At 50.1% G+C, this 57,671-nt stretch carries 47 protein-coding genes, 3 pseudogenes and 1 riboswitch (1 of these 51 only partly in view); of the genes and pseudogenes, 25 read left to right on the top strand and 25 right to left on the bottom strand.

All coding sequences use genetic code 11. The annotated features are described in order from the left end of the window. Positions 1 to 194 precede the first annotated feature (194 nt). From ACZ444_RS03385 to ACZ444_RS03360, 6 genes are all read left to right on the top strand, one after another. Positions 195 to 1,085 (top strand): decaprenyl-phosphate phosphoribosyltransferase, encoded by an 891-nt coding sequence (locus ACZ444_RS03385; protein ID WP_382358233.1) that lies wholly within the window; start codon positions 195 to 197, stop codon positions 1,083 to 1,085. 19 nt (positions 1,086 to 1,104) lie between these two features. Then, complete coding sequence (locus ACZ444_RS03380) at positions 1,105 to 2,490, top strand: FAD-binding protein (protein ID WP_382358218.1); 1,386 nt, start codon at positions 1,105 to 1,107, stop codon at positions 2,488 to 2,490. Continuing rightward, positions 2,490 to 3,245, top strand: a complete 756-nt coding sequence (locus ACZ444_RS03375; RefSeq protein ID WP_464433575.1) for an SDR family oxidoreductase — start codon at positions 2,490 to 2,492, stop codon at positions 3,243 to 3,245. The genes ACZ444_RS03380 and ACZ444_RS03375 overlap by 1 nt, the downstream gene beginning before the upstream one ends. Then, positions 3,245 to 4,192: a lysylphosphatidylglycerol synthase transmembrane domain-containing protein gene (locus tag ACZ444_RS03370; protein ID WP_382358220.1), complete on the top strand. Its 948-nt coding sequence runs from the start codon at positions 3,245 to 3,247 to the stop codon at positions 4,190 to 4,192. Before ACZ444_RS03375 ends, ACZ444_RS03370 begins: the two co-directional genes overlap by 1 nt. An 89-nt stretch (positions 4,193 to 4,281) precedes the next feature. Next, on the top strand, positions 4,282 to 4,794 hold the full coding sequence (locus tag ACZ444_RS03365; RefSeq protein WP_382358221.1) for a divergent PAP2 family protein: 513 nt from the start codon (positions 4,282 to 4,284) through the stop codon (positions 4,792 to 4,794). Next, a complete protein-coding gene (locus ACZ444_RS03360; RefSeq protein ID WP_382358222.1) occupies positions 4,794 to 6,278 on the top strand; it encodes a hypothetical protein in 1,485 nt (494 codons plus the stop codon). The genes ACZ444_RS03365 and ACZ444_RS03360 overlap by 1 nt, the downstream gene beginning before the upstream one ends. Before the next feature lie 185 nt (positions 6,279 to 6,463). Here the strand turns inward: ACZ444_RS03360 and ACZ444_RS03355 are convergent, their stop codons facing one another. From ACZ444_RS03355 to ACZ444_RS03330, 6 genes are all read right to left on the bottom strand, one after another. Continuing rightward, positions 6,464 to 7,135, bottom strand: a complete 672-nt coding sequence (locus tag ACZ444_RS03355) for a sugar transferase (RefSeq protein ID WP_382358223.1) — start codon at positions 7,133 to 7,135, stop codon at positions 6,464 to 6,466. After that, positions 7,065 to 8,078 carry a hypothetical protein gene (locus ACZ444_RS03350; RefSeq protein WP_382358225.1) on the bottom strand — a complete coding sequence of 338 codons (1,014 nt, stop codon included), beginning with the start codon at positions 8,076 to 8,078 and terminating at the stop codon, positions 7,065 to 7,067. The genes ACZ444_RS03355 and ACZ444_RS03350 overlap by 71 nt, the downstream gene beginning before the upstream one ends. Before the next feature lie 366 nt (positions 8,079 to 8,444). Next, complete coding sequence (locus ACZ444_RS03345) at positions 8,445 to 9,539, bottom strand: glycosyltransferase (protein WP_382358226.1); 1,095 nt, start codon at positions 9,537 to 9,539, stop codon at positions 8,445 to 8,447. Between the two features lie 299 nt (positions 9,540 to 9,838). Continuing rightward, a complete protein-coding gene (locus ACZ444_RS03340) occupies positions 9,839 to 9,961 on the bottom strand; it encodes a hypothetical protein (protein ID WP_464433574.1) in 123 nt (40 codons plus the stop codon). A gap of 47 nt (positions 9,962 to 10,008) precedes the next feature. After that, on the bottom strand, positions 10,009 to 10,215 hold the full coding sequence (locus ACZ444_RS03335) for a hypothetical protein (protein ID WP_464433573.1): 207 nt from the start codon (positions 10,213 to 10,215) through the stop codon (positions 10,009 to 10,011). 156 nt (positions 10,216 to 10,371) lie between these two features. Beyond that, positions 10,372 to 11,679 carry a DUF2254 domain-containing protein gene (locus tag ACZ444_RS03330; RefSeq protein ID WP_382358228.1) on the bottom strand — a complete coding sequence of 436 codons (1,308 nt, stop codon included), beginning with the start codon at positions 11,677 to 11,679 and terminating at the stop codon, positions 10,372 to 10,374. An 88-nt stretch (positions 11,680 to 11,767) separates the two neighbouring features. Here ACZ444_RS03330 and ACZ444_RS03325 point away from each other — a divergent pair, with 88 nt between their 5' ends. From ACZ444_RS03325 to ACZ444_RS03285, 9 genes and pseudogenes are all read left to right on the top strand, one after another. Then, positions 11,768 to 12,517, top strand: coding sequence for a leucine-rich repeat domain-containing protein (locus ACZ444_RS03325; protein ID WP_382358229.1), 750 nt, complete (start codon positions 11,768 to 11,770; stop codon positions 12,515 to 12,517). Between the two features lie 379 nt (positions 12,518 to 12,896). Further along, positions 12,897 to 13,661: an SDR family oxidoreductase gene (locus tag ACZ444_RS03320; protein WP_382358230.1), complete on the top strand. Its 765-nt coding sequence runs from the start codon at positions 12,897 to 12,899 to the stop codon at positions 13,659 to 13,661. A gap of 23 nt (positions 13,662 to 13,684) precedes the next feature. Further along, positions 13,685 to 14,134, top strand: a complete 450-nt coding sequence (locus tag ACZ444_RS03315; RefSeq protein ID WP_382358231.1) for a MaoC family dehydratase N-terminal domain-containing protein — start codon at positions 13,685 to 13,687, stop codon at positions 14,132 to 14,134. Further along, positions 14,131 to 14,532 (top strand): MaoC/PaaZ C-terminal domain-containing protein, encoded by a 402-nt coding sequence (locus ACZ444_RS03310; protein ID WP_382358232.1) that lies wholly within the window; start codon positions 14,131 to 14,133, stop codon positions 14,530 to 14,532. The genes ACZ444_RS03315 and ACZ444_RS03310 overlap by 4 nt, the downstream gene beginning before the upstream one ends. A 254-nt stretch (positions 14,533 to 14,786) precedes the next feature. Continuing rightward, positions 14,787 to 15,134, top strand: a pseudogene (locus ACZ444_RS03305) (acyl-CoA dehydrogenase family protein); the annotation flags it as partial. Between the two features lie 129 nt (positions 15,135 to 15,263). Then, positions 15,264 to 16,619 carry an IS1182 family transposase gene (locus tag ACZ444_RS03300; RefSeq protein ID WP_464433229.1) on the top strand — a complete coding sequence of 452 codons (1,356 nt, stop codon included), beginning with the start codon at positions 15,264 to 15,266 and terminating at the stop codon, positions 16,617 to 16,619. 78 nt (positions 16,620 to 16,697) lie between these two features. Then, positions 16,698 to 17,519 (top strand): annotated as a pseudogene (locus tag ACZ444_RS03295) (acyl-CoA dehydrogenase family protein); the annotation flags it as partial. A 103-nt stretch (positions 17,520 to 17,622) separates the two neighbouring features. After that, the gene (locus ACZ444_RS03290) at positions 17,623 to 19,167 is read left to right on the top strand and encodes a class I adenylate-forming enzyme family protein (protein ID WP_382358740.1); all 1,545 of its coding nucleotides are present in this window, start codon (positions 17,623 to 17,625) and stop codon (positions 19,165 to 19,167) included. A 114-nt stretch (positions 19,168 to 19,281) separates the two neighbouring features. After that, on the top strand, positions 19,282 to 20,235 hold the full coding sequence (locus tag ACZ444_RS03285) for an MBL fold metallo-hydrolase (protein WP_382358741.1): 954 nt from the start codon (positions 19,282 to 19,284) through the stop codon (positions 20,233 to 20,235). A gap of 411 nt (positions 20,236 to 20,646) precedes the next feature. Here ACZ444_RS03285 and murJ read toward each other — a convergent pair whose 3' ends face one another. Beyond that, the gene (gene murJ / locus ACZ444_RS03280) at positions 20,647 to 22,110 is read right to left on the bottom strand and encodes a murein biosynthesis integral membrane protein MurJ (RefSeq protein WP_382358742.1); all 1,464 of its coding nucleotides are present in this window, start codon (positions 22,108 to 22,110) and stop codon (positions 20,647 to 20,649) included. Continuing rightward, positions 22,111 to 23,286, bottom strand: a complete 1,176-nt coding sequence (locus ACZ444_RS03275) for a polysaccharide pyruvyl transferase family protein (RefSeq protein ID WP_382358743.1) — start codon at positions 23,284 to 23,286, stop codon at positions 22,111 to 22,113. Between the two features lie 89 nt (positions 23,287 to 23,375). On the opposite strand from ACZ444_RS03275, the gene ACZ444_RS03270 reads away from it, so the two are divergent. The 5 genes from ACZ444_RS03270 to ACZ444_RS03250 all read left to right on the top strand — a co-directional run bounded on the left by ACZ444_RS03270 (position 23,376) and on the right by ACZ444_RS03250 (position 28,701). After that, positions 23,376 to 23,663 (top strand): hypothetical protein, encoded by a 288-nt coding sequence (locus tag ACZ444_RS03270; protein ID WP_382358744.1) that lies wholly within the window; start codon positions 23,376 to 23,378, stop codon positions 23,661 to 23,663. A gap of 235 nt (positions 23,664 to 23,898) precedes the next feature. After that, complete coding sequence (secA2, locus tag ACZ444_RS03265) at positions 23,899 to 26,283, top strand: accessory Sec system translocase SecA2 (protein ID WP_382358745.1); 2,385 nt, start codon at positions 23,899 to 23,901, stop codon at positions 26,281 to 26,283. Further along, complete coding sequence (locus ACZ444_RS03260; protein WP_382358795.1) at positions 26,283 to 27,182, top strand: accessory Sec system S-layer assembly protein; 900 nt, start codon at positions 26,283 to 26,285, stop codon at positions 27,180 to 27,182. Before secA2 ends, ACZ444_RS03260 begins: the two co-directional genes overlap by 1 nt. A gap of 183 nt (positions 27,183 to 27,365) precedes the next feature. After that, the gene (locus tag ACZ444_RS03255; protein ID WP_382358746.1) at positions 27,366 to 28,364 is read left to right on the top strand and encodes an SEC-C metal-binding domain-containing protein; all 999 of its coding nucleotides are present in this window, start codon (positions 27,366 to 27,368) and stop codon (positions 28,362 to 28,364) included. Between the two features lie 58 nt (positions 28,365 to 28,422). Then, a complete protein-coding gene (locus tag ACZ444_RS03250; protein ID WP_464433572.1) occupies positions 28,423 to 28,701 on the top strand; it encodes a hypothetical protein in 279 nt (92 codons plus the stop codon). A 144-nt stretch (positions 28,702 to 28,845) separates the two neighbouring features. On the opposite strand, the gene ACZ444_RS03245 is transcribed toward ACZ444_RS03250, so the two are convergent. Beyond that, positions 28,846 to 29,808, bottom strand: coding sequence for an NERD domain-containing protein (locus tag ACZ444_RS03245; protein WP_382358748.1), 963 nt, complete (start codon positions 29,806 to 29,808; stop codon positions 28,846 to 28,848). A gap of 149 nt (positions 29,809 to 29,957) precedes the next feature. Between ACZ444_RS03245 and ACZ444_RS03240 the strand changes: the two genes are divergently transcribed. Then, positions 29,958 to 30,371, top strand: a complete 414-nt coding sequence (locus tag ACZ444_RS03240) for a hypothetical protein (protein WP_382358749.1) — start codon at positions 29,958 to 29,960, stop codon at positions 30,369 to 30,371. Here the strand turns inward: ACZ444_RS03240 and ACZ444_RS03235 are convergent. The 3 genes from ACZ444_RS03235 to ACZ444_RS03225 all read right to left on the bottom strand — a co-directional run bounded on the left by ACZ444_RS03235 (position 30,332) and on the right by ACZ444_RS03225 (position 36,647). Beyond that, positions 30,332 to 32,983 (bottom strand): CDP-glycerol glycerophosphotransferase family protein, encoded by a 2,652-nt coding sequence (locus ACZ444_RS03235; RefSeq protein ID WP_382358750.1) that lies wholly within the window; start codon positions 32,981 to 32,983, stop codon positions 30,332 to 30,334. The two genes, ACZ444_RS03240 and ACZ444_RS03235, sit on opposite strands and share 40 nt — an antisense overlap. Positions 32,984 to 33,185: 202 nt before the next feature. Beyond that, complete coding sequence (gene tagH, locus ACZ444_RS03230; protein WP_464433571.1) at positions 33,186 to 34,460, bottom strand: teichoic acids export ABC transporter ATP-binding subunit TagH; 1,275 nt, start codon at positions 34,458 to 34,460, stop codon at positions 33,186 to 33,188. Positions 34,461 to 34,538: 78 nt separating this feature from the next. Next, positions 34,539 to 36,647, bottom strand: coding sequence for a CDP-glycerol glycerophosphotransferase family protein (locus ACZ444_RS03225; RefSeq protein WP_382358752.1), 2,109 nt, complete (start codon positions 36,645 to 36,647; stop codon positions 34,539 to 34,541). 138 nt (positions 36,648 to 36,785) lie between these two features. Between ACZ444_RS03225 and ACZ444_RS03220 the strand changes: the two genes are divergently transcribed. Together ACZ444_RS03220 and ACZ444_RS03215 are read left to right on the top strand one after the other, a co-directional pair. Continuing rightward, on the top strand, positions 36,786 to 38,348 hold the full coding sequence (locus tag ACZ444_RS03220) for a glycosyltransferase (RefSeq protein WP_382358753.1): 1,563 nt from the start codon (positions 36,786 to 36,788) through the stop codon (positions 38,346 to 38,348). Between the two features lie 79 nt (positions 38,349 to 38,427). After that, complete coding sequence (locus tag ACZ444_RS03215) at positions 38,428 to 40,845, top strand: CDP-glycerol glycerophosphotransferase family protein (RefSeq protein WP_382358754.1); 2,418 nt, start codon at positions 38,428 to 38,430, stop codon at positions 40,843 to 40,845. A 110-nt stretch (positions 40,846 to 40,955) separates the two neighbouring features. Here the strand turns inward: ACZ444_RS03215 and ACZ444_RS03210 are convergent, their stop codons facing one another. From ACZ444_RS03210 to ACZ444_RS03175, 8 genes are all read right to left on the bottom strand, one after another. Next, positions 40,956 to 41,864, bottom strand: a complete 909-nt coding sequence (locus ACZ444_RS03210; RefSeq protein ID WP_382358755.1) for a glycosyltransferase family 2 protein — start codon at positions 41,862 to 41,864, stop codon at positions 40,956 to 40,958. A gap of 115 nt (positions 41,865 to 41,979) precedes the next feature. Further along, the gene (locus ACZ444_RS03205; RefSeq protein WP_382358756.1) at positions 41,980 to 43,809 is read right to left on the bottom strand and encodes a polysaccharide biosynthesis protein; all 1,830 of its coding nucleotides are present in this window, start codon (positions 43,807 to 43,809) and stop codon (positions 41,980 to 41,982) included. A 323-nt stretch (positions 43,810 to 44,132) separates the two neighbouring features. Then, positions 44,133 to 44,261, bottom strand: a complete 129-nt coding sequence (locus ACZ444_RS03200; RefSeq protein WP_382358757.1) for a hypothetical protein — start codon at positions 44,259 to 44,261, stop codon at positions 44,133 to 44,135. Positions 44,262 to 44,366: 105 nt separating this feature from the next. Then, on the bottom strand, positions 44,367 to 45,077 hold the full coding sequence (locus ACZ444_RS03195; protein WP_464433570.1) for an ABC transporter ATP-binding protein: 711 nt from the start codon (positions 45,075 to 45,077) through the stop codon (positions 44,367 to 44,369). Continuing rightward, the gene (locus ACZ444_RS03190) at positions 44,974 to 45,948 is read right to left on the bottom strand and encodes an oligopeptide/dipeptide ABC transporter ATP-binding protein (RefSeq protein ID WP_382358759.1); all 975 of its coding nucleotides are present in this window, start codon (positions 45,946 to 45,948) and stop codon (positions 44,974 to 44,976) included. Before ACZ444_RS03190 ends, ACZ444_RS03195 begins: the two co-directional genes overlap by 104 nt. Before the next feature lie 14 nt (positions 45,949 to 45,962). After that, positions 45,963 to 46,826, bottom strand: coding sequence for an ABC transporter permease (locus ACZ444_RS03185; protein ID WP_382358760.1), 864 nt, complete (start codon positions 46,824 to 46,826; stop codon positions 45,963 to 45,965). Further along, on the bottom strand, positions 46,823 to 47,836 hold the full coding sequence (locus ACZ444_RS03180) for an ABC transporter permease (RefSeq protein ID WP_382358761.1): 1,014 nt from the start codon (positions 47,834 to 47,836) through the stop codon (positions 46,823 to 46,825). Before ACZ444_RS03180 ends, ACZ444_RS03185 begins: the two co-directional genes overlap by 4 nt. Next, positions 47,820 to 49,442, bottom strand: a complete 1,623-nt coding sequence (locus ACZ444_RS03175) for an ABC transporter substrate-binding protein (protein ID WP_464433569.1) — start codon at positions 49,440 to 49,442, stop codon at positions 47,820 to 47,822. The genes ACZ444_RS03180 and ACZ444_RS03175 overlap by 17 nt, the downstream gene beginning before the upstream one ends. A gap of 188 nt (positions 49,443 to 49,630) precedes the next feature. On the opposite strand from ACZ444_RS03175, the gene ACZ444_RS03170 reads away from it, so the two are divergent. Beyond that, a complete protein-coding gene (locus ACZ444_RS03170) occupies positions 49,631 to 51,259 on the top strand; it encodes an AMP-binding protein (protein ID WP_382358763.1) in 1,629 nt (542 codons plus the stop codon). A 67-nt stretch (positions 51,260 to 51,326) separates the two neighbouring features. Here the strand turns inward: ACZ444_RS03170 and ACZ444_RS03165 are convergent, their stop codons facing one another. Further along, positions 51,327 to 52,124, bottom strand: a complete 798-nt coding sequence (locus tag ACZ444_RS03165; protein WP_382358764.1) for a YhfC family intramembrane metalloprotease — start codon at positions 52,122 to 52,124, stop codon at positions 51,327 to 51,329. Positions 52,125 to 52,294: 170 nt separating this feature from the next. Next, a riboswitch (purine riboswitch) is annotated at positions 52,295 to 52,396 on the top strand. Positions 52,397 to 52,557: 161 nt separating this feature from the next. Between ACZ444_RS03165 and ade the strand changes: the two genes are divergently transcribed. Next, positions 52,558 to 54,291 (top strand): adenine deaminase, encoded by a 1,734-nt coding sequence (ade, locus tag ACZ444_RS03160; RefSeq protein WP_382358765.1) that lies wholly within the window; start codon positions 52,558 to 52,560, stop codon positions 54,289 to 54,291. Positions 54,292 to 54,528: 237 nt separating this feature from the next. Here the strand turns inward: ade and hisC are convergent, their stop codons facing one another. The 4 genes and pseudogenes from hisC to hisA all read right to left on the bottom strand — a co-directional run. Next, positions 54,529 to 55,584 carry a histidinol-phosphate transaminase gene (gene hisC, locus ACZ444_RS03155; protein WP_382358766.1) on the bottom strand — a complete coding sequence of 352 codons (1,056 nt, stop codon included), beginning with the start codon at positions 55,582 to 55,584 and terminating at the stop codon, positions 54,529 to 54,531. Beyond that, entirely contained in the window at positions 55,577 to 56,212 is a 636-nt protein-coding gene (gene hisIE, locus ACZ444_RS03150; RefSeq protein ID WP_382358796.1) for a bifunctional phosphoribosyl-AMP cyclohydrolase/phosphoribosyl-ATP diphosphatase HisIE, read from the bottom strand. Before hisIE ends, hisC begins: the two co-directional genes overlap by 8 nt. Positions 56,213 to 56,293: 81 nt before the next feature. After that, positions 56,294 to 56,962: pseudogene (gene hisF / locus ACZ444_RS03145) on the bottom strand (imidazole glycerol phosphate synthase subunit HisF); the annotation flags it as partial. Between the two features lie 2 nt (positions 56,963 to 56,964). Next, positions 56,965 to 57,671, bottom strand: partial view of a 1-(5-phosphoribosyl)-5-[(5-phosphoribosylamino)methylideneamino]imidazole-4-carboxamide isomerase gene (gene hisA / locus ACZ444_RS03140; RefSeq protein ID WP_382358767.1) — the 3' portion only. 4 nt of this gene lie beyond the right edge of the window; the window shows 707 of its 711 coding nt (coding positions 5–711); its start codon lies off the right edge, out of view — the gene reads right to left on this strand; it ends in the stop codon at positions 56,965 to 56,967.

Below are 57,671 nucleotides of genomic sequence, written 5' to 3'. Positions count from 1 at the left end.
CAATCCTGTTCAAGCCCACTTGTCAGTATATGCCCCAAGTCGCAGTCTATGATGCGATTTTAATTGAGATCCCTGACTGATTTCTGACATCGGGCGAGTGGCAGTGGTCGATTGGTGCGCGGCTGTGTTATAATCAGAGCGGACAGTGCGAGGCGTCTCCGGCCGGATTTGGCTGAAGGCTTCCGCTGGAGACTATTCGAATCGGAGCGATCAGCATGAACCGAATTCCTACATTATTATGGCGCGAATTGCGACCGAAGCAATGGACGAAGAATCTTTTAGTTTTCGCCGCATTATTATTCTCGTTTCCGCTGTCAGATGGACAGCCTGTGTGGCTGGCCGTTTTTGGCTTTCTGGCTTTCAGCTTGACGGCGAGCAGCATTTACATACTGAATGATTTCCAGGACCGGGAAGCTGACCAGCATCATCCGGACAAGCAATATCGTCCGATCGCCTCCGGGGCTCTTCCGCCGGGTCTCGCGCTCGCAGCCGGTGCTGGTCTGCTGCTCTTGTCGCTGGCTGCAGCTGTCTGGCTGCGCCCGCTGTTCGCGCTGATCCTTTTAATCTATTTTCTCATTAATGTGTGGTACAGTTTTTATCTGAAGCATGTGGTGATTATCGATATGTTCGTCATCGCGTCCGGCTTCGTGCTGCGGGCGATTGGCGGGGCGGTCATTATCGGGGTGCCCTTCACGCCGTGGTTCCTGCTGTGTGCGATGCTTCTGTCGCTGTTTTTGGCGATTGGCAAGCGGCGGCATGAGTTAGTGCTCGCGCGTACCACGAGCGGTGAGTATCGCAGGGTGCTTGATGATTATTCGCTGCCGTTCCTCGATCAGCTGACGAGTATTGTGACCTCGGCGACGATTGTCTCCTATGCGGTGTTCAGCTTCACGGCAGCGGCGACGGTCCATTTAATGTGGACGATTCCGTTTGTGATTTACGGTATGTTCCGCTACCTTTACCTCGTGCAGGTGAAACAGCAAGGCGGGGCGCCAGAACGGGTGCTGCTGGAAGACAGGCACATTCTGATCACCGTCGTGCTGTATGTGCTGAGTGTTGTGTGTATTTTAACGCTTGTTGATTAACAGTTAGGAAGTGAGTAACGTGGCAAAACCAACGAAACGCGAAATGTCAGGGTGGGGTCACTACCCGCGCTTGACCGGCTTCGTGCATCAGCCGGAGACCATCGGTGAGATGCAGCGTATTCTGCGAGAAGCTGGCGGCGAGCCGCAGATTGCCTATGGTCTGGGCCGCAGCTACGGCGATGCGGCACTGAATGAGGATGCCGGCATGATCCGGACTGATCAGCTGACGCACCTGCTGGCGTTCGATGAGGCGACCGGCATGCTGACGTGTGAAGCAGGTGTTACGCTTTCCGATATCATGGATGTCTTTCTGCCGCGCGGCTATTTTCCGGCGGTCACTCCGGGGACAGCGTATGTCACCGTCGGCGGCGCTATCGCTAATGATGTGCACGGCAAGAATCATCACCGCGACGGCAGTTTTGCCGAATGTGTCGAAAGTTTTGACCTGCTGCTGGCAAGCGGTGACATCATTACGTGCAGCCGGGAGCAGAATCCTGAGGCTTTTTGGGCAACGATTGGCGGGATTGGCCTGACCGGGCTGATTGTCCGGGCGACGCTGAAGCTGATGCCTGTGGAAAGTTCAGGGATTCGCGTCACCTATGAGAAGGCGGCTAATCTGGGTGAAGCGCTCGATAAGTTCGCCGCCCAGGATCAGGATTATCGATATTCGGTTGCCTGGATTGACTGCTTGAGTGAGGGTGATTCCCTCGGCCGCTCGGTGCTGATGCGCGGTGAGCATGCTGCGGCGGATGAGTGGCAGCCGGCGAACAAGAGCCCGCTCGCGATGCCGGACAAGCCGTCCCTGAAAATGCCGGTCTATGCGCCGGGGTTTGTCCTTAACCGCTGGAGCATCAAAGCTTTTAACAATCTGTATTACCGCTCGTATAAAAATGAGACGAAGCTGGTTGATCTGGCGTCGTTCTTCCATCCGCTCGATGCCATTCAGGACTGGAATAAATTTTACGGGAAAAATGGCTTCGTGCAGTATCAGGCCGTGTTTCCGAAGAATCATGATCCAGAGGAAGGTGTGCGCCGTGTGCTGGAAAAACTGAGCCATGACAAGCGGGCATCGTTCCTGGCCGTGCTGAAAAGCTCTGGTCCGGCAAGTGGCGGGCTGCTGTCGTTTCCGGTGGAAGGCTATACGCTGGCGCTGGACTTGCCGATAAAGGATAACAGCCTTTTCCCCTTTTTACGCGAGCTGGATGCGATTGTGCTCGCACATGGCGGGCGTGTCTACCTAGCGAAGGATGCCGTGCTGGATGCTGATACGTTCCGGGCGATGTATCCCAGCTGGCAGCGTTTTATGGATGTGAAGCGGCAGCTCGATCCCGAGGGGTTGTTTTCCTCGTCGATGGCACGGCGGATCGCTCTGGATGATCATTATGATACAGCGAGGTGGTTATGATGCGCGTATTGATACTCGGCGCCAGCTCCACGATTGCACAGGCAACCGCAAAACGGCTGGCCGCCCGGAAAATCGATTTAGTTTTAGCAGGCCGGCGGACCGAGCAGCTGGAAACGATGAAACAGGACCTGGAAATCCGCTATCAGGCAGCTGTGTCGGTTAAGTATTTTGACGCGCTGGACTTTGACCGGCATGAAGCCTTTTTCAATGAAGCGGTCAAGGAAAGCGGCGGCCTGAGCGCTGTGCTGCTGATGTATGGCGCGATGGGCGACCAGCAGGAGGCGGAACATTCCTTCGCGGTCGCACGTCAGATGATTGATGTGAACTATACATCGGCGGTGTCGCTGTTAAATATCGCGGCGAATTATTTTGAAGGTCAGCAGAAGCGGCGGAAGCGCGGCGGCTTTATCGGGGCGGTGTCCTCGGTGGCTGGTGACCGCGGCCGCAAGAGCAATTATATCTATGGCTCGACGAAAGCTGGCCTAAGTGCTTATATGCAAGGCCTGCGCAACCGGCTGCACAAGTCCGGCGTGCAGGTGCTGACGATCAAACCGGGCACCGTGGATACGAAGATGATCGAGCAAACGGCTGATGACTCGCCGCTGATTGCCAGTGCGGATAAGGTAGCGCGTGATATTGACCGGGCACTCGGGAAGCGGGGCCGGAATGTCGTGTATACGCCGTGGTTCTGGCTCGTGATCATGCTCGTGGTGAAGCTGCTGCCGGAGTCGCTGTTTAAACGGACGGATCTGTAATGAAACGAACAGGCTATGGCCGCCTGTTTCCCAAGGTCATAACCGGCGTGATGCTCGGCGTGATTGTCGTTGCTGTGCTGCTGTTGTTCGGGGATCTGCAGCGGGTCGGTGATGTGCTCGTGACGATGCCCTGGCAGATGCTGGGGCTCGCGTTTTTACTGACGCTTGCGAGTTATGGCCTGCGTTTGTGGAAATGGCAGGCATTTTCCCGCTGGGCGTCTTTTCCGGTGAGCCGGCGTGATAACACGGCGATTTTTTTCATCGGGCTGATGATGTCGATCACCCCGGGGAAAGCCGGTGAGCTGATTAAGTCGTATTTGCTGAAGCAGCGTGCGGGCGTCGCGTACACGGCATCGGCGCCGGTGGTGATTTACGACCGGCTGAGTGATCTGCTGGCGATGCTGCTGCTGATTGGCAGCGGCCTGTTGATTTATCCGATCGGAGCGCCGCTCATCCTGCTGGTTGCAGTGGCGATTGTGGCGTTCTTTCTCCTGCTCGGGCGCCGGCAGCTGACGGGATGGCTGATACAGCTGGTCACCAGGCCGCGGCGTTTACGGCGGTTCCGCCTGGGGCTGCACCGATTTTACCGGCAGATGCGCTTCTTCATGCAGTTTCGCCTGCTGAGCTTTTCGTTTCTGTTGAGCGCTGCTGCCTGGCTGCTGGAATGCGTCAGTCTGTATGTCGTGATTCAGGCGGTCGGGGTGGATATCTCCCTCGCCGCCAGCATTCTGATTTTCAGTCTCGGGACACTTGCCGGCGCGCTATCGATGATTCCCGGCGGTCTCGGTGTCGCGGAAGGCAGCATTGCCGGCCTGCTCGTCTATTTCGGCGCGGGCGGCAGCATGGCGGTGACGATTTCGCTGGTCATCCGGTTTGTCACGCTCTGGTTCGGGGTGATTCTTGGGGTGCTGGTGTTTCTGCTGACGCGGCGACGGTTTTCTGGCTGAGTGTGAATGGTGGCTTCACAAAAATCGAGCAATTGAAATAGCCGGTTCTGACCGGCATCCTCATGAAGATGTTTTAAGGAGTGGTTCGCGTGCCCTACTTTCTCGCCCCCCTCATCGGCTGGCTGGCGGCCGGCTGTTTGAAATTCGCATTGAACGTCATAACATATGGCCGGGAAGCCGTTAAACATGGCGGCAATGGCGGCTTTCCCAGCACGCATACGGCGACGGTCTCCTCGGTCGCCTTTTTGATCGGATTCGGAGAAGGATGGCTGTCACCGGCATTCGGTGCGGCGATTGGTCTGCTGATGATCGTGATGATCGACGCCACGGGGCTGCGCGTCGAGGTCGGCAAGCAAGCGGCAGCTATTAACCGGCTGAATGGTGTGCAGGCTGGTGAACGCGGCGGCCATGACGCGAGCTTTGACCAGCCGTTGCAGGAGTGCAGTGGTCGCGTTGAGGGGAACAGCCAGCGCGAAATCGCTGAACAGCCGCTGCGTGAGCGCTCCGGCCACACGCGTGCTGAACTTGCCGGCGGCCTGGCTGTCGGACTGGCAGTCAGTGCGGTGCTGTACGGTCTATTTTCCTGGTGGGGGTGGTCCTGATGAAGCCGAAGAAGCGTTTGTTAGCCGCTGATGGGCTCTGGCTGTGGCTGTTTTTCCTCGTGTACAGTGCGGCCCTGCTTGTGCGCGCGGCGCTTGATCCGGACGGTTTTTTGAGCTCGGATTCGGCGCATTATCTGCAGCTGGCGCAATCCATTTTAAACGGTGACGGGCTGTCGACAGCGAATTATGTTGACGGCATGAGCACCTATTTCGCCACCTGGCCGGTCGGTTATCCGGTGCTGATTGCGCTGACAGCGTTTATCAGCGGGCTGGGTGTGTTCTGGGCGGCGAAAGTCGTCAATATCATCTGTCTCGGCCTGTGTTTTCTGCTGCTGCAGCGGCTGTTTCGCGGGCGGTCCGCCGTTTTGGCGCTCGTGTTCAGCATCAGCACAATAAGCAGTCTGTTTGTCCGGACATGGTCGGAGGTGCCGTTTCTGTTCGGGCTCTTGTGGCTCGTATTCGGGCTCACGCGTTTTATCCAGACGGAAAAGCGCGGCTACATCGCGCATTTATTTTTCGCGTCTTTATGGTTATTTTTTATGCGTTATATCGGCCTGATCGGCGCCGGCATCGTCGGACTTGTCGGATTTTATTATTTGGTCCGGCGGCGGTGGAAGCCGATGCTGTTATGCTGGGTGAGCGGCAGCGCGGTGCTGGCAATCGGCGGCTTCTATTTGCTCGTGAACTGGGCTAAGACAGGCTTGTTTACGGGCATGGAGCGAATCCCCCGGCGCGATACGGCGGCGGAATTTGTTACGATGCTGCGCGACGGCGTTTTATCAGAGCTGGATTTGTTTTCTGTGGAAATGAACGGGAGCCTGCTGGCGAGCGTCGTGCTGGTGGTGCTCGCTCTAGTGCTGTTTGTCCGGCCGCGCTACATCCTGAGACTGTTCCGGCTGCCCCGGGAGCAATGGCTTGTGCCGGGCTTATGCCTGTTCGTTGGCGCTGTTTATTTCACCGGAATTGTCGCCATGCGCTGGTCGGCATTTTTTGATCCGTTTAATTTCCGGCTGCTGGGACCGGCCACATTTATGCTGGCGCTTGCCCTCGTCAGCTGGATAGCTGGCGTGGATAAGCGGGCGTGGCCGTCATGGCGGCGGGCGCTCACACTCGTCTTTGGTGTCGTATTTCTCGTGACGGTCGCTTATCCGGTGTATTCGGCGGCCGAGTCCGATGAGGCGACGTACCGTGAAACAGCGGCATCGGTGAGTGAGACCTACCAGGCGATTCCTGAGGGCAGCATCATCGCGTTTGAAAACATTCACGCGCGGTATCTGCGCCCAGATATTCAATTTATCAAGGTGCACTTCCGGCCGTATTTTGCGGAGCCGGAATCGCTCACAGAATTCCGTGAGCGGGTGACGCCAAATGACGCGGCGGGCGTCTATTTCCAGCATGAGTCGCTTCAAGGCTACGATTATGATGCGAGTTTTGAGATCATGATGCAAGATAATGATAAGACGTTTATTCCGATGCGGCAGTAAGGGACTGGATGTCTCTGCTGCCGTTTTTTTGGTTGGGTGTGCGGGGTGCGCGGGTGTGATGGCGGCGTCGTGGCGGTGGTTGCGGCGGATTCAGCGGCTTCGGCAGCTTCGGCGTGGATTGGGCTCTGTTCCGTCAGTTTTAGGTTTCGGATATAAAAAAACCACTGCTTTTCGGAAGCAATGGACTAGACAGCGTCACCGGCGCGGAAGACGCTGCTGATCGTTTTCAAGATGATTTTTAAGTCGAGTCTCAGACTGAAGCGTTCGACGTAATCGAGGTCGTGGCGGATCTTTTCCCCGTGATTCAGGCTGCGGCCGTTCACCTGTGCCAAGCCGGAGATGCCCGGTTTAACGGCGAGGCGCTTGCGCTGATTGGCATTATAGCAGCGGGTGATCTCGATAATTTCCGGGCGGGGGCCGATCAGGCTCATGTCCCCTTTCAAGACATTCAGAAACTGCGGCAGTTCGTCCAGGCTGTATTTGCGAATGAAGCGGCCGGTTTTCGTGATGTTCGGGTTATCCAGTGCGGATGACTTGAACACAAAATCGTCCGGGACGCCATTTTTCCACGTATAAGGATTGGCGGCTGCGGCAGATGGGGCACTCGGCTTGTTTGTCATCGAACGGAATTTATAAATGTGAAAGACCGTATCCCCCCGGCCGCTCCGCTTTTGCCTGAACATGACTGGGCGGCCGTCCTCAAGCATGATGCAGGCGGCAACCGCGAGCAGGACGGGCGAGAGCACCAGCAGGCAGATGAGGCTGACCGCGATATCGATCAGCCGTTTACAGGCTAACTGAAAAGGCGTCCCGGATCGTCCGGATTGCTTCCTCATCGGCTGCTGTGAGGTGCTCATGCCGCTTCACGCCTCCCTTACCGTCAGCGATGCCGACAATCTGGCCGGGGCGCGTAATACTGTCGACGATCACCGACCCTGCTTCGCCGATGAAACCGCCGGCAACAAGCGTTATCCCCGAAATTTCTGTTTTGCCGAAGACATCGCGGAAAAATTCGGTTATGTAGTTGTCCGCGGCCATAAGCTGATACGGCAGGCCGAGGCGCACATCGAGCCTGGTGACGGTCAGACCCCGGGCGGTGAGCTGTTGAATCAGCTGACCGCTGAAATTATTGATGCCGCCGTCAACGAGAAATGTCTCCGGCCCGATATAAGGCAGGAGCCGCGCTTCCTCCTGAAACTGGCCAATAATAAAGGCGATCACCGCCGCAGCCGGCTGCCCGTCATCCGGCAGTTCGCTAAACGAGCGGACCGGTGCCGAATAAGCCGGCACAAACGTATTCAGGCCGTCGATCACGTTCTGTTCTTTTGTCCGGGACCGGCCGAGCATATAAACACGGGCCTGCCGCTCGCTCAGTCTCAGTGTGATTTTACTGGCGAGATTGCCTGTCCCAATAATCACGATGCGTCTGTTCTCGACATCATCGCCGAATTGCTGGCGGATGAGCATATCACACGCCTCGACGGCCATATCGTTGGGCTTGAGCGCCTCAAGCCTTGAATGCTGCAGCATTTGTTTGGCCGTCTGGAAGAGGCTGATTTCTTTTTTCTGCTCGATATCGACATAAATGGTATCGACCTGGCCGTCAAAGACATCGAGCGTCTCCCGCAGCAGATCCTCCCGGTCGATCAGGAAGCCGGCGATGGCTGTATCTTTCGTATACCGGCGCGGGAGGACTAAAAAGTCATTGCCGGCGCGCGCGGTGCTGTTAATTGTCACAGCGGTATGCTGACTGCCGCTGATCGCATTCAATTCGTCGTGCAGTTGTTCTGTAACTCCCATAAGGTTCATCCTTACCATATAGTATCGCCTCATGTGTGAGGTGGTTGTTTAGCGTTTTTGCGGTGCGGTTGGTGGTGCGGGTGCCGGTGCTGTGCGGCTCGCCCGTGCGGTGCGCGCGGGTGCCCGTGCTGTGCGGCTCGCTCGTGTGGTGCGTCATTGTCATGCGCCTCACCCGCTCGTGCGGGTGCGCGTCATTGTCATGCGCCTCGCCCGCTCGTGCGGGTGCCGATTTTGCGTGCGGGCCATTTTGTCGCAGCACAGACGCTTTCATCAATTTTGCACCATTGCGCACCGTTTTCCTCTGATTTGATCTAATCTCAAGGCTGGTGCGATTTTCGCGCAGGATGCACACCTTTTCCCGCCGGATTAGCGGCCCGCCAGCTGCTGATACACCGCCTCCATCTGGCTGACATTAGCCTGCCAGTCATAATGCGTCCGGACGAAGGTCCTTCCCTTCTCGCCCATTTGCCGGCGCAGGTCCTGTTCAGTCGCGAGCGTCTGCAGTTTTTCTGCTGCTGCTTCAATATCATCGCCATCGACCGTGAAGCCTGTTTCGCCGTCCTGCACCACTTCAGGCAGGCCTTCCGCATCACTTGTGAGAACCGGCACACCGCAGGCGGAGGCTTCCAGTACGGCAACACCGAAACTTTCCTGTCTGGAGAGCGCCTCATAAATATCCAGCTGATGCAGCTGTTCTGGCACGTCCTCGTTCGGCACCGCTCCGCAAAACGTCGTGATGTCGGCAAGGCCGAGTGACAGCGCCTGCTGTTTGAGCTCATCTTTTTGCGGGCCGTCTCCGACGATGCGGACACGGATCCTGGCGGCAAGCTCATTTTGCGACGCGAAGTGCAGATTTTCCAGCAATTGGCATATCGAGCGGAGCAGCCGGTCGATGCCATAGATCGGTTCGAGCTTTTTGACCGTACCGATGGTAATCAAGCTATTATCCTGTTTAGGTGCCTCGGCTGGCTGAAAGCGGTCCAGATCAATCCCAAACGGAATCACATCAATAGGCCGTTTCGACTGCAGAAACGTTTCCGTTCGCGCCTTCATCGCGTGACTGGTCGACGTGACGTGTGTGGCCGCCTGCAGATTTTTGGTTAAAAGCCTCTGCTGGCGCTCCCCGCGCTCAGGAAACGCGAACACATCACTCCCCCAAACAGAAAGAAGCGTTGGATTAAAGCGCACGAGCCTTGCCAAAGTGCCATAACCGCTCGCATAATGCGCATGCAGCACATCAGGGTCCATCTGCCGGAGTTGTTTCCGGGCCTCGAAAACATTCAAATAATAGCCGGCCGGTGCCTTCACACGCAGCTGGATCACGTGCACCCGCTGATCAATCGCATCCCTGGCCGGTGCATGCATCGTGATAAGCGAGACATCGTGGCCTCTTGCTGCCATGGCGTTCACCCAGCGGACCGTATGTATGACCGATGCCGGCGCCATATAGCATAATCGCATGTTTGACCTTCCCATCCCTTTTTCAATACTTGCATGTCAATTTTAGTCCCTATTATTATAACATGAAGCAGCGCAAAATGGCAGGCGTTTTTTCTTTTAAGTTAGTGAGATTTGCAGAATTTCATGAAGAGGGAGATGCGGGTTGGGGGCGGGGGGAATCGATCGGGGTGCACCGGAAATCGATCGGGGTGCATCGGAAATCGATCGAGCACCTCCCAAATTCGATCGGGGTGAACAGAAAATCGATCGAGCACAGCACAAAGTCGATCGGGCTGTACCGGATTTCGATCGAGCACCTCTCAAATTCGATCGGGGTGCACAAGAATTCGATCGAGCACAGCACAAAGTCGATCGGGGTGCATCGGAAGTCGATCGAGCACCTCCCAAATTCGATCGAGCCGCATCGGATTTCGATCGAGCACAGCTCAAAGTCGATCGAGCCGCATCGGAAATCGATCGAGCACAGCACTCAAAGTCGATCGGGGTGCACAAGAATTCGATCGAGCACAGCACAAAGTCGATCGGGGTGCATCGGATTTCGATCGAGCACCTTCCAAATTCGATCGGGGTGCATAGAAAATCGATCGAGCACCTCCCAAAGTCGATCGAGTTGCATCGGAAATCGATCGAGCACCTCCCAAATTCGATCGGGGTGAACAGAAAATCGATCGAGCACAGCTCAAAGTCGATCGGGGTGCACAGGAAATCGATCGAGCACCTCCCAAAGTCGATCGAGCCGCACTGAATTTCGATCGAGCACCACTCAAAATCGATCGAGCACCTCCCAATTCCGCGCGAGCACAGCACAAAGTCAGATGCCTTTTCCCCTTCCTTAGAGTGTCAGTTCTTTTCCATAGAGGTTGGTGAACTGGTCGGTCACTTCTTTTAAGTGCTGATAATCCATAGATGGTAAATTTTTGGTATCAATTGCTTCTAATACGTAGTTGCTGAAGTGCCAGATTTCGTCCTGGATCGATGCGCGGCTGACGACTGCGACTTTATACAGGGCGTCCATCATGGTGCAGACCACCGATATGTCGTCTTTTCCGTAATGTTTAATTTGATAAAAACATTTATAGAGGTAGTCGCGGAATTTTTTCTGGGCCATGATTAAGCGCAGTTCCCCGTTCGCGTCTGAATAATAGGCGACCGGTTTATAATTGCCGGCAATTTCGGTCAGGAGACTGCTCAAGCGATGGATGCAATTAATCGCTGTGCTGGGATCATTCTTGCTTGGTGACAGCGCTTTGACCGCGATTTCCACTAATTTTTCAATTGAGAAGGCGATGTCCTGCTGGTCGGTGCGCTCATCACCGATGGCCAGGAATTTATCGTGCTTTTCAATCTGGACATTGTCCTGATCCAGTGACCAGTAATAAAATACCGGCAGACCTTTCGGAACATAATCGCCGACCTGAAATGTGGCTTCGAGCACGATATTGTTGGTGGAAGCCCAGCTGATCAAATATTTGTAATCAACGAGCTGCACATAGCCCGAGCGGCGCGCTTCGATGGTTTTGCGTTCGTTTTGCCGAATCGTATTCGTCTGCGTCTGATCCCAGTTCGGATGTTCACCGTATGAATGTTCCTCGAAAGTACGGGCGATCAGGGCGGATGTTTTATTGCGGAGCACCCCGATCAGGAAATTCACCTGGGCCCAGCGCGCGGAAAAATGGATAAACAGCACAAAGAAGCCGAGCGCGATGATGGTGATCAGCACGATGATGATTGGGCTGAGCAATTCTTTTTGCTTCGTATCGTTTAGCAGCCACAGATTGATCAGAACAAATATAAACCCGAACGTGAACACGCCCAGGACGTGCTGGGTGATTTTGCTTTGCATAAAATTCTGCAGCACGCGGGGTGAGAACTGCGATGAATAGGTTGTCAGCATCACCATGATGGTGGAAAAACTGATCGTCGTCATCGTGAGCATCGCGGTGATTAGCGCGGAATAGAGCTGCTTCGCGATGCTCGGTCCAGTCAGAAAAATATTCGGGATGCTATCGGAAATTTTTGGGACAAGCAAGACATCCAGAGCCGTGACGACAGCCGCTGCCACCAGGGAACACAGCCCGTAGACAGCGGGCAAAAACCAAAATTGCGCCCGGACGGACGGCCAAAATTTCGACTGATTCATGTTGAGTGAGCCTCCTGTCCTGTTCTGAAGAGTTGGTTTTTAGGTTATGCGAAAATACACGCGCCATTCTGCTACGGATTTCGGGTGAGTGCAGCTCGGAAAATCGATCGGGGTGCTCTCAAAATCGATCGAGATCCTCTCAAAATCGATCGGGCTCCTCTCAATTTCGATCGAGCTCCTTCCAAATTCGATCGAGCTCCTCCCAAAATCGATCGGGACGCTCTCAAAATCGATCGAGCACCGCCCAAAATCGATCGAGCTCCTCCCAATTTCGATCGAGCTCCTCCCAATTTCGATCGAGCTCCTCTTAATTTCGATCGAGCTCCTCTCAATTTCGATCGAGCTCCTCTCAATTTCGATCGGGCTCCTTCCAAATTCGATCGTGCACCGCTCAATTTCGATCGAGCTCCTTCCAAAATCGATCGAGCTCCTCCCAAATTCGATCGAGCACCGCCCAATTTCGATCGAGCTCCTTCCAAATTCGATCGTGCACCGCTCAATTTCGATCGAGCTCCTCCCAAATTCGATCGAGCACCGCCCAATTTCGATCGAGCTCCTCCCAAAATCGATCGGGACGCTCTCAAATTCGATCGGGCTCCTCTCAAATTCGATCGAGCTCCTTCCAATTTCGATCGAGCTCCTTCCAATTTCGATCGTGCACCGCCCAATTTCGATCGAGCTCCCCCCCTATTTCGAGCTGCCAGCGAGAGCGATTCAACAAAATTCGGATGAATCAAGTAGGAGTGAACCTCTTTGCCTTATGGTCAATTGTGTATCCCTCCCCTTCCAGTACCCTGCGAGCGATTTTCCCACACATGACTCTGCCTATATTTCTTAACAGAATGTAATTGATACGATCTCTAAGCTGATATATGTTTCCTTTCACAGTTGGTCTTGGTGGTGGAAATTTCTTTAGAAATAAGATGAATTTTTCCCATATAAAAGACTTTTTCTTGTTTTAACCTCTGCAAATTCAAGATGAAACTTCGCGAACGGCGGAAGTACGTTTCAAAGGAAATCTTTAACCTTCTACATTAAATTCGTTTCAGTTAAATTTTCATAACATTTAAAAAATGACGACCATTACATTAATAAAACATCTTTTTAAACATATTAATGGGTAAGGCGTTATATAGCGTTATTAATCAGGGTCAGGGGATTAATTCACTTAAATACAGACCGTACAAACTAATTTTAATAATTGGGAGGAATATATGATGGCCAAAAGATTTAATGGAAGAGTCGCTCTAGTTACAGGTGGAAGTCGTGGAATTGGTAAGGGGGTGGCACAAAAGTTTGCTGAAGAAGGAGCTGAGGTTGCAATTATTGATATTAACGAGGAAGGATTGAATGAGACGAAAAAGGAATTCTTGAGTGAGGGTCATGAAATATATACTAAACGAGTAAATGTGATAAATGCAGAAGAAGCAGAAGCGGCAGTCGAGGATGTCGTTTCTGCATATGGTTCACTTGATATCCTAGTAAACAATGCAGGTGTCATTCGGGATAACCTATTGTTTAAGATGACGGATAATGACTGGGACCAGGTCATGGATGTCCATTTAAAAGGATCATTTAATACTGCAAGAGCAGCGCAAAAATATATGGTCAAGCAAAATTACGGTCGGATTATTAATACATCGTCTACCACAGCTCTTGGCAACCGTGGGCAATCAAATTATTCTGCTGCTAAAGCTGGTTTACAGGGCCTCACGAAGACACTGGCAATTGAACTTGGGAAGTTTGGAATTACCACAAATGCAGTTGCTCCAGGATTTATTGAAACGGAAATGACAAAAGAAACAGCCCAGAGAATGGGGGTCCCTTATGACGATTTTGTAAAGTTTAGTGTAAGTAATATACCAGTAGAAAGAAGTGGTGAACCAGAGGATATCGCCAATGCAGTTACGTTTTTTGCCGATGAAGAATCATCCTTCGTTAATGGTCAAGTTATTTATGTGGCTGGAGGACCAAAGGATTAAATAGATTGAAAGGAGATAGTCACATGTATAAGGAATTGATTGGAAAACAATCAAATAAAATAAGGAACACTGTTGAAAGACAATCGGTTAAAAGATTTGCAGAATCAATTGGAGATCCGCATCCTATTTTTACAGATGAAACGGTTGGCAGACAATCTCGGTACGGAAACAATATTGCACCACCAACTTTTCCACGGGTGTTTGATTATGGGGAAATTGAGGGGCTAAATCTTCCTGAAAAAGGTTTAATTCATGGTGAGCAGACCTATCATTACAATCGACCGCTACTCGTTGGAGAAGATATATATTGTTATGCAAAAGTAGAAAATTTTTATGAGAAAAAAGGCAAAGATGGACGGATGTTTTTTTTAGAAGTGGTTCATTACGGTGAAGATAGTGAGGAAAATATTATCTTTAAGGAAAAAATGACTATCATTTTAACTGAAGCTGTAAGGAAGGCGAAAACAATATGAATAACTTAATAGAATTGCAAGTTGGTGATTCATTAGATGATGTGACACTTGATCCAGTTTCAAGAATGGACTTGATTAAATATTCAGGTGCATCTGGGGATTTTAATCCAATTCATACTATTGATGAAGAAGCTACAAAAGCGGGTTTGCCAGGAATTATTGCCCATGGAATGTGGACAATGGGGAATTTAGCAAAATTATTTACACCTTATTTTGAAGAAGGATTTATTCAGGATTATCAGATTCGATTTTCAGGGATGGTATTCTTAAATGATGTTTTAACTCTAAAAGCAAAGGTCGAAAAAAGTGCAGAAGAATGTCTGGATTTTAAAATTAAAGCTGTCAATCAGCGAGATCAAGAGGTTATTAAAGGAAAGCTGCGGTTTTCTATACAATGATAATGGCTCACTTTATGATTAATTATTTTAATAAAAGGCGTGATTAGCTTATGGATAGAGACGCTGTTATCGTTTCCGCTGTTAGGTCGCCTATTGCAAGACACGGAGGAGCGCTAGCTACAGTTCCTGCTCGTGTTTTTGGTATTTAAATTGACGTTGAATATATATCTAAAAATAGTGTTTTTCTTTTTCAATTTTGAAAGCAATTACAAAAGAGATGTTTCTTAATTTAACAAATGGGGAGTTGAAGTAGAATGGATTTTACTTTATCAGATGAACAAAGAATGGTGCAAAAAACAGTAAGGGACTTTGTGAATAAAGAATTAGTACCACTTGAACAAGAGGTACTAAAAAATGAAAGAGAAGGAAAGCCTGGTCTGCCAAAGGAGAAAATAAAAGCGTTGCAAAACAAGGCTAAAGATATTGGATTTTGGGGGATTAACACACCTGAGGAATATGGTGGAGCTAATTTAGGACCCATGATGGCCGCGCTCGTGACGATGGAGTTAGGACGTACTTTCGTGCCTTTTAACTTTGGCGGTTCGGCTGACAATATTTTATATGAGGGTACTGATGAACAAAAGGAAAAATATTTATTACCTGAGCGAATTTCATAATTCATAGCCCTTGCGGCGCAAGGACTTAAAAACGTAAAAAAGGAAGTACCTCCCCAAATCTTGTATAATGGTAGTTGAACTAAAACATCCATAGAGATTGGAGGAATACTTCCTATGACTATTATACGACAACCAAGCTTATTTAGCATCCAAGAACTTTATGACATGGAACCTACCCAAAAGTATGAGGCGATCATTTCCGCCGTTGATTTGGATGCCATTTATCACGACATGGCTAAAAAATCCCGTTTGGGCGCGCCTGAAGAGCTGAATGTTGCAGCGATGATTATTTCCGTTTTCATTCGGTATGTTGAACGCATCCCAACCATAAAAGACCTGAAAAAACGCTTAGATGATGATATTGCCTTCAAATTGAATTGTGGATTTCTGGTTTCAGACAAGATTCCTTCGGAAGCTTCCTATTCCCGCCTTTTAACCAAGCTGAGCGAGTCAGATGCATTGGAAAAGGCCCAGGAAAAAGTTGTTCTTCAAGCCATTGCCGAAGGCTTTATCGCTGATGATACAGTCGCCATCGATGCGACTCATTTCGAAGCACGTGATCAGGCCCCGCCTAAAGAAGAAAAGGCAAAGCCGGAACCGAAAAAACGCGGCCGTAAATCCAGGGAAGAGCGTGACCAATGGCTCCAGGAACAAGCTGAGAAAGAAGCGAATCTGCCTCTTTATGACAGGAAAATCGAAGCTCAACTGGATGCATCTTTAACAGAACTTCGAGACGGTGTTCCCCGGGATCCCCAATGGGGGATCAAGAAAAACAGCGAAGGCAAAAATACATTCTGGTTTGGCTATAAAGGACATCTGGCTGTCGGCACATCAAGTCAATACATTTTACAGGCCCTTTTCTCATCAGGAAATCTAAATGATGGAAAAGCCGCAATTCCTTTATTGAAGGGGATGAATGAACGCTTGCCTCTTTCAAACTTGCGTTATCAGACGATGGATGCGGGTTATGATTTTGAACCGATTTACACGCAGGTCTATCGAATGGGCCAGCAATCTATCATTGCCTATAATAAACGCAATGAATCGGAACCCATAGGGTTTGATAAATATTTTGCCCCAACATGTTTCCGTGAACATTCGTACCGTTATGAAAGTTACGATGCCAAACATGAAACCCTGAAGTACACAAACCCAAAGGAATGCAAAGACTGCCCTTTAGCCCATGAAGACATATGCCAGAAAGTATTCAAGATGAAAATCACTAAAGACCTCAGGCGATACACAGCCCCGGCACGGGGCTCTAAAGCTTGGAACACCATCTACAAGCGCCGATCAGCCGTTGAACGTGTCAATGCCTATTTAAAGGAATTCTTTCAGCTCAACAATGTTCGCCATCGTTCAGGGAAACGCGCTCAGATCCATTTTGATATCGTTACGTTGATGTATAATGCATCGAAATTAGCCGCAGACCGCATTGATGCCGCGTTAAAGCAGCAGCAGGCTGCTTAGAGGAATTTTAAAAAAATACACATTAGAAATTCTGCAGGTCTTTGCGTTTTTAATAAGAGCAATTATGAAATTGATTCACCTGTCATTAATGGTGAAAAAACATCTTGTTTTGCAATCACAGAACCAGGAGCAGGTTCTGACGCAAGGAATATAACAATGCCTGCGATAAAAGACGGTGATGATTGGCTATTAAATGGGGAAAAAGTTTTCATTACAGGTGGGAACGAAGCAGACTTTGCTATGGTGTTTGCGGTAACTGATAAAGAAAAGGGCACTGACGGTGGCGTTACTTGTTTTCTGGTAGACCGTGATATGGGTTGGTACTCCGAGTATATTCACACAATGGGCGAATGGGGACCTGCAACACTGGTCTTTGAAAATGTACGTGTTCCTGAAGAAAATATCTTAGGCGAAGTAGGCCATGGTTTTAAACTTGGTATGCAGTGGATTGGTCAGGGGCGATATATGATTCCAGCTAATGCAGTTGGAGCTGCAGAAAGATTACTTCAAATGGCCATTGATTATTCTCATACTCGAAAAACGTTTGGTAAACCGATTAGCCAGAGGCAAGCGATTCAGTGGATGATTGCTGATTCTGCTGTGGATATTGAAGCAGCAAAGTGGATTGTCCTGCGTGCAGCCTGGATGGAGGAGAATGGAATAGATGCCCGTCATCAGTCTTCCATGGCGAAATTAAAGGGAGCTGTTATGGCTAATGAAGTAGTTGATCGCGTATTACAAATCCACGGTGGTATGGGTTACACAAAAGATTTACCAATTGAGCGATGGTATCGTGAATTAAGGCTGCTTAGGATTTTTGAAGGAACGGATGAAATACAGCGCCGTACGATTGCCAGAAATTTATTAAAAGGATATGAAACCGTAGGAGAGCTGTTATAAAACGATTGAAGTGTCGCTTTTATCGTTATAACTGAAGAGAGTGGCCATTTATCAAAAAGACCTAACGAGATATCTGTAACTTAGATATAAATGGAGGGATAAAATGCTTCTTTCAAAATTATTAGAGGAAAATATAAATTCCTATGGTGAGTATCCATTGCTTTATTATGGGAACAAGTCTTATACAAACGCTGAGAGTGAGCTTATGGCAAAAAAGGTTTCCTGTTTGATTGATAAGCTTGGTATAGAAGTTGGAGATAGAGTGCTTGTTTGTATGCCAAATAGTCCTGAAGTTATATTTTCGTATCAAGGTATTTTACGTTCGGGTGCCATAGTGGTCCCTGTTATGCACCTCCTCCAAGCAGATGAAATTAATTATATATTGGAGAACTCTCAAGCAAAGGCCATTGTTACGTCTTCTTTTCTATTAGATAAAGTTATCGAAGCAACAAAAGGTTTACAGATTAAACCTAAAATAATTTGTGTAGACCTGCCAAACGACGAGACATCCTCAGATCAAACTATAGACATGATGGATTGGCAAAATTCTCTTTCTAAGATTAATACCTCAGAGGAACATTCCCCAAACCTAAAAGAAGATGATGTAGCAGTCATTTTTTATACGTCAGGAACGACAGGAAAGCCAAAAGGTGTCATGTTGACCCATAAAAATTTACATGCAAATGCTTCTAACGGGGTGTTACTCAGGGAGCATGAAGAAAGAGGCACCACTTTAGGGATTCTTCCTTTGGCTCACATTTTTGGTTTTGGCGTCATGAATGATTTATTTATAAAAGGAGAATCTGTCGTTATTATTCCTAAATTTGAAACGGAAGAAGTGTTTAAAGCGATAGAAAAATATAACGTTAAATCCTTTGCACTGGTTCCGGCAATGATTCATGCAATGGTAACAAATCCAAAAGCCGATAAATACGACTTAACATCACTTGAGACTGTCACTTCAGGATCTGCAGCATTGCCAGCCAGTTTACGAGAGACGTTTTTTGAGAAATTTCAAGCGGAAGTATGGGATGCTTATGGTCTATCGGAAGCATCTCCTGGAGTGGCAACCCAAAGACATGAGTTGCCAATAAAAGAAGGGTCTGCTGGGGTACCTATGCCTGGTGTGACCATTAAAATTGCAGATGAAGATGGGACAGAATTACCTACGGGAGAAGTCGGAGAATTATTAGTGCGAGGTGATAATGTTACCCCGGGGTATTTTAAAAATGAAGCGGCTACAAAACAAGCGCTTCGAAATGGTTGGCTGTATACAGGTGATATGGCAGTGGTCGACGAGGAAGGATATCTCTATATTGTTGATCGTAAAAAGGACTTAATCATACGCGGGGGCTTCAATATATATCCACATGATCTGGAAGAATTGCTATCAAAACATGAAGCTGTTTCGGAAGTTGCAGTAATTGGTGTCCCATCTGTGAGTATGGGTGAGGATGTGCTTGCTTGTGTCGTAAAAAAAGAAGACTATAACATCACTGAAAAAGCGTTGATTGAATACTGCCAGCTTCACTTGGCAAAATATAAAACACCTCGTCAAATCGTTTTTGTTAAAGATTTACCCAGAAATGGTGTAGGTAAAATATTAAAAATGCGATTAAAAGATATGTATCAAGAATTCCAGTTTTGATCATAAAGATGATTAAAGGGTGATTATGACAGGTTAATTAGTTGTAAATCCCCCACCAAATATAGCTTATGAGTTTCAATATTACTTTTTGAAAAAGGATTTGGATGAAATATGGTGCAGAAAATAGAAAAGATTACATTATCAACAAACTTTCCAATCGGACCTGTTAATGTGTATTTGTTGTATGGAAAAAAGATCACTTTAATAGATGCAGGCGTAAAAACCAAACAGGCGTGGAAGGAATTAAATGAGGGTCTCCATAAAATGGGGCTAACCATTTTTGAAATAGAACAAATCGTTATAACACATCACCATGATGATCATATAGGGTTACTTGAGTGGATCCTGGAAATAATTTCTGTACCTGTTTATGCACATAAAAATACACAAACCTACCTCCAGGATGAAGACTATATGTATTGGAGCCACATTTTCTTTAAAAATCTTCTTTATGAGTTTGGTCTTTCAAACAAGGCGGCAAGGGAATGGTCCTTTTTAAAAAGTAAGCGGGAATTGTTAACGAATCTAAGGGTAACTAAGGAATTAAAAGAAGGAGATGTGATTCCCAATCTACCGGAATGGAGAATCATTGAAACTCAAGGGCATTCACAAGATCACATTTCCTTATATTGTGCTAAAGATAGAATTCTTATTTGTGGTGATCACGTTATTGATGACATTCATGTCGGCCTTTTTCTTGATGCACCTTTTCCTGGTGAGAAACGCGCAAAGCCGCTCCTTCAATATATTAATAACTTAAAAAAATGTCTGAGTTTTCCCGTAGAGATAACTTATTCAGGGCATGGCACTGACATTTACGATTTAGAAAGTATTGTTAATGCTCAATTAAGAAGAACAGAAAAACGAGCAACACGTCTGAAAAACACTCTATCAAAAGGAGAAAAAACAGGCCTGGATATTATTAAAGACATGTATCCTGATCGGTATGAAAATTTAATTGTCACATTTGTCCTGGAAATTACAAGTCTTCTAGATCTTTTAATAGAACGTAACGAAGTGATTGCGAAAAAAAGAAACGGAATATATCTATATCGTCTTATTGAATAAAAATTATTACATTATAAATAGGTGAATCTGACAGTGTAAAAATGAGTTTCAATCCAGTATCACAGGCGTCTATTTCTGATGCGGTACGCAAACGAAATAACCAATTGCGATTCGGCAAGGATCTCCAACTGGAAATCCATCAGCAAATTAAGATGTGGCATTCTGGACTGTCAACACCATCTCCCCTCTCATATGGATGTCTCGTCGGGGCTCAATCCTTTCAACCGTCATTTACAGCCCACCCAAATTCACTGCGAGCGAGTGGCTAACTCTTACTCGGCGGGCATCCCATTCAATTTCGAGCTGCCAGCGAGAGCGGTTCGACAAAATTCGGGTCGTGACAGGCACCCCGCACGGACGGGCACCCCGCACGGAAATTAGCATTCGCTCTGTCTCCCCCCCTTCTCTTCATCAGTGTACAAGTTTGATGCCTGTGCCGATGATGAGCAGCAGGGTGATGCCGCCGGTTGCTAGTGAGAGCAGGGCTAGGGTGAATGGCAAGAGTGAGACGAGCCATAATGCTGCGGTTGCTGCGGCTGTGTATAGTATGATTTTGCCGATGAAGCGGTGGCTGCTGACGTTTAGTTTGAGTTGCCAGCGGGCGCAGATGATGAGCAGCAGCATGTTGATGATGGCGCTTATGGCGGTGCCGAGTGCGATTGCTTCTGCGCCCAGTTGCTCCCGAAATAGGATGATGACAAGTATGTTGATGCCGATGACGGACAGGACATTCAGGGCGACGGGCAGTACGGTTTTTTCTGCGGCGTAGAAAAACCGTGTGATATAGGTGTTCAGGGCGAGTCCGAGTACGGCGATGGCATAGATTTGCAGCAGCGGGTATGTCGCGCTGGTTGAATCGGTGCTGAAGGCGCCGTATTGCAGGATGAATGTCATGATGTCTTTGGCATAAATGACCAGAAAAGCGCTTGCTGGCAGCAGGAGCAGTGTCAGGAGCCGGAAGCCTTTTTGATAGGCGTTGGTGATTTTTGTCTGATCGCCTTCCCCTGCTGCTTTGGTTAGCATAGGATAAATCATAGTTGTGACGCTTGTCATGAGCACGGCTTGGGGCATCTGCGTCATTTTCGATGCGTAGTTGAGCGCGGCGATTGCCCCGTTGTCGAGTGGTGCGGCGAACATGCGCTGGATCAGCTGGTAAAATTGCATGGTCGCACCGCCAAGCATGAGCGGGAGCGCCAGTTTCAGGAATCGCTTATTCTGCGGCATGCGCACCAGTTTCGGCTTGAGCGGCATTAAATTGCGTTTGCGGATAAAATACACGAGAAATCCGAACATTGCTGCGGCGCCGAGTGCTGCTCCGAGTGAATACGAATAGGCTGAGAGCCATGGTGTGAGCCCTGCGCCGATGATGAGATAGAGCGCGTTGAACAAAAAGGTCGACGTCGTGCTGAGCCGGTAATGGCCATAGACGTTGTGCAGCCCGCTTAGTGCTATTCCGACGACGAGGAAAAATGTTGCTGGTGCGGTCAGTCGGAACAGTTTTTCAGTCAGCGCAAGTGCGTCACCGGACATGCCGCCGAAAAACAGCTCCATCCAGAATGATGGCAGGAGCATGAAGGCGATCGTGAGCGTGCCGACCACCAGGGCCAGCATCGTGAAGACGGTCCGGGCGAAATCGTGTTTGACCTGGCTCTGCTGTTTGCCGTAGACCGAGATAAATGCTGTCGTCACCGCGCCGCCGAGCACGATGTGAAAGAAATTCGGAATGGTAAACGCCGTGATGATGCTGTCCGCTTGATAGGTTGTGCCGTATTGATAGCCGATAAACAGCTCCCGCAGAAAGGCAAACACCCGCGAGAGAATATTGATGAGTGTGATCGTGCCGAGCAGTTTGAGAAAGCGTGATGGAGCGCCCAATCAGGATCCCTGCTTTCTCATCCGGCTAGCGCCGGTGATGTTTTCCTGAATAAGGGTCATGCCCCTCGGCTCCTGATATTTCATCGCTTCAGAACGCTCTCTGAAGCGGGTCCTGGTCGTCTCCCAGTCCGCTGCCATCCGGCTGCACCCATCGGCGAAAAAGTGCTGGTTAATGTGGACATTTTCGATATGAATACTTGCCTCGGCACAGTCAATCCGGTCCATCATCGCGTGCACTTTTTGATGATAAGCAACCGCCATAACCGGCTTAGCTGCGGCCAGCGCCAGAATAAGGGAATGCAGCCGTGTTCCGATAATCAGATCCTGCTTTTCAATCAGGGCAAGCAGTTCCCGATGCGTCAGAAAATCCTCCTGCGTCTCCGTGCGATCCTGATACTGCATCAAGGCCTGAATGTCACGCACGGCACCCAGATCCTGCGGGTATTTCGTGGCGAAAAAGGTGATCACCGCCTGGTCCTGCTCGGCCAGCAGGTGATCGAGATTCGCCGCCATGCCTTCAATGTAGTGATTATATTTCTGTGTATCCTCCTCCGGCCAGTAACTGCTGTGAAAATACGGCAGCGCGGTCACACCGATCGCAAGCCGGCTGTCCGCCGGGTACTCCTGCGCTGGGGCAGGCACGTAAAACGCAGGATCCGCGATCACCTGAACCGGCTGTTTAACCCCGATGGAGGCAAGGAGGTTTTTCGATGGCGCGTCCCGGACGGTTACGAGATCAGCATGGCCCGCGAGCGATTTGACGAGCCATTTGCCGGCACGCGTGTTGATCGGTCCGGCCCCCGCACCATAAATCACTGCCGGAACATGCGCGCGCCTCGCCAGCCAGCCGTACATCGCAAAAATGACCGTACTATTTATGTAAAGATCCATTAAAATCCCGCCGCCGCCAATGATAAGCATGTCCAGCCCGCGGATGACCGGCATTGTCTGACGGATCGTCGCCATAAGCGAACCCGGCGCCGTTTTCGTCCTTTCATATAGAGGATGCGTCATCACACCTAATTTGTGGCGCGTCTCCTCCGGTGTTTTCGTGAACACACATATGTCCTCGCGCTCAACCGGATACGTCTGTTCCAGCTGGATGATAATGCCTTCCAGAATCGCCTCATCACCCTGATTCTGATTGCCATAATTTCCTGTAATTCCAATTCGCATATGATTTCTGCCTTTCTTACACATTCATTTAAATTTGACTATGGTGCATGATCCCGCATTCCCGATGGCGATATTTTTCGATCGGGAGCTTGCGGGATTGCGATCGAGAGGCTCCCGAAATCGATCGGGGTGCTCTCGATATCGATCGAGGTGCTCTCGAATTCGATCGGGATGCTCCCGAAATCGATCGAGAGGCTCCCGAATTCGATCGAGATGCTCCCGAAATCGATCGAGAGGCTCTCAAATTCGATCGAGCAGCTCTCGAAATCGATCGAACATCGCCCTTTTTCGATCGAGAGCATCGGAAGCGATCAGGCGGTGGTTCGTTTGAGAGTGTTCGTTTTCGGCGTGGCCGAAAACGTTCAATTAATGTCTAACAACTGGACAACATCATTCGACAAAATTCGGGTGGTGACAGGCACCCCGCGGGGAAACTCGCACCCTGCGGGAAACAGGCACCCCGCGGGAAAGCTTCCCCGCGGCGGGCACCCCACGGGAGCAGGCACCCCGCACAAGCGCATCCTTGTGCGGGGTCGGCACTCTTTACCTTATATTAACACGGCTGTTTATGCTATACTACTAGTAAGTTATTTTTGAAGGAGTTTCGTTGTTATGTCTACGAATCTATTGGAAAGAAAACCGAAAAATATGAAAGAGTTGAAACCGTATCTGGCGCGTGTTGAAAAGATAAATGAGTTGGAACCAAAATTTCAGGCTCTGTCGGATGAGGAGCTGCAGGCGAAAACGGCGGAATTCCGCAGTCGGCTTGATGAGGGTGAGTCGATTGATGATTTGACGGCGGAGGCTTTTGCGACGGTTCGCGAGGCGGCGGTGCGCGTGCTGGGCATGCGGCATTTTGATGTGCAGCTTCTTGGTGGTCTGGTGCTGAAGAAAGGCAATGTTGGCGAGATGGCGACTGGTGAGGGGAAGACGCTTGTTGCGTCGCTGCCGGCCTATCTTTATGCGCTGGAAGGTAAAGGCACGCACATTATCACGGTGAATGATTATCTCGCTCAGCGGGATAAGGAGCTGATCGGTCAGATTCATGAGTTTCTCGGTCTGAGTGTCGGTTTGAATGTGTCCGGCTTGAGCAGTTCGCAGAAAAAGAATGCGTATTTGTGTGATATTACATATGGGGTCGGCAATGAATTTGGCTTCGATTATCTGCGCGATAATATGGTGCAGTCGCTTGATCAAAAAGTGCAGCGCCCGTATCATTTTGCCATTATTGATGAGGTCGACAGTGTGCTGATTGATGAGGCGCGCACGCCGCTGATTATTGCTGGCAAGGATCAGGCGGCTGGGCGGCTCTATCAGGTGTGTTCGCGCGTGATTGCTGGCTTTACGCAGGATGAGGAGTTCACGTTTGATCCGGAAACGAAGGTCGCTAATTTTACCGATGATGGCATCAGCAAGTGTGAGCGGATTTTTGGGATTCCGAATTTATTCGATCTGGAGCACAGCACGCTTTTCCATGCCCTGCTGCAGGCATTGCGGGCGCGGATGCTGTTTGAGCGTGATGTGGATTACATCGTTGATGACAGTCAGATCAAGCTGGTTGATATGAATACGGGCCGTGTGATGGAAGGCCGCAGCTTGAGTGACGGGCTGCATCAGGCGATTGAAGCGAAGGAAGGGCTCGCCAATTCGGATGAGAATAAAACGTATGCCTCGATCACCGTGCAGGACTATTACCGGATGTATCCGACTTTGTCCGGGATGACGGGGACGGCGAAAACTGAGGAGAAGGAGCTGTTCCAGGTTTACGGGATGGATGTTATTCAGATCCCGACGAATAAACCGAATCAGCGGACGGACCTGCCGGATCAAGTGTTCATGACCCAGCAGGCGAAAAATGACTTTTTGCTGGAGGAGATCCGCTCGCGCTATGAAAAGGGTCAGCCGATGCTGATCGGGACGACATCGATTCTGCAGTCAGAGGAAATGGCGCGCATTCTCGATGAGGGCGGTGTCCCCTATCATCTGCTGAATGCTAAAAGTGTTGAGCAGGAGGCCCACTTGATTGCGATGGCCGGCCAGGTCGGCCGTGTGACGATCGCTACCAATATGGCCGGGCGCGGTACGGACATCATTCTGGGTGAAGGTGCTGCCGAACGTGGCGGGCTGCATGTGCTCGGCACGGAGCGTAATGAAAGCAAGCGGATTGACAACCAGCTGCGCGGGCGTTCCGGGCGTCAGGGTGATCCGGGATCAACGCAATATGTGCTCTCACTCGAGGATTATTTGCTGACGCGTTTTGCACCGGATGAACTGGAGCGGATGCGACCGAAGCTAAAATCAGATGAGAATGGTCTTGTCACCTCGTCCAACGTGCATAAACTTGTGGAAACAGCCCAAAGGATCAGTGAAGGGATGCAGTATCAGGTGCGCGAATACAACCTGAAGCTGGAATGGGTCCTGAACCAGCAGCGGCAAATTGTTTATGAGCTGCGGAATAATATTCTGGAGACAGATGATATCCTGACGTTTGTTGACAAACAAACCGCGAATGTGCCGTGGGAAATGATTGATACGTATCTGCAGGTTGATGCAGCGCCAGAAGAAATTGATTTGAAACCGCTTGAAGACAATCTGAACCGTATCCTTTTGAGTGACGTGACGCTGGCGGGACAGCAGGTAGAGACTGAAGACGACGTCAAGGAACTGGTTGAGCCGGCCTGGGAGGAACACAAGGAACGTTTCTTTTCATTTGCCGAAAACGAGCAGGTCCTGGCTTCCGTTAGGGGTCTGGCGGTTGTCGTGGTTGACAACGTCTGGAAATCACACCTGGACACGATGCAGCAGCTGAAGGAAGGCATTGGCATGCGGCAGTATCAGCAGGAAGATCCGATTCAGTTGTTTGAAAAAGAAGGCTACTCACTGTTTGAGTCCTCCTTCAGTCAATTAACGTTTGAATTGGCATCGCGTACAGCAGGCCTGATGGAGCGGAAAATCGCTGATCAAAACAAGCAAGAGTCAAAAGAAAGGACGATTTGATGTTTAATTTTGCCAAAGGAACGAAAAAAAAGCAGGAGCAAGCGGCGAAAGCTGACGACTATTTACAGCCGGATCAGGAGGAAACCTCTGACGCTGATCAGCCAGCTGTGGAAACGGAGCTGTCGATCCCGGATGACTGGGGTCTGACCGAGGAAGACCGCTACGTCTATGCGTTTCATAACAGCCAGAGCCCCAAACTGCATCAAAATCAGATTTCCATTTACGGGATGGAAGTGAAGCAAACGAAAAAAGGTATGGAAGTCGCTGGCCTGATCCGCAACACAGTCACGAAAGCTATTCAGTTCGGCGAAACGCGTGTGCTGCTTCTGGGCTCGGATCAAAAACCGGTTGCCCGCAAGACGTTTGATCTCAGCCAGCTCGGCTCGATTCCGGCAAACGGCGCGCGGCCATGGACATTCGTCTTTGAGCCGGACATGATCGTCGGTGATACAGCGCAATTAGCCGGCAGCTGGTCGCTTGCATTTGAGCTGAAAAAATCGCACCAGCTGGATTTGGAGAACTCATGGGAAGAGTCGATCAATGAGCAGACGCGCGCATCGCTCGAAACCATTGTGAAGCAGGCACCGAAGCTGAAACCGGGGGAAATGAATTTCATGGGCGTCCAGGCCAGACAGCAGGACAACGGCGATATCGCAGCCACAATCCTGATCCGCAACGGCGCGGAGAAAAATATCCATCTGGAGCAGGTGCCGCTCGGGCTGAAAGACGCCAGCGGTGAGGAAGTCGCACGCGGCAGCTTTCAAATGACAGATTTCACCATACGGGCGAATACGAGCAAACCATGGACATTCATTTTTCCAGCGCGTATGATTATTCGGGAGGAAATCGATCTCAGTGAATGGTCCGCCTACCCGATTCAGCAGGATCAGAAGGCTTAATGGCGCCTGCGGATAGGGGCCGGGCGCGGAACTTAATGATGCGCGCGGCCCCGGCCGCATCAGACAGCAGCTATGACGACACTATCCCCAACTTGTGGGTGTTACAGCTGTATTTGACTTGAAATTGCATGATCTTTCCTGCATAATAGGAAGCTAGTAATCTAACAAGAGGTGCTCGATACTATGAGCAAGATTAAACGAAATGACCCGTGCCCATGTGGAAGTGGTAAAAAGTACAAAAACTGCTGCGGCTTTGAAAATGCAGCCAATACAAGCGTTGAGCGTACGAACAGTGAACTGCAGAAGCTTCACCAGCAATTCGCCGCGGCCATTATGGACGGCTACGCACAGACACTTGCAAATTTGAAGGCACGTTACCACCGTGACGATATGGACAACGACGCGGAGACAGCCGAAATCTATCAAACCGGGCTTACACTGTGGATTCTATTTCACATCCCATTTGGCACCGAAATCCGCACCATTTTCTCGGACTTTTTCAACAAGTCCATACGCGGTGTCAGCCGGCGCACACGCGAATTGTTCGCCAGCTGGGGCGAGCAGCTGCCATCAGCCTATGAGGTGGTGCAGGTAGATGCGAACAGCCATCAGCTCACGCTGGACGATTGCCGCACGCGCGAACGTTTCCGCATCCCCTATCATCCGGAAGAAGATTTTTCCGAAGGCAGTCTGCTAATCGGAACACTGGTGCCATATGCTGATCAGTACGGTTTCTTTTATACAATTATAAAACTGTACCGTCACGAGCCGGAGCACATCACGCAATTATTAAATACTTATGACCGGCAGGATGGCGGCTTGCAGGAGCACTTCCCTGACTTTCTCGCTGACGCCCTGAATCAGGGAAAAGAAACAGATGACTGGAGCAATGCCGTTCACGAAAACGTGGCACAATTGTTTGCCGATCACATGATTGAAAAAAACGTTCAGGATGACGTCTTATTTAAAGGCGTGGCCTTCTGGCAGCGCTACGCCCAAGAAGCTAAACCATCCTTACGAAAACCCGAACCCTACGCAGCAGCCCTGGAATATCTCGTGCAGAAAGACTGGCTGCAGGATACCACGATCACCCAGGACCAGCTTGCCCGCGAGTATAACTGCACACCCGGCAGCATCTCCGCCAACTACCGCAAGCTGGCTGCAGAATCGGACGAGTCTTGACATAAGGTTAACCCTTGCCGTAATGGCAAGGGTTTTTTATTGGGATGCTCTGGCTTGGGTGGTGCTCGGGTGGATTGGGGCGGTGCTCGATCGTTATGCTGTGCGACTCGCGCGGCTTGGGGCGGTGCTCGCGCTCTATTCGGTGCGGCTCGCGCGGCTTGGGGTGGTGCTCGATCGATTTTCAGTGCGGATCGATCGCCTTTGGGTGGTGCTCGATCGATATGCTGTGCAGATCGATCGACTTTGGATGGTGCTCGATCGATATTCAGTGCGGCTCGATCGATTTTGGGCGTGTTTTTTTCTTAAAGGGAAAATTTTCGGCGTGGCCGAAAATTAACATCCTCAAACGAACGACTGCTCGATTGATTCCCCAGTGCTCCCGATCGGTTTTTGGCGGTGCTCGATCGAATTTGGGCAGAGGTCGATCGACTTTGAGTCGTGCTCGATCGATGTTCAGTACAGCTCGATCGCCTCCGACCCCCTACTTTCTATTAGACACATTATGCCATTTCCTCGTTTGAGGGTAGTAGTCTAAACCGCTGTTCTTCAGAATTCTCGAGGCCACATGGCGTGAGTTTAAACCTAAGAAATTCATACATTCCTGATTCGTGATGGTTTCCTTGATCAGCAACAAGTAATCATTAAGGGCTGTGATGTGCTCATGTTTTGAATAACAATTGCATTTCTCGCAGAGCCAGCCGCTATGAACACGTTTCATACCGCACTGCCCACAGTCTGGACAGCGGACGCCTGACCTTATATCTTTTTGTTGGAGATTATGTTGCTTGAACAGATTAATATCAAAGGTACCGCACTGGCTAAGAATCGCTTTGCCTATTTGTGGTCCAGATAACTTTTTTGCTCCTTCATCACTCATTTGGCGGTCGTACGATACGATCCGTTCATGAATTTCAGCAGCATGGGCAACATAGCTACTGACTTCTTCCTGGCTCCCCTCCACTTTGACGATTGTCGCCGGATCAGCAATAGCTACAAAACCTTTTATTGGTATTTTGCTGAAATAAAGCTGATTGAGCCAATGCTCTAGATTACGTATTTGATTTTTAACTTGGGTGATGGGATATTCAAAGCCTGACTCAATCTGATTATCGGAGCGAGTAAGCTGCCTGAGGATGGTATTAAATGTAATGAGACCTTGATAATGTTTGCTATCAACAATAAAAATCGTGTGATCAGCAATAATAAGTGAATCAATCTGAAAGTTTTTGCCGTTCGTACGCAGATAGACATCATGAAGGATCGTAAACTTCGGGGCAAGGTAATCAAGAAAATAATCGACTCTTAACTCGCCGGAATAGCCTCGCTGCTGCCGTTTGGCGTCTTCCTGTATTTTAATCAGTTCTGGAAAATTAGGTGAGAGTCGCGGAAGAAGAGCATCGAGCTTTCTTAGAGGGAGGGGTTTGCTGCGACGTTTTAATATCATGGCATCGCTCCTTTTAGAGATTTTTGTAAGAGGGCAAGTCTATCATAGCACACCGCCCTATAAAATAATAGCTGCTGATTACGTATTAAAGCGGAAAGTTAATCGAACGTTTTCGGCTGAGCCGAAAACGAACATCCTCAAATAGATCGGTGCTCGATCGACTTTGGGTGCTGCTCGATCGATTTTCAGTGCGCCTCGATCGACTTTGGGTGCTGCTCGATCGACTTTGGACGGCGCTCGATCGATATTCTGTGCGCCTCGATCGACTTTGGGCGGTGCTCGATCGATATGCGGTGCGCCTCGATCGACTTTGGGTGCTGCTCGATCGATATTCAGTGCGCCTCGATCGACTTTGGGTGATGCTCGATCTATTTTCAGTGCGCCTCGATCGACTTTGGGTGCTGCTCGATCGATATTCGGTGCAGCCCGATCGACTTTGGGTGCTGCTCGATCGATTTTCAGTGCGCCTCGATCGATTCCCAGCGCTCCCCGATCGCCCCACCACTCGTGCGCAAGCGGCTGCTCATTGCTGTGATTGTGTCAGTCTGGACTCGACCGTTTGAAAGATGCGTTGGCAATTGGACGCGTCCTGGTACTTTATAATACCTGAAATATCAACATCATAGTTTGCTAGCTGATGCTGAAGTCTGTCTTCGATTAAGTTGACCAGTTCTTCTTCGGATTCGGCGATTTTGCCGATAAAGGTTTCCTCGACTGGTCTGAGTATGCCTTTTCTGAAGAATCGTTTGACGTCGAAATGATAGTAGATAACCGGTTTGTTCATGAGCGAAAAGTCAAAGCTGACGCTGCTGAAGTCTGTTATGAGCAGGGCGTGATTGATCAATAGTTCCTGAACATAGTAAGTGTCATACGGTATGAATGTTACGCGGTCGTTGTCAACACGCATTTCGCGCTGAAAGTAGTCTTGTGCGCGGTAATGCGGGTAAAAATGCAGTTGAACATCGTAAGCTTCGAGGAGCTCTAGTAGCCGCGTATTATTAATTAGGTTTGTGTAAGCTGCATAATATTTACTTTCCAGGAATTGCTGGTCTGTATTAATCCAGTCCCGCCATGTTGGCATCAGCAAAATATCCTTTGGACGGGTGTTCTGGTTCTGGATAAGGTTATCAAATCTGGCGAGTCCTGTAACAGCCACTTCATCTTCCTGATAACCCAGTTCATCCATAACAATGTCATACTTTTCGGGTTCACTGCTGACGATGACTAGATTAAAAGGCAGCTCATAGTATTTTTTGTGATACTCGACATTCTTGCGTCCGAGAACGCCATGCTGCAGAAAGACGCGGTACGTATTTTCATAATGGAAAAAGCCGCTTGCTGGTTTGTATGGCAGGATATTTTCCAGATCATGTGTGCCTAACAGGACTTTCGCTTTGAAGGCAATCGCAAAATGTTTTTCGGATCCGAAACACAAGACATTTGGGTTATCTTTCATTTTTTCATATTCGGGTGATTCCTCATCGATAACATAGTAGGCGTCGATATCGGTATGGTTTTGCAGCCAGTGAAACAGCACAATCCCGTTGTCCTGTGCCGTATTGTACCGTTCGCCCAAGAGCCATACATTGCTGTCCTTCACCGATGTATCGGCGGGAATCTGGATGGTTCGCGGGATGGTAAAGGATTCAATTTTAAGATTGCCAAACGGTGTCGTGGTTATAAGGAAATGGTGCTGATTGGACGCGTCATCTTCCTGTTGCTTATACGTATAATAGTTATCTTTTTTGTAGTCAGCGTATTTATATTTAATTTTTTCTTTGCGAATCATGTCTCCCTGCTGATTGATGATCACCACAAAAATATCAAAAATGGTTTTCTCTTTCGATTTGAGGTTTATCAGATCCAGTTCATTTAGGTCGGCTTCAAAAACGTCCTGTATGGGCATATAGACAGCATCAAATGAATGTCTGTCTTCAATATATAAATAAGGCGCGCAGTCCATAAATTTATCGAGTGCCCCGTCCCCTTCTCCAAGCTGCCCTTTCAGAATAAAATCGTCAATCTTCCATAATTGTTTGTTTAATTTTGGCTTTTGAACGTTCAGGCCGAGTGTCGCATCTTTGCGTTTATAAAAGGCGTAGGTCATGTATTGCGCATTTACAGCGTGTTCGAACGTCAGATCCCCTTTCAGCACAGAACGCTTGATCTGCAGCTGATATTTGAGGGGTTCATCACCTTCTTGTAAGACAAAAAACCGCTTTTTGGCAAAATGGTCGTTCACATCCATCAGCGGAATATGTGCCAAGTACCCTTGAGTCTCTGGATGTAAGCTGTAGATGTAGTCCCGATCATGAACGGGGTCATTCATGATTAACTGCAGATTGGCGTCAGCTTGCTGTTCGATTGCCTCAGGCGTTATATGAAGGCTGATAGATGCCGACTGATGTTCGATCCCGATGGACGCTGCCTTTAGCCGGTTTGGCGCAACATGTAAATGGAAATAGCCCTTCTTACTCAGGGGGGTCATCCGATGATGGCAGGTATTGAAAAAGGCCATTTCCTGCTCCTGAATACCAGCCGGCGTTAACGTATTGCCTGTTTTTATAAACAGCTGCCAATTGCCTTTTGATAACAGCGACAAATCATGTACCTGGACGCATCCCTCATCCACGGTCGCCTGCAGCAACATGTCTTTTTGGCCCCGAAGGAAACACAGTTCCATAGGTGTGTCATGCCAATCCGTCATTTGAAATGAGAGCGTGTTATAACCTGTCTGGACATCACGAATAGTGATTGGTTCACGATTGAAATCATATTCCGGCAGCAGACGCCGGATCGTCAGATGTTGCTGAACCTTCGTGACCAGACATTTGCCACCGGTTATAACGGCCTCTTTCATAGCACTGTTGCTTAAGGAAGTCGTCAGCCACATCACTTGATGATTAATATAGACATGCAACACGGCGCTCGACTCGATCACGTTTAGATTATCAGCGGAAACGGTAATGGTTAAATGCTTCCCTTGCCGTTCACAAGGCAGAAAATAGGCGTGATCGTCAGTTGTTAACGCTGCCGCAACATGGTTTATATCACCCCAAAAATGACTTAGCTGAAAATAATAGGTTAATGCATCAGAGTCGCCTGACCAATCATACAAAGTTACTTTTTTCACCAAACGCTGTTTCCATTTTTTTAAGATCTTATGCCACTTCAATAATCCTCGCTCCTAGCTCATACATGTTGTCATTTTCGTGTACCTTTTTGGTCAAACCTCATAATAGCTGCTGCCTTTTGTTTAATACCGTCCCTATTCTAGCAGACCATTTTTATATCCAGCCATGCATGTAAAACAATTTACATACTTTTTACACCTCCAAGCTGGGAGGCGTTTGATTCGAGTCCGTGCGGGAATCGGTCTAGTCACCTGTCACATGTTTGGCATGCACCCAGATGTGCTCACCTTCTAGTGTTCCCCGGTACCAGACATTGTTGCCGATTTTATCCGTCTGGTCGACCGGAAAGGCCGTGTCTTCATACGGGCCTAAATCAGCGATCAGCTGGTTTCTCCGGCCGCCCCAGGGAAGGCTGTAAGCTGCACCTGCGCCTGTCAGATAGCATGTTTTCGGGTCAGAATCAATGGCTATATGCACATGACTCGCCATATCCGAGGCTTTCATCCAGCCAATGACCCCTGTCTGGGCACTGGGCTCCGTACTCAGCAGGTAAAACAGCTCATCATAATAAACGGCTTCTCGTTTAATGTAGTAGACATGATTTTTATACTGATCCGAGGACATCCCCTGATCCAGCTCATCCAGCGACGGAAAAATCGAGGAAATGCCGCCTTTAATATGGCCCAGCTTGCTGACAGGTTCTTCCTTGTAATACGTTTTATACGTTTGTTTGGCTTTGACAGCCGGTTCCTCCGCCAGATCCTGCTGCGGCTGCGCACCGTTCAAGACATCTGTTTTATATTGAACGCGTTCCTGTTTGGTCATCTTTTTCCAGTCGGCCAGAAACTGTTCGTATTGCGGTATGATCTCTTCCACATCCCCGTAAGTACGGACACGGCCGTATTCCAGCCAGAGAATCTTATCGCAGAACTGCCGCATCTGACCGATCGAATGGCTGACGAAAATCATCGTCTTGCCCTGGGTTTTGAATTCTTTCATTTTGTTCAGGCTTTTTTCAGCAAACGCTTTATCCCCGACCGACAGTGCCTCATCAATAATCAGCACGTCCGGATCAATATTGATAGAAATGGCAAACCCGAGCCGGGATTTCATGCCGCTGGAATACGATTTAACCGGCTGATCGATGAATTGGTCCAGTTCGGCAAATTCGATAATGCCGGGCTCCAGTTCTTTAATCTCATCCTTGCTGAACCCGAGCATGAGGCATTTCAATTCAATATTATCGCGGCCGGTCAGATCGCCTTTGAGACCGGAATTGACTGCGATCAGCGACACCTCGCCGTTGACGCTGACAGAGCCATCTGTCTCGGGAACAACGCCGGCGATCACATTGGCAAGCGTTGATTTGCCGGAGCCGTTAATGCCGACAAAACCGACCACATCACCCTGCTCGGCCTGGAAGCTTATATCCCTTAGTGCGTAAAAGGAATCGCCGTAACTCCGGGGTGTGGCAAAGTCCAGCAGCCGCTCCTTCGAGCCGTTGTATAACTTATACATTTTTGATAGATTGCGAACATCAATTGCCCTGTCCATAGGTATCACTTGCCTTTATAAAGAGACTGTAACAAACGTTCTTCAGAATAATTGATTGACCACGCGTTCACTGGCCCGGCCGTCTTCCAGATAGCAAAACTTATCGTAAAAGGCCTGTGTTGTGGCCGATGGTTCGAAACCATGCTGATCAATTGATTTGATTTCCTGAAGCAGCGCCTCGGTCGTTTTAACCAGCGGACCAGGTGCTTTCGCCTCCAGATCAAAATAAAAACCGCGCAGATTGTCCCGGTAGTCTTCAATGTCATAAACATAGAAAAACATCGGCCGGCGCAAATTCGCATAATCAAAGAACACCGAGGAATAATCGGTGATCAGCATGTCGGACACGAGGTACAGCTCCCTGATGTCTTCATGAGCGGAAACATCAAATACAAAATGATCGTAGCCGGTAAGGTCAAGATTCTCCGCCACGAGATAATGCAGACGCAGCAGAACAATCGTATCCTCCCCGAGTTCCTCATGCAGACGGTCCAGATCCAGCTGCAGATCAAATTTATACTGACCCCGTCCGTAAAACTGATTATCCCGCCATGTCGGCGCGTACAGAATCACGCGTTTGTCCTCGGGGATATTGATTTTATGTTTTAAGTCGCTGATCGTCCCCGCGTTGTTGGCGTTGATTAAAAAGTCATTCCGCGGGTACCCGGATTCGATCATCGTCCGGTCAAACTGAAACGCCCGCCGGAAAATTTCCGTCGAATAGGCATTAGGTGAGACGAGATAATCCCATTTAGCCGTCGCCTTCAGAAAGTTTCGTTTATATTTTTCAGCATTGGTGCCCGGCATATGCACCTCGTCCATATCGGTGGCCAGCCGTTTCAGCGGCGTGCCGTGCCACGTTTGCAGATACGTCGTATGCTTCGGTTTGGGAATCCATAACGGCAGGCGGCTGTTGGAAACCCAGAAGCCTGCCCGCGCCATCAGGAACAGCCATTTAATCGAGAAACGGCGCACGTGCCTGACATGTTTATCTTCAAACAAGGGCATATGCCGCCTGTCGACACTCCAGTACATCTCATAATCAGGCTTGTGCGTCAGCATATACTCATAAATCGCCCGGGGGCTGTCGCTGTATTGCTTGCCGATAAAGCTCTCAAACATGATCGTCTTTTTCTTGGCCGGAAGCTTTCCTAAAAGCGAAAACGCCAGCTTATACCAATTCTTTAACACGTTACTGCGCCGCACTCTAACCCAGGCTGACTTGAGCTGGCGCACCATTTCTTTCCTGCGGTAAAATCTAGTAATCTGCAAGGATGCGTAATAGGATCTCTTGGTAGGTTTCAGCAGTATTTTCTTCTTTTCAGCATTAACCGACTGGATAACGCGGGTCGGCTGAATGCCGGCACTTTTATCCAGGCGAACGCGGGTGCTCCGGATTGTTTCACGCCAGCTGTTGGTGTTCAGGGTCATTTCCAGATAATATTTTAAGTATACTTTCCTGTCATTGTTCAGCATGTGCGAAAAATTGAATGAGCCGGTGAAACCACAGTACAGAAGCTCGTTATTCCCTTCTGCTTTTTGCTGGATGTCACCGCGCTGCATACGTTCAACGGGCACCACTGTTTCCTGGTCATCGCGATTATTCGTTACCACTAACCGCAGATCTTCAACGTCTGAGTCACTTGTTTTAAATAAAGGCGGGTAATTGAAGTAGCCGGAAAAGCTCAGCTGATCCTTCTTTAGGCTCACCTCATCCAGTTCAGCATATAAAAAGTAATGATTAAACCGGAATGAAAGCTTGCCATTTTTCGTGGGGTACGGATAAAACATTTTCGCCTGGTCCGGCAGATCGACAACCAGAAAGCGGTACTGGCTGCTCGTGTTTTTCGCCCGGATGCGGCGCTCATCATCCTCCGTCTGGCCATTTAAATACACGTCCCAGATGTCGCGCTTCATGAATGTTTGCGCATGCGCATCAAAAGGCAGATAGACATTGAATACGGTAACATCTTCCCGCTGTTCAGCCGTCACGGACGACAGCACCAGCCATTCCTCTGTATCACGTTCAACTAATGTGAAGAAGCAGTTGTCCCATGCTTCGAAAAACGTATTTTTAACAGCCAATTGAAGTTCGTAAGTCGTTTCCTGAAGGTTTATATCGATCACTTGGTTATTTTTCAGTGCGGACATGGTTGTGATGTGACTCCCCTCAATTGATTCCCAGTATAGTCTATATTATATCGGGGCGTGAATTGATTTTCAAACGTAATATGATTATACTTGGAATAAGTATGCTGGGCAAATGACAGCACAGAAAGGGAAGACGCCATGAAACCAACCGTGTTTTTTCTTATAAACTCTATCGACCTGCAGCGGGGCGGCCTGACCAAGGCGTCCTTAAAACAAGCGTCATTCTTCGCGGAGATGGGTTATGATACCCATATGCTGACCTTCAATTTCAATCCCGATTATCCGCGAATACGCCGGAAGCTGCATAAACTGAGAAAGGTTCATAGCAACGTCAGGATACGCAATATGTATGAAGAATTAGCGGGACACAAACAGCCCGAATACGCCCGTTCTCCTGCCAAAAAGGCTTCCCTTAAACAACTGACCAAAGGAACAGCGGCTGTTAAACGGCCTGGGTATAATGCGTACCGCTTGTATGCTAACGGGCTGTATACGTCTTATATCGCCCTCAGGAAAAATCAGTCCCTCAACTTTATCGATTATTTTAATGCGAACCGCTACCGGACCAAGCGGGAAACGTTCGACAGCTGGGGTCATCTGGCCAAAACGGCCTACATGGATTACAAACATAATGAGCCGCGCCAGACGATCTATTATGACCGGAAACAGCGCGCCTATTTAACGCAGTGGCATAAGCCTGCGGATGAGACGACAAACCGGCATGTGCTTTTTCACAAGGATGGTTCGGTTAAAAAAGAGCTGACACAGAAGGAACGCGTGCTTGAACTGGACTGGCTGCATGACGTGATTGACCGCCTCGGCGGCAAGCAGTCCATCGTTATATCCGATACGCGAAGCACGGACGATCTGCTGGTTAAGCTGCATCACCCAAGGGCCGCCAAAATTTGGCGGCTGCACAGCAGTCATTTGGAGAAGCCCTATACCACGGATGCGTCTATCGTGCCAAAAGTCCAGTACGGCATGGAGCATCTCGAGGCGTTTGATGCGATTGCCCTGTTGACAGAAGAACAAAAGCAGGACATCAGCAACCGGTTCGGCAGTCACTTAAATCTGACCGTTGTGCCGCATTATCACGAGACGAACACATCATTCCGGCAATCGCTGCGTGCTGCCGCACAGAAGACGGATCCACGGCGATGTGTCATCGTCAGCCGTCTGTCATCGTTGAAACGGCTCAGTCATGCGATCCGGGCCTTCCGGAAAGTTGTGAATGAATTTCCTGATGTCTGCCTGGACATTTGGGGAACCGGAAAACAGGAGCCCAAATTGCAAACATTGATTGACGAGCTTGATCTGGGGCAGAACGTGTTTTTGCGAGGCTATACCTATAACCCGGATGCGATTTATCAGCGCGGGCTGTTTTCAGTGACGAATTCAAAATCTGAAGGCTTTGCCCTGTCAATTCTGGAAAGCATGTATAACAAAACACCGGTCATCAGCTACAATATTAAATACGGGCCTGAGGATATGATTGTGGACGGCGAGAACGGCTATCTGATTAAGCCATCGATTGAGCAGCTTGCTGACCGGATGATCCGGCTGTTCCGCGAACCTAAACGTGCCATCGATATGGGCGAAAATGCGCGGAAGTCTATTGATGAGCATTTCAATAAAGCTGTCTACAAACAGAAATGGCAAGAGACCATCAATACCGCGCTGGCCAACAAACGTCAATCATAAGGCTGGATGCGATCGGCACGGAAGGATTGCAGCTTCTTCCAAAAGTACTGAGCTCGGACGAACGAAGGAGGTATAGTCTATGACACCTGCTGTCTATTCGGTTCAGCTTGATAAACGCGGCGTGATGACATTAAACGGCATGGCTGATGCGCCTGTAACCCAGAGCGATGCAGCCGCTCTGCTGCTCAAAAAACGCAAGTCGTCTGAAACGCACATATTCCCATTAGACTGGACGGATGAAGATAACTGGACGGCCACCGTTTGCTCACAGGATATGGCGTTAGCAAATGGCACGTGGGATGTTTATATCGTCTGGAATGAAACTGAGCGGCAACGGCTAAAAACAGAAGATGGGCTCGTTATCGATGAAAACCGGACAGCCCTGCTGAATCAGGGGCAGCATACATATGAGGTCCAGTGCTATATCACGACAAAAGGCTCGCTCTCTTTAAAAATCGCCACTCCTTCCATGACCGTCACGCAGCTGAACGGCGAGGTGATCGGCGACAGCACTATCAGGCTGACAGGCTATATGCGTGAGGACGCCTCCCGCACAGCTGACTTAAACGAAGCAGCTCTGGTTGTGAAGCAGGAACACGGTGAGGACGCACTGCAGACGTTTCCCCTGCACCGTTTTGCAGAGGATCAGGACAGGTTTTATGCCGATATCAGCTATCAGACGATGGCGCGTGATCCCGAAACAGATAAGTGGGATGTTTATATGCGCACCGGCGGCTATTTGTTCCGTGTTAAGCTGGATGATCCAGGCGAACTGGAGCGGCACACGTGTCTGGAATGGCGCGATGCGGAGCTCACCTTGCTTTATATCTATTCAACTGTCTATGACAATCTATCGATCAAGCGGACAGGGCTCAAAATTAAACGCGATGTCACATCTTATACGCTCAGTGACGACCAGTTGCAGCTGCAGGGCTATGCTTATTTCGAACGGCTCCCTTTTGACATACCTGATAAGCTGAAGCGCTCCATTATCATTCGCCAGCGGCAGACCGGTGAAGAGCTCGTCTATCCACTGGAAAACCGAGCTCTTGCCGACACCGCTGATGCCTATTATCAGTATGCTGGATTCACGGTGACGGTTCCACTGGAGACGATCCAGGCAATGCAGTCCGATATCTCACATGTCTATGATATTTCAATTCGCCTTGTCTATGGTGATCATGTCCAGGAACGGGGGCTTGGGCTTGAATTCTATGATTACCAGGTCGATAAACCGCTCGCTGCCAGTACATCCTGGCAGCGCACTAAGGGTGTCCGGAGCTTTCTCACACTGACACCGGCGGGCAATTTAAAACTGGATATGTATAGCTACGCGCGCCGAAAACTCAAGTATGTGCAAAAGCTGCAGACAGCGAACCGTCCTGCCGCAGATGACCGTCCTATTTGGCTGATTGGTGAACGGCCTGATACAGCACAGGATACCGGGTATCACTTTTTTAAATACTGCCGCGAACAGTTTCCGGATCTGCCGATTTATTACGTTATTGCCAAAGATTCACCCGACCGGGATCATGTGCGCCAGCTGGGTCATGTGATTACATACGGATCGATGGATCATTTCAGGAAAACCGCCGCCGCCAGTACATTTATCGGGTCACATGACTTAGAGTACATCCTGCCGACCCGGGCTGTGGACTGGCCCAGTTATCAGCATGGCACGCGCGTGTTTTTGCAGCACGGGGTTCTTGGCCGGAAAAAAGTCGATTACGCGAAAAGCGATTACCAGTATCCGTTCCATGTGTTCTGCGTGAGCTCCGAATCGGAACAGAATATGGTGATCAACCAAATGGGTTATCAGCCCGAAGAAGTAGCCATCACTGGCCTGTCACGGTTTGACCAGCTTATGGAGCAGCCGGACACAGAACGCTCCATCCTGCTGATGCCGACGTGGCGGGACTGGATTAAGGAAAATAACTTTCTGGAATCCGAGTATTTTCACCGCTATCAGGCACTGCTGACGGACAGCCGGCTGCACGCAATGCTTGAGAAATATGATGAGCATATGGACTTTTACCTGCATTACCGCATGCAGGCGTATGTTTCCTATTTCAGGGAGCTTGCATCAGACCGCATGACCATCATTGCCTTTGATGAGGCGGATGTGCAGAGCCTGCTGCTTAAAAATCGTCTGTTAATCACCGACTACTCTTCGGTATCATTTGATTTCAATTATATGGGAAAACCCGTGCTCTTTTATCAGTTTGATTTTGAGCGCTTTTTCAGGAAGGGCTTGCTGCGGCCAGCGGCGGAAACGTTTCTGGGTGAGATTTGCTATGATCAGGAGACGCTTATCACGGCGATTGAACAGCATATCCAAAACGGCTTTGAGGAGTCACCAGACGCAGGCAAACAGAAAGAAAACCTGTTTGACCATATTGACCAGCACAATAATGAACGTATATTAAACGCCATCATGGATGCGAAGAAAACGCAAAATAACGGAGCAGACACAACCGGACCGCATCCAGCGAGGTGATGCGATCCGGTTGTGTTTTGGCACAGCGCCTGGCCACTATCTGACCCTGGAGCTATTAACGTACAGAACGGGGTTATCGGGCATGGATCTGCTCAAGCTCTGTTGCGGGCTTAACCATTGCCCTGCCGCAGTTTCCGGGTGTGACTCACCAGCTCACGAACGCAGTTATAAGGCGACGTGACCAATGCTTTTAGCAGATGTGTGGCCGTGATCCGCATATAGCCACTCCGCTTGCCGGCAACAGCCATAACAGCATGGTGTCTGAACGTTACATAGCGCCGTTCAGCCCGGCTGAGCTGCGGGAAATAGGTTTGTTTAAAGGCGAATAGTTCCCGTTCCTTAGCTAGTTTGTTAGCGCCGACGGAAATCCGCTCACCGTCATGAATGTACTGGATGACGTTTGCTTCCGGCAAATAGCCAATGGTCAAGCCTTGCTCAATCGCCTTCAGCATCAGCATAAATTCCTGGCCCATCGCGACATTATCAAACCCGCCAATTGTATGGAGTGCCTCCTTTTTAAACATATAGGAAGCAGTCGGGGTCAGATGATGCAGCAAATGGTTCTTTAACAGCTCGTCATTCGCTAAGTTTGTCACATAGGGATGATGGCGAAAGTCGACAAGCGTGTCAGCTGTATCATGAATACGAACGTCCGTAAAGGAAAGGTCCAGCCCGTTTTCTTCCATATAATGGACCTGGCGTGTGATTTTCTCCGGTAAATAAATATCGTCATCATCGAGAAACGTTATGTAATCGCCACTTGCCCGGGCAACACCTTCATTGCGGGCCAGCGCACCCCCGAGATTTGTCTCATTGCGATTATAGGTGACGCGGGAGTCGTTCTCGTACGCCAGCATTTTCGCCTCGGTTTCCGCTCGCACATAAGAATCAGGGGCATTATCATCCACGACAACAATTTCGATAGCTTGATAGGATTGCTTAAGAACCGATTCAATGGCCCGTTCCAGATAGTCACTTCGTTTATAAGTCGGAATAATGACACTTACACAGGGTGTCATAGTTTATCAGCGCCTTACTAAAATTATTCTTAGATTATAGCCACAAGCGGGGCCGTCAGTTATGACATGACCCACGCTCTGCGCCCAGATGCTGTGAATCACGCCACCATTCCGGTCAGGAGCCTTTTGCGGCAAGCTCCGTCCGCTCAGTATGGACAATCGTCATCAGGGCTTCTTTTAATTGCGTATCGTCTTTGTCCGAAAACTGCTCGATGAGACGTGTGATCAGACGGGGATCCACTTCGAGTGTCCGGCCGACATAAATTTTCTCGTAAACTTCCCCGGGATGCACTTCATCATCACTCAGCGGTTCTTCAAACATCTTTTCACCTGGGCGAATGCCGCTGTATTCAATCCCGATTTCCGTCTCCGTGTAGCCGGAGAGTTTAATCAGGTTGCGGGCAAGGTCGACAATCCTGACAGGTTCGCCCATATCGAGGACGAAAATCTCCCCGCCCCTGGCAAGTGTTCCGGCCTGAATCACCAGACGGGAGGCTTCCGGAATCGTCATAAAATAGCGCACCATATCCGGGTCCGTCACGGTAACCGGGCCGCCCCGGGCAATTTGATCTTTAAACAGCGGAATGACACTGCCGCTGCTGCCGAGCACATTGCCAAAGCGCACCGCAGCAAATGTTGTCTGACTGGTTTGATTCAAATGCTGAATGATTATCTCCGTGATGCGTTTCGTCGCCCCCATCACGTTCGTCGGGCGGACCGCTTTATCCGTCGAAATCAGGACAAACGTGTTGACGTTAAAGGCATCCGCTGCTTCCGCCATATTTTTTGTACCGATCACGTTATTTTTCACGGCTTCGTGCGGGTTGTATTCCATAAGCGGGACATGTTTATGCGCAGCAGCATGATAGATAATCGCTGGTGCGTATTGCTGGACAATTTCATACATACGGTCTTTATCCCGTACATCACCAATCAGCGTGACAAACTCCGTGGCAGTACTGTCGTATGTGTCCTTTAATTCCATATGGATCTGATAAATGCTGAATTCATCGTGCCCGACAAGCAGCAGCCGGCCGGGCTGGAATGGCATCAGCTGGCGGCACAGTTCCGAACCAATCGAGCCGCCGGCACCTGTAACCAGAACCGTACGTCCGCTGACGTATTGCGAAATGGCATCGATGTCCAATTCTACAGGGGCCCGTCCCAAGAGTTCCTTTTCATCAACATTTTTAAGACTGCTGACCTCGACACGGCCGGTCAGGAGATCCTCAAGCTTCGGAATCAGCTGCACTTTTGCATCGGCCTGGCTGCATATATTCACGATCGTATTCAGTTCGCCATTAGCAAGCGACGGTATGGCGATTACGATAAGATCAATCTGCTGCTGGTCGACAATTGCGGGAACATCCTGGATGCGGCCAAGCACCGGGATGCCGTACATTTCCATACGCTGTTTCGTCATGTCATCATCGACAAAAGCAATCGGCCGTATCTCTTTGTGTTCATTCCGGTTATGCAGCTGACGGGCAACCATGGTGCCAGCAGCGCCAGCCCCGACAATCAGGGTGCGATTCTGGCCTTGATACCCGTCGATATAGCGGTCGTGAAACACGCGCCAAACAAAACGTGATCCGCCAATCAGTGTGACATGCAGGAGCCATGTGACAAGAAGCGCGCGTGAATAAAGGGTGAAATCAGCCGCAATCATTTGCACGAGACCAGCAACGATAATGGACAGTGTCACCGATTTAACAATCGCCAGCAGTTCACCGACACTCGCATATGCCCACACTTTATGGTACAGCTTGTACACCGCGGCAAATAAATGATGCGAAATTAATAGAGCTACAGCACTGATGACAATGGCGTCAAGCTGGAAAACATCTTTAGACCGGTAGGTGACCCAGGCAGCAATGAAAAGTGCGGTGCTGACAATGACTGAATCGAGAAACATTAACAACAGCAGGCGTGTTCGATAGGTCACATATATCCCCCCTTCCCTTTTCATGTGCAGGTCAGACGAAAACGCTCGTTCGCTGAATTCCAGTATAACAGATTTCGCCATAGCGCAACAGTTTTCTATCAGGGGGAAGCTGGATGCTGGTCAGACTGCCATAAAGCTTTTTCATCTTGATCAGCAATCTTGCATGTGGTGTACTTATACGTTAGTTCAGTCCCATGAAATTGATACTTGTAAGTGTCAGGCTGAAAAGATTATATCCCCCGTTACCTTACACGACAGGCGGACGCTTTCCGCGGGCACGGCTTGAGCCTCCTCGCTCGCAAAAAACCGCTCGCTGTGGGGTCTCAAGACTCGTGCTGTTCCCGCAGGAGTCGCCGCCTGTCGTTCCAGGTAACGCGGCTTGTCTTCAGTTTACTTTGCTGGTCTAGTTCAGTATTGCCTTTTTTCGTCCAATCGCACCTTGATAATGCCATATTTATTTCCTTCTTGACATACCACCGCAGGTCTTTCCAGCAAGGCTTTCGTTTATTCTGCTGTTTCAGCGACAGCTGTGGCAAGCATGATTTGCCTGAAACGTCTCAGTCAGCCGGCTGCAGCAGCTCGGGAAAAGAAACCAGCCGGTCTGCAACCCGCTTTAGCAGCGCTTGGTCATGACTGATGGCGAGCACGCCGAACCCCCATTCGTTGCGCATGTGTAAAACGGCCTCCCAGATCTGTGCCTGTGTGACTGCGTCAAGCATCGTGGTCATCTCATCCGCGATCAGATAATCGGCTGCCGAACCAAGGGCGCGCGCCAGGCAAAACCGCTGCAGTTCACCGCCGGACAGCTCACGCGGGTACCGCTCCAGCCACGCCCGGGAAATGCCCAGCGTCTCCAGGAAATTATGACCAGCCCCGCCCCCTTCAGCGAGGATTTTTTTCATTTTCCAGCGGGGGTTAACAGCGTGCTCGGGATGCTGCAAAACCAGCTGAACCGGGTGCACCCCGCTTGCAGGCAGCGCATGCCCATCCAGCAAAATATGGCCCGCATCCGGCTTCGCAAACCCAGCCAATAGTTTTGCGAGCGTCGTTTTGCCTGTGCCGCTCTGGCCAGACAGCCCGACAATTTCACCCGGTGCGATCGTTATGGATAGATTATGGAACAGCGGCTGATCCCGCTTATACCCGTAACGAAGTCCCCGCGCCTCAAGCATGAAAACACCTGACCATCCCGCCATGCTGCGTTTTCGATGGAGGTGATGTTTGCCAGCAGATTTCTGAGGCAAGCGGGCATCTCGGGGCAAACGCACAACCCGCCGGTTTTTCATCAGGAAGCGGCTGTGAGCCTGCGATGGGCGTAAAAGTTTGCTGTGGCAACGCGTTCCATAACGCCCGTGTATAAGGATGGCGCACGTTTTCCCCGTTTCCCTGAAAGTCCTGCACGTTGGCGATTTCCACCGTTTCGCCGGCATAAAACACTGCGATTTTGTCAGCAACCGAGAGAGCTGTCATGATATCGTGGGTGACAAACATGACCCCTTTGCCGACATCCGCGAGCTTGCGAATGTTCGCGGTAACATCCGTCAGCGCCGCCTCATCCAGCCCCGGGGTCGGCTCATCCGCAATCATCAGCGACGCATCACTCGCCAGCGCTGCCGCTATCAGCACACGGCGTGCCATGCCGCCGGATAGTTCAAACGGGTAGCATTTCCCGGCATCACGGGACAGGCCCATCGTCTGAAAAATCGCTTCCTGCTCAGCCTGTTTATGTTTTCCCTTGAGCATGTGCTGCACCTGTTTGCCCACTTTCATCAAGGGGTCAAGTGCGCTGATCGACTGGGGAATCAGCGTGATATCCCGGCCGCGCAGCCGCTCCTGCTGCCCGTCTGTAAGCGGCTCGCCAGCAAACGACAGGCGGCCGCTGACTTCTGCATTCACCGGCAGCAGGCCTAAAATGGCATCCGCCAGCAAGCTTTTCCCAGAACCGCTGGCACCCACGACTGCAACGACCTCACCTTCATGGATGGCAAGCTCGACATCACTGATAACCTGGCTCGTCATCTCCTGCCAGCCTTTATGATACTGATGAAACGTCAGGGACATGTTTTGCACTTCAAACAGCGGTTCTCCTTCATGTTCCGCGAAGGGTCGTCTCGTCTTATCTGCAGCAGGCAGCACCATGTATCAGTCCTCCTTCAACCATTCTGACTGTGAAACGGATCGGCCAGCTTCCGGACGTGGCGCCCCAGCATGTCAAAGGTGCCAACCATTAACAGCAGCATGAGCCCAGGGAAAAACGCCAGCCACCACATGCCCGTTGATAAATAACGCATGGATTCTGACAGAATTACGCCGATAGCCGGCACATCAGCAGGCAAACCGAATCCTAAAAACGTGATCGCTGCTTCGTGCAAAATCACATGCGGAAATAATAAGACAAAACCGATCAGGAGCTGCGAGGTTAAATGTGGCAAGAGATGCTGCCGGGCAATCCAGAAACGTGATCGGCCGAGCCTGCGGGAAATCGCAACATAGTCGGTGTTCAGCACCGGCAGCACCTCGGCTCGCAACAGGCGAGTGAGCGCCGGCCAGTGCGTCAGCGCAAGACCCACAATCACGCCTTTAAAACCGCCGCCCAGCGCAAAGGAAATTAAAATCAGAATCACGATATGCGGCAGACTGAGAAACAAATCAATCAGCCAGGTAACGACCGTATCAAACACCTGATGGACCGAGGCCAGCAAACTCAGCAGCAGCGCTATGATGACGCTGACCAGAGATGCCAGGACGCCCACACCAAAACTCAGGGTGAGACCCTTAAAGGTACGAGCTAGCATATCCCGTCCCATCCAATCCGTGCCAAATAAATGTCCGAGCGATGGCTGCCCGTTTCTAGCAGCTAAATTGACCGCCAATTTGTCCGGACTGATCAGCCAGCCAGCAGCAAGCATGCCGGTGAGCAGCAGAGCAGCCAGGACAATCATGAGGACTGCCTTTTTCCGAATTGACCATTTTTTCCGTTTGCCAGCAGAGACACCCACGGCTGTTTGTTCATTCATGTTGCTTCGTCCTTTCTGATCCGCGGATCAACCAGCCGGTACAGCCCATCCGCCAGCGTGTTGCCCACAAACACAAAAATGGTGCTGAACAACACGATCCCCAAGAGCAGCGGCACATCGCTCGATAGGCCGGCCTGGACGACAGCCTGCCCGAGTCCGGGATAGGCAAAAACCTGTTCTGCCAGCACCGCGCCGCCAAACAATTCACTGAATGAGGCGAAATGCAGCGATATCGCAGGAAGCGAAACGTTGCGCAAGCCGTGACGCCACAACAGGGAAAAACCCCGCTCCCCTTTCGCCCGCGCATAGCGGATGAATTCGCTATGCAGAACTTCGGTCAGTTTTTGCCGTGTATGCAGAGCGACGTTGGCCATACCGGTTATGCTTAATGTTAGAGCCGGCAGAACCAAATGCTTCAGCTGTTCGGCCAGGGTGACGTCCGCGGCCACTTCTCCGGCCGGTGAAGACAGCCCTACCGGGAACCAGCCCAGGGACGCGGAAAACAGCATAAGCAATAACAGGCCCAGCCAAAACGGCGGTGTCGAGGCCATGGTGAAACAAAAGCCTTTAATCAGGCGGTCGAGCACCGTCCCTTCACGCATACCCGCGATAAGACCGGCCAGAAAACCGATGATGCCGGATAAGAGCCAGGCAGCCCCCATCAGAACGAGGGAAGCACTGAATCGTTCCACAATCACCTCGGCAACCGGCTGCCGAAACACCAGTGATGTGCCAAGATTCCCGTGCAGAACAGCTTTTCCCCAGCTGATAAATTGCTGATACCCGGACGCATTCAGGCCCCAGTACGCAGCTATGTTTTCCTGCTGCTCCGAACTCAGGCGTGCCATATCCCCGCCGACGTAGGAACGGACCGGGTCAATCGGCGAATAACTGACAAGCATGAAGGCCAGGATGCTGACAGCGATAAGCAGGGTCGTGAGTTTTAGCGTTTTTTTCGCGATCAGCCGCAACACAGGTCGGAACCGCAATGTGTCAGCCTTCCTCCGCATCTTGCCAGTGCCAGTTTTCAATGGCGTCCGTTATAGGCCAGCCGTGCCCGTGCGGCTGGATGCGCTGCTCGCCAATCTTTAAATCATCCTTTATAAAATACGTATGCTCAATGTTCACAAGCCATACCCACGGGGCATCCCCCTTTGCCGTGAAACCTGTCTCGCCGTCCCACTGAGCCTTTTTCCAGAATGCATTGGCCGCTTCCTGCGATGTGGCCCGCATCGCCTGTTCCATATAGCGGTCAACGTCCGGATTGCTGTAATAATTGGCGTTATTCAGACTTTCAGCTTTTGTATGGCTGCTATAGGTGTGATACATCTCCAGCGGTGTTTGATTGCCATAGCCCATCATGACCGGATTCGCTGGCATGAGCCTTTCCAGTTCATCCCAGCTTTTACCTTCTGTGCTGATAGACAGCCCTAATGGTTCCATCTGACTCGCAAACGCCAGCGCTAAGGATTGCCGGATGTGATCATCAGACGGATAATACAATGTGAACGACGCCTCCACACCGTCTTTTTCACGGACGCCTGCATCATTTTCCTGCCAGCCGGCCTCAGCAAGAAGACGTTTGGCATCAGCCAGCCGGTTATCCTCAATGACCGTATCCGGATTCCACCAGGGCAAGTCATCAGCTATGGTATAAGCCGGTGTGCCGTAACCTTCCAGAACACCGTCCACCAAACCTTCGCGGTCGACTGCGATATTCATCGCTTTTCGGATAGCTCTGTCCGATGTTACAGCATTTCCGAGCGGATACCCTTCTTCTGTCTCACCGCCGGCTTCGGGATAAGGCAGCATGACACCCCGGTTATCCACACTCTGCAGATCAACGAGCCGCATGCCTTCAACCGTCTCATCCGCTAGCGATGGCGGAACAGCCGCTACATCTGCTTCACCCGCCTGCGCTGCAGCAAAGGCCGCGTCCTCTTCCAAAAACAAGAAGGTCAGCTTTTCAAAATTGGGCGGGTCTCCGTAGTAATGCGGATTGGCCTCGACAATTAATTGCTGGCCTTTACGCCATTCAACGAGCTGAAAGGGGCCTGAACCGATGGGATGCTCATTATACGCCTCATCATACGCGTGCTCCGGAACAATCCCGATCCTTGCTAATTGATCGATAAACGTGGAATCCGGCTCTTTTAAGGTGAACGTCATCGTGTGGGCGTCCGCCTTTTCAATCGATTTGACATTGCTCAAATCAATCACCGAGCCGCTCGTCTGGGCGGTTTTATATGTAAACACAACATCCCTGGCGGTCAAGTCTTCCCCATCGGAAAACTGCACGTCTTCCCGTATGGCAATTGTCCATTCCAAACCATCGTCACTGACGTGATAATCGGTTGCGAGGTCCTTCTGGATAGCAAGGTCCTCATCATACGTTAAGAGCGTACTCTGAAACAAAGGCGAGCCGTACTGGCCCCAGCCGGTGGTTGGATCAAAGCCCTCATCAGGCTCACCGCCGATTGCCAGCACCAAATCTTTGCCCTTGGAGGCATCCGCCGTTTCCGCTGAACCAGCATCCTCCTCGGCTGATGCGCAAGCACCCAGAGCAGCTGTTAGCAGCGCCATCATGATGACCATCATCGATCGTTTCAGACGCATCGGGCATTCCTCCAGTTGTTCTGTCGTCATCACATAACTATGCGTGTCTTAATGGTTTCATGCACCAGGCATTGCTGGGCCTTCTATCCATTGCTATTTATATGAAATTTTATTATAATCAAAAAATACACAATACTTAAATGGGGTTATTTATCACATGCGTCCGATAATCATAAGGAGGAATCATCATGCCATTCGAAACACTCATAACATCTGAACAAATCAAAGAAATGGAACAGAACGGATTGTGGCGGATGGAAACGGTCTTGGACCACCTCAACCAGTGTGTTGATGCCTGTCCTGACTCTGAAGCAGTTTTTGACGGCTATACCAGACTGACCTATCATGAACTAGCTGAGGAAGTGCAGTACTGTGCCGCTGGTCTTGCGGAACTGGGTGTCGAGAAGGATACGGTTATCTCGCTGCAGCTGCCGAACTGGGTGGAATTTATTATTTTCCATTATGCGGCCACTTTTTTAGGAGCCGTTACCAATCCGCTTGTCCCAATCTACCGGGAACAGGAAATCCGTTATATGGCGGACCTTGCTGAAACGGAAGTCTATATAGCACCCAAACAATTCCGGAATTTTGATTATGAAGAAATGATTCACCAGCTGAAACCTGACCTGCCCGCATTAAAATCGGTCATTATCGTAGGCGAACCGGACTATGATACGTCACTTAGCTATGATACGTGGATGAAGGATAACCGCCAGTCCGGCCAGAATGCGGAGGAAGTGGACGCTGATCCGAACGACGTTTCTGAAATTATTTTCACGTCAGGAACAACAGGGGAGCCAAAAGGGGTGCTGCATACCCACAACACGCTAACCTGCGCAACACAAGGCATGATTGATCATCTAGGTCTGACGGACAGCGATGTCGTTCATATGGCTTCAACTTTTGCCCATCAGACAGGGTTTCTGTACGGATCACGCATGCCGGTGCAGTGCGGTGCTAAAGGCGTTTATCAGGACGTGTGGAATGCAGAAGAATTCGTTGAGATGATTGAACAGGAACAGATCACCGTCACATTTGGCGCAACACCGTTTCTGCACGATTTACTGAACGCCAGCAATCTGGAGGACCGGGATATCTCATCACTGCGCATTTTCGTTTGTGCAGGAGCGCCGATTCCCAAGCCTCTGCTGGAAGAGGCCCTGGAAAAATTGCCAAACTGTAAGGTGCTGGGCGCCTGGGGCCAAACAGAAGATGCGATCGTGACCGTGAGCAGCCTCGATGATCCGGCTGATGTGATTATCTCATCCGACGGCATTCCCATTAGCGAGGGAACAGAAATACGCGTTACCGACGATCAGGGCACAGAGCTCCCCTATGGGACTGAGGGGAACCTCGAGGTGCGCGGTTCATTCGTGTTTGCCGGCTATGCCAAACGTCTGGCGAAAACCCAGGAGGAATTCAATCAGGACTGGTTTATCACCGGGGATCTGGCCATAATGGATGAAAGCGGGCATATGAGCATTTCCGGCCGGTCTAAAGATCTGATTATCCGGGGCGGTGAAAATATTCCGGTAGCCTACGTGGAAGACGTGCTGTATAAGCATCCATCGATTGCAAGTGCCTCAGTCGTAGCCGTGCCTGATCCGCGCATGCAGGAACGTGCGTGTGCCTGCGTCATACCGAACGACGAAACATCGCTGACCATGGACGAATTACAAACATTCTTACATGAGCAAGGTCTTGCCAAACAATACTGGCCGGAATACTTGCAGGTGTATGAGGATTTGCCGCGCACGCCAAGCGGAAAAATCCAGAAGTTTAAACTGCGTGAAGAAGTCAAACAGAACGTGACCTGATTACGGACTCACAGCAGGAGCTCTTCCCCACTGCCGCAGCAAACGGGAAGAGCTCCTGCTTGTCATTTTATTGAGCATCTGCTGAATCACTGAATAAACGCTTCGATCGTTTAATAAATCTGAGCGAGGCAAGCGCAACGATTAACAAAAAGATTTCGGCTATTAGGCCGTTTAACTGAAAGGCTTGCGTCAGCATAATCGAGATAAAATTGACAGCCGTATGAATCAGGATCGCATAGAACAGAAAACGGATCCTGCTTCTGCTGACACTGTAGAGCACCATTAATGATAAGGCCAGCTGCAGCGCAAAGGTCAGGAGCCGCTCCACACCAACCAGGAAAAACATATAGGCCGGCGCCTGGGTCAGCTGATCCTGCATAACCTGTAACTGCAGTGATGCGTCGCCCATACTCTGCAGCATGTCCGCAAACTGCCCCGTATTAATCATGACAGCGACGATAATGGACTGAACACTTGCTATGGCACCCACGAGAATCGCCTCAATTCCGCCGTGCCCAATACCGTAAGCGATACCGTCCTTCCAGTCCCGAAATGGTGTTAAGATCAAGCGAAATCCGACATACCGTCCGACTTCTTCAAACACACCAGCGGCCAGTGCGCCGTACAGTGCGTACAGATACGGATTTGTCAGCCATTCACTGGTGACATCATTTCCCTGCAAAACATAGCCATTCAATATGGACTCCAATAATTGCGAGAAAACGATGAATATAGCCACACCGACCAGGACTGGCTTCCAGTCAATGCGATAGGACCGTTTCATATAAATCCAGCCAGCAATCGGTATGATCAGCGATAGCAAAAGCGACATAACCATAAACACAATCGACCATGAACTTACCAAATAAATACCCTCCATCCTTGCCACTTTGAAAAAAAAGGCAGCTTGTCTTATGATATCATACATTCAATCGTTTGAATCAGGTGCCAGGTACATACACAATTCTGAATAATCTGAGTTGTGTATGTACCTGGCACCCAGCAAAACAGGATGTTATAATGAGAGACATCTAAAAAATGATAGTGGTATTCACTCATATAATTGCAAGGATATGGCTTGCGCGTTTCTACCAGTTTACCGTAAATAAACTGACTATGAGCAGCAATGGGATAATCATAGATGTTTTAAGTCTATTCTTTTTCGGCGCGTAACCCGAAGACCTTTTGCTCACTCATAGGATGATTGAGTGTGCACTGGTTCTTCGGTTTTTTTATAGGATGCGGCAATGAAGGCTATAAACCCTTTGCTGAGCGGTCCAACCATTGGAGGGATAATGTTGAATAGAAATGAATTAAAACAATTGATAGACGTAAGTGCAGGTCGTGAACCCGCGGATCTGGTTTTGAAAAACGGCAAAATTGTGGATGTCTATCAAGGCGCTATTCTCACAGGTGATGTGGCGATCGTCGCAGGAAAAATTGCCGGTGTTGGCGAAACGTACGACGGTAAGGAAACGGTCGACTTACAAGGAAACTATATAGCGCCTGGCTTCATCGATCCGCATATTCATGTCGAATCCTCCTATGTAACACCGGAAGAATTTGGCCGGCTGCTTGTCCCCCACGGAACAACAACCGTGATGGCCGATCCTCACGAGATCGTGAATGCAGCGGGACTTACCGGGCTTGATTATATGATCGAAGCAGCGAGCCACACCGCTTTAGATATCCACTATATGCTGCCTTCCTGCGTGCCGGCTACCAATATGGAGAATTCTGGATCGGTGTTGAATGCCTCCGATATGGCCGAAGCTTTGCAAGAAGGAAAAGCCCAAGGTCTCGCCGAGTTCATGAATTTCCCAGGTGTCATTCAAGCCGAGACAGACACGCTGGATAAACTGTTAGCTGCGAAAAATCTGCATAAACGCATCGATGGCCACAGTCCGATGGTGAGCGGCAAAGACCTTAACGCCTACATTGCCGCTGGGGTGGAGAACGACCATGAGTGCTCCACCGCTGAGGAATTGCAATCGCGGATTTCAAAGGGAATGTATGTCTTTTTAAGGGAAGGTTCTGTAACACAGAATCTGCGCACCCTTCTAAAAGGCGTCACACCGCACAATGCGCGTCGCTGCGCTTTATGCGGCGATGATGTGCAAGCCAAAACCATCCTGGAAAAGGGTCATTTGGACAACGCCATCCGCATCTGTATAGAGGAAGGTGTTGATCCGATCCAGGCGATCCAAATGGCGACGATTAATGCTGCCGAAAGCTGTGGATTTAACGACCGGGGAGCCGTCGCCCCGGGGCTGAAAGCTGATTTAGTTATCTTCAGTGATCTTGCTAATCCCGTGGTGGAACAAACCTATATTGACGGCAAACGTGCTGCCGATCAGGGAAAGTACGTCATGCCAGTTAGCCGGGCAGACATATCGCCTATCGAGTCCAGTATGCATATCAACGATTTTTCAGAAGACAAACTCGCTCTGCCGCTGGCTACAGCTCAAGCGCGGGCAATTGAAGTTAATCAGACAGAGGCTTTGACCAATGAGGCCATCGTTGACGTTGACCAGGACGAGAAGGGCGCGTTTGTTTATAATCCTGAAAAACCGGTTGCGAAAATTGCTGTTGTTGAAAGGCATCACCATACCGGGAACGTGTTTGTGGGACTATTGAAGGATTATGGCATTAGCCGGGGTGCTATCGGAATCTCGATCGCCCATGACTCGCATAACGTGATTGTAACCGGAACGAACGACGCGGATATGGCAGTGGCTGTTGAAAACTTACAACACCAAGACGGCGGTGTGGTCCTGGTTGATAATGGAAAGGTTATCGGCAGCATGGCACTTCCAGCAGGCGGTTTGATGAGCCATCTTTCGGGAGAAGAAGTCGCCTCCCAGCAAACCACCATTAATCAAACAGCACGCGACGTCCTTGGAATCGCGGAAGACGTTGATCCCATCATGACACTGGGCTTCATGTCACTAGCCGTCATCCCCACCCTCAAAATCACAGACCTGGGCCTCGTCGACGTAACAAAATTTACATTCGTGCCCGTATCTGTATAAGGTAGGTGCCAGGTACATACACAATTGGGAACTATCTGAATTATGTATGTACCTGGTACCCGGGCAGCATGCGTGACTAAACCGCTCTGGAAATAGACGTCGCTTTCCGCGGGCGGCTGGTGAGCCTCCTCGCGCGCCGGCGCGCTCCGGGGTCTCACCTATCCTTTGCTCCCGCAGGAGTCTCCGTCTTTTCCTCCGCTGTTTAAGGTGAGCTGCCAGGCACCCCGAACCAACCCTTTACCCGAGTTCATCCAGCGCTGCCAGTACTTCTTTCATGTTATCTTGTGTTCCAATTGTTATGCGGAGGTAGTCTTTTATCTGCGGCTTGTTGAAGTGTCTGACCATAATTCCCCGCTGTTTCAGCTGCTCGTACAGTGCTCCGGCCTCATAAGCCGGATGCCGGACAAAAACAAAATTGGTCTGCGACGGCAGGACGGAAAACCCGCGCGACTTGAGCTCTCCGGCAAACCACTCCCGCGTCGCGATGATCTGCCGGGTTGTCTCAGCGAAATAATCCCTATCCTCGAGCGCAGCCGCCGCTCCCGCAATAGCCAGACGATCAACGGTATAAGAATTAAAGGAATCCTTCAGCCGCAGCAAGCCTTCGATAAGCTCAGGCTGGCCCAGCGCAAAACCCACGCGCAAACCAGCAAGCGAACGTGATTTAGACATCGTCTGGACGATAAGCAGATTAGCGTACGTATTAATCAGCGGGACAGCTGAAGCCTCCGCAAAATCAATATAAGCCTCGTCTATAATAACGACCTGATCCGGATTATGTTGCAAGATCGCTTCAATACGCTCCAGCGGCAAATACACACTCGTCGGCGCATTCGGATTGGGGAAAATCACGCCGCCTTCTGCCTGAAAAAAGGCTTCCGCCGGCAAACGGAAATCAGTCGTGAGCGGCACTTCCTGATAGGGTATATTAAATAACTGCGCATAAACCGGATAAAAGCTGTAGGACACCTCCGGAAACAGAATCGGCCGCCCAGGGTCAAAAAACGCCATAAACGAAAAGGCAAGCACCTCATCTGATCCATTGCCCACAAAAACATTTTCCTTGTGAAGCTGCTGATCGGCCGCGATTGTCTCGCGCAGATAATCAAGGCTGGGCGGCGGGTAGCGCTGCAGCTGTTGCTGCGCTGCCGCCTGTATCGCCTCCACCACATGAGGCGATGGCGGATAGGGATTTTCGTTCGTGTTTAATTTTAAAATATCCGACTGGCTGGGCTGCTCACCCGGAACATAGGGCTCGGTGCGCTTGAGCGCCTCACTCCAGAATTTAGACACGTTCGTCACCTTCCTTTTCCAGCTGCCGGCGGTAGAGTTCACGTTTAATATCAGCGACGGAGATACCGAGCACTTCCATTAAAACAAGCGTGTGGTAAGTCAGATCAGCGATTTCCCACGTCGTTTCCGCCGTATCCTGATTTTTCGCGCCAATAATCACTTCACTTGTCTCTTCGCCGACCTTTTTCAGGATTTTATCGATCCCTTCCTGGAAAAGATAGTTCGTGTATGTTCCCTCTGCGGGCTTTTCATGCCGGTTATGAATGCGCTGGACCAGCTGTGTCACAACGTCCGGCTCCGGCGTCTCTTCTGCATAAAGCGACTGATGAAAGCACGTCATCTCGCCGGTGTGACAGGCCGGGCCGAGCGGTTCCACCTGAACAAGCAGCGCGTCCTGATCACAGTCATACGCGATGTGTTTTACCGTCTGCGTATTGCCGGATGTTTCGCCTTTATGCCACAAGGTCTGTCGCGTTCGACTGAAGAGCCATGTTTCCCCCGTTTCCAGCGTTTTATCGAGCGCTGTCCGGTTCATATAAGCAAGGGTCAGCACACGCCCGTCCCGCGCGTCCTGAATAATCGCTGGAAGCAGGCCGTTCTCGTCAAATTGCAATGTATCCGGCATCATCCCCGCGTCCTGATGACCGTCTATTTCCGCTTTTAAGTCACGAATCGTCAGCACGCCATAATGAAACACCGAAGCACCAAGCGCAGCATCTGCCCTGTTCGGCTTAAGCGCGTCCAGGATATGCGCAACACTTCCGGCGCCGCCGCTCGCAATAATTGGAATTTGCACACGACGGGCAACCGCCTCGATCAGCTCAAGATCATAGCCATTTTGTTCTCCGTCCGTATGAATCGCATTCAGAACCAATTCGCCCGCTCCGAGCTGTTCGCCTCTCACGGCCCAGTCCACAGCATCAAGCCCGGTATCGGTCTGGCCGCCGTTTTGATACACGTGCCAGCTGCCATCACGGGAAGCTGCAGCATCAATCGAGAGCACCACCCGTTCCGGTCCAAATTGGTCAGCTGCCGCGGCGATCAAATCGGGATCGCTGACAGCAGCAGTGTTGATCGATAATTTAGCAGCCCCGGCATCGCGCAGCTGCTGCATCTGTCCGAGTGTCTTGATGCCGCCGCCTGCTGTCAAAGGAGCCTTAACACCCGCGGCGAGCTGCCGGACGACATCAAGGTAGCCGGACCACCCATCCGGATCAGCAGCAATGTTATAACAAACCAGCTCATCCGCGCCGTCCTGATCATACTGTTTGGCTAATGTCACCGGGTCAGCGACATCTTTTATATTTTGAAACTTTTGCCCCTTCACAACGCGCCCGTCCGCAACATCGAGGCAGGGAATAATCCGTTTAGCCGTCATGTTTAACACACCTCCAAAAGTTGTTTCAGTGTCGTGGTGCCATCGTATAAAGCTTTTCCGACAATGGCGCCGTACATATTCATGTCACGCAATCGTCTCACGTCTTCTTCGCTCGTAATGCCACCTGAGGCAATCACGTTAATCGCTGACGCATGCTGAATGGCCTCAAGCTCCGCTATATTCGGTCCCTGCAGCATCCCATCTTTGGAAATATCTGTATAAATCACGGTCTTAACACCGCTTGCCGCCAATTCCTGGATAAAGTCAAGCGCCCGCACACGACTTGTCGCCGTCCAGCCGTCTGTTGCAATCAATCCATCCTTAGCATCGACCGAGACAGCAATGCGATCACCATAGACGTGCAAAGCCTTAGCCAGAAATTGGCGATCTGCAAGAGCAGCCGTCCCGAGAATCACGCGATCCACCCCGGCGTTTAGATAAGCTTCCAGCTGCTCGAATGACCGGATGCCGCCGCCGACCTGCAGCGGGATCGAGACCTTCGCGGCAATTTGCGCGATCAGCTCCTTATTTACGGCTTGGCCAGCTTTGGCGCCGTCCAGATCCACAATGTGCAGATACGGCGCCTGAGCGCTCTCCCATTTTTCTGCCATCGCTGCCGGTGAGTCACTGTAAACATGCTCCCGGGCATAATCACCCTGAATCAGACGGACACACTTGCCATCCCGGATATCAATCGCTGGCAATAGAA

The sequence above is a fragment of the Lentibacillus kimchii genome (assembly GCF_055381965.1).
This window is presented reverse-complemented; position numbering and strand designations above follow the sequence as displayed.

Excerpts from the sequence above, each read along its gene's own strand:
- ACZ444_RS03330 (WP_382358228.1), bottom strand. The coding sequence starts at position 11,679 with ATGAATCAGTCGAAATTTTGGCCGTCCGTCCGGGCGCAATTTTGGTTT.
- tagH (WP_464433571.1), bottom strand. The coding sequence starts at position 34,460 with ATGTATAAGTTATACAACGGCTCGAAGGAGCGGCTGCTGGACTTTGCC.
- ACZ444_RS03190 (WP_382358759.1), bottom strand. The coding sequence starts at position 45,948 with ATGGTGCTGCCTGCTGCAGATAAGACGAGACGACCCTTCGCGGAACAT.
- ACZ444_RS03275 (WP_382358743.1), bottom strand. The coding sequence starts at position 23,286 with ATGCGAATTGGAATTACAGGAAATTATGGCAATCAGAATCAGGGTGAT.
- ACZ444_RS03225 (WP_382358752.1), bottom strand. The coding sequence starts at position 36,647 with ATGTCCGCACTGAAAAATAACCAAGTGATCGATATAAACCTTCAGGAA.
- ACZ444_RS03260 (WP_382358795.1), top strand. The coding sequence starts at position 26,283 with ATGTTTAATTTTGCCAAAGGAACGAAAAAAAAGCAGGAGCAAGCGGCG.
- ACZ444_RS03255 (WP_382358746.1), top strand. The coding sequence starts at position 27,366 with ATGAGCAAGATTAAACGAAATGACCCGTGCCCATGTGGAAGTGGTAAA.
- ACZ444_RS03320 (WP_382358230.1), top strand. The coding sequence starts at position 12,897 with ATGGCCAAAAGATTTAATGGAAGAGTCGCTCTAGTTACAGGTGGAAGT.
- ACZ444_RS03175 (WP_464433569.1), bottom strand. The coding sequence starts at position 49,442 with ATGCGTCTGAAACGATCGATGATGGTCATCATGATGGCGCTGCTAACA.
- ACZ444_RS03345 (WP_382358226.1), bottom strand. The coding sequence starts at position 9,539 with ATGCGATTATGCTATATGGCGCCGGCATCGGTCATACATACGGTCCGC.
- ACZ444_RS03370 (WP_382358220.1), top strand. The coding sequence starts at position 3,245 with ATGAAACGAACAGGCTATGGCCGCCTGTTTCCCAAGGTCATAACCGGC.
- hisIE (WP_382358796.1), bottom strand. The coding sequence starts at position 56,212 with ATGATGCCGGATACATTGCAATTTGACGAGAACGGCCTGCTTCCAGCG.
- ACZ444_RS03185 (WP_382358760.1), bottom strand. The coding sequence starts at position 46,826 with ATGAATGAACAAACAGCCGTGGGTGTCTCTGCTGGCAAACGGAAAAAA.
- ACZ444_RS03210 (WP_382358755.1), bottom strand. The coding sequence starts at position 41,864 with ATGACACCCTGTGTAAGTGTCATTATTCCGACTTATAAACGAAGTGAC.
- ACZ444_RS03375 (WP_464433575.1), top strand. The coding sequence starts at position 2,490 with ATGCGCGTATTGATACTCGGCGCCAGCTCCACGATTGCACAGGCAACC.
- ACZ444_RS03180 (WP_382358761.1), bottom strand. The coding sequence starts at position 47,836 with ATGCGGAGGAAGGCTGACACATTGCGGTTCCGACCTGTGTTGCGGCTG.
- ACZ444_RS03200 (WP_382358757.1), bottom strand. The coding sequence starts at position 44,261 with ATGGCATTATCAAGGTGCGATTGGACGAAAAAAGGCAATACTGAACTA.
- ACZ444_RS03215 (WP_382358754.1), top strand. The coding sequence starts at position 38,428 with ATGACACCTGCTGTCTATTCGGTTCAGCTTGATAAACGCGGCGTGATG.
- ACZ444_RS03170 (WP_382358763.1), top strand. The coding sequence starts at position 49,631 with ATGCCATTCGAAACACTCATAACATCTGAACAAATCAAAGAAATGGAA.
- ACZ444_RS03300 (WP_464433229.1), top strand. The coding sequence starts at position 15,264 with ATGACTATTATACGACAACCAAGCTTATTTAGCATCCAAGAACTTTAT.
- ACZ444_RS03310 (WP_382358232.1), top strand. The coding sequence starts at position 14,131 with ATGAATAACTTAATAGAATTGCAAGTTGGTGATTCATTAGATGATGTG.
- ACZ444_RS03245 (WP_382358748.1), bottom strand. The coding sequence starts at position 29,808 with ATGATATTAAAACGTCGCAGCAAACCCCTCCCTCTAAGAAAGCTCGAT.
- ACZ444_RS03350 (WP_382358225.1), bottom strand. The coding sequence starts at position 8,078 with ATGGGAGTTACAGAACAACTGCACGACGAATTGAATGCGATCAGCGGC.
- ACZ444_RS03360 (WP_382358222.1), top strand. The coding sequence starts at position 4,794 with ATGAAGCCGAAGAAGCGTTTGTTAGCCGCTGATGGGCTCTGGCTGTGG.
- ACZ444_RS03355 (WP_382358223.1), bottom strand. The coding sequence starts at position 7,135 with ATGAGCACCTCACAGCAGCCGATGAGGAAGCAATCCGGACGATCCGGG.
- ACZ444_RS03220 (WP_382358753.1), top strand. The coding sequence starts at position 36,786 with ATGAAACCAACCGTGTTTTTTCTTATAAACTCTATCGACCTGCAGCGG.
- ACZ444_RS03315 (WP_382358231.1), top strand. The coding sequence starts at position 13,685 with ATGTATAAGGAATTGATTGGAAAACAATCAAATAAAATAAGGAACACT.
- ACZ444_RS03290 (WP_382358740.1), top strand. The coding sequence starts at position 17,623 with ATGCTTCTTTCAAAATTATTAGAGGAAAATATAAATTCCTATGGTGAG.
- secA2 (WP_382358745.1), top strand. The coding sequence starts at position 23,899 with ATGTCTACGAATCTATTGGAAAGAAAACCGAAAAATATGAAAGAGTTG.